This window comes from Bordetella genomosp. 1 (assembly GCF_002261335.1).
Classification (GTDB): Bacteria; Pseudomonadota; Gammaproteobacteria; order Burkholderiales; family Burkholderiaceae_B; genus Bordetella.
The window spans coordinates 613306-669429 of sequence record NZ_NEVL01000001.1; the positions used below are offsets into that span (position 1 = coordinate 613306).

The 56124-nt window shown below is 69.7% G+C and carries 52 protein-coding genes (1 of these 52 only partly in view); 33 read left to right on the top strand and 19 right to left on the bottom strand.

What is annotated here, in order from left to right; all coding sequences use genetic code 11:
* Positions 1–184 precede the first annotated feature (184 nt).
* The 4 genes from CEG14_RS02820 to CEG14_RS02835 are packed head-to-tail and all read left to right on the top strand — an operon-like array spanning position 185 to position 9209.
* The gene (locus CEG14_RS02820) at positions 185–1474 is read left to right on the top strand and encodes an MdtA/MuxA family multidrug efflux RND transporter periplasmic adaptor subunit (protein WP_094824825.1); all 1290 of its coding nucleotides are present in this window, start codon (positions 185–187) and stop codon (positions 1472–1474) included.
* 6 nt (positions 1475–1480) lie between these two features.
* Entirely contained in the window at positions 1481–4600 is a 3120-nt protein-coding gene (locus CEG14_RS02825; RefSeq protein ID WP_094824826.1) for an MdtB/MuxB family multidrug efflux RND transporter permease subunit, read from the top strand.
* Positions 4597–7704 carry a multidrug efflux RND transporter permease subunit gene (locus tag CEG14_RS02830; protein WP_094824827.1) on the top strand — a complete coding sequence of 1036 codons (3108 nt, stop codon included), beginning with the start codon at positions 4597–4599 and terminating at the stop codon, positions 7702–7704. Before CEG14_RS02825 ends, CEG14_RS02830 begins: the two co-directional genes overlap by 4 nt.
* The gene (locus tag CEG14_RS02835) at positions 7701–9209 is read left to right on the top strand and encodes an efflux transporter outer membrane subunit (RefSeq protein ID WP_094824828.1); all 1509 of its coding nucleotides are present in this window, start codon (positions 7701–7703) and stop codon (positions 9207–9209) included. The genes CEG14_RS02830 and CEG14_RS02835 overlap by 4 nt, the downstream gene beginning before the upstream one ends.
* Before the next feature lie 55 nt (positions 9210–9264).
* Here the strand turns inward: CEG14_RS02835 and CEG14_RS02840 are convergent, their stop codons facing one another.
* The 6 genes from CEG14_RS02840 to CEG14_RS02865 all read right to left on the bottom strand — a co-directional run bounded on the left by CEG14_RS02840 (position 9265) and on the right by CEG14_RS02865 (position 15104).
* Positions 9265–10227, bottom strand: coding sequence for a Nudix family hydrolase (locus CEG14_RS02840; RefSeq protein ID WP_094824829.1), 963 nt, complete (start codon positions 10225–10227; stop codon positions 9265–9267).
* Positions 10220–11086, bottom strand: a complete 867-nt coding sequence (locus tag CEG14_RS02845) for an ATP-binding protein (RefSeq protein ID WP_094824830.1) — start codon at positions 11084–11086, stop codon at positions 10220–10222. The genes CEG14_RS02840 and CEG14_RS02845 overlap by 8 nt, the downstream gene beginning before the upstream one ends.
* Positions 11087–11290: 204 nt before the next feature.
* A complete protein-coding gene (argJ, locus tag CEG14_RS02850) occupies positions 11291–12517 on the bottom strand; it encodes a bifunctional glutamate N-acetyltransferase/amino-acid acetyltransferase ArgJ (RefSeq protein ID WP_094824831.1) in 1227 nt (408 codons plus the stop codon).
* A 116-nt stretch (positions 12518–12633) separates the two neighbouring features.
* Positions 12634–13638 (bottom strand): hypothetical protein, encoded by a 1005-nt coding sequence (locus CEG14_RS02855; RefSeq protein WP_094824832.1) that lies wholly within the window; start codon positions 13636–13638, stop codon positions 12634–12636.
* A 54-nt stretch (positions 13639–13692) separates the two neighbouring features.
* Positions 13693–14181, bottom strand: coding sequence for a MarR family winged helix-turn-helix transcriptional regulator (locus CEG14_RS02860; RefSeq protein ID WP_094824833.1), 489 nt, complete (start codon positions 14179–14181; stop codon positions 13693–13695).
* Positions 14178–15104, bottom strand: a complete 927-nt coding sequence (locus CEG14_RS02865; protein WP_094824834.1) for an alpha/beta hydrolase — start codon at positions 15102–15104, stop codon at positions 14178–14180. The genes CEG14_RS02860 and CEG14_RS02865 overlap by 4 nt, the downstream gene beginning before the upstream one ends.
* Positions 15105–15339: 235 nt before the next feature.
* On the opposite strand from CEG14_RS02865, the gene CEG14_RS02870 reads away from it, so the two are divergent.
* The 12 genes from CEG14_RS02870 (at position 15340) to CEG14_RS02925 (ending at position 28159) form a co-directional block, all read left to right on the top strand.
* Entirely contained in the window at positions 15340–16503 is a 1164-nt protein-coding gene (locus tag CEG14_RS02870) for an ABC transporter substrate-binding protein (protein WP_094824835.1), read from the top strand.
* A gap of 115 nt (positions 16504–16618) precedes the next feature.
* A complete protein-coding gene (locus tag CEG14_RS02875) occupies positions 16619–17539 on the top strand; it encodes a branched-chain amino acid ABC transporter permease (RefSeq protein WP_094824836.1) in 921 nt (306 codons plus the stop codon).
* Positions 17540–17542: 3 nt separating this feature from the next.
* On the top strand, positions 17543–18508 hold the full coding sequence (locus tag CEG14_RS02880) for a branched-chain amino acid ABC transporter permease (protein ID WP_094824837.1): 966 nt from the start codon (positions 17543–17545) through the stop codon (positions 18506–18508).
* Positions 18508–19284: an ABC transporter ATP-binding protein gene (locus tag CEG14_RS02885; RefSeq protein ID WP_094824838.1), complete on the top strand. Its 777-nt coding sequence runs from the start codon at positions 18508–18510 to the stop codon at positions 19282–19284. Before CEG14_RS02880 ends, CEG14_RS02885 begins: the two co-directional genes overlap by 1 nt.
* On the top strand, positions 19278–19982 hold the full coding sequence (locus CEG14_RS02890) for an ABC transporter ATP-binding protein (RefSeq protein WP_094824839.1): 705 nt from the start codon (positions 19278–19280) through the stop codon (positions 19980–19982). The genes CEG14_RS02885 and CEG14_RS02890 overlap by 7 nt, the downstream gene beginning before the upstream one ends.
* Positions 19983–20331: 349 nt before the next feature.
* Positions 20332–22686, top strand: a complete 2355-nt coding sequence (locus tag CEG14_RS02895; protein WP_094824840.1) for a bifunctional salicylyl-CoA 5-hydroxylase/oxidoreductase — start codon at positions 20332–20334, stop codon at positions 22684–22686.
* Positions 22683–23465 carry an SDR family NAD(P)-dependent oxidoreductase gene (locus CEG14_RS02900; RefSeq protein ID WP_094824841.1) on the top strand — a complete coding sequence of 261 codons (783 nt, stop codon included), beginning with the start codon at positions 22683–22685 and terminating at the stop codon, positions 23463–23465. The genes CEG14_RS02895 and CEG14_RS02900 overlap by 4 nt, the downstream gene beginning before the upstream one ends.
* A 44-nt stretch (positions 23466–23509) precedes the next feature.
* Positions 23510–24364 carry an enoyl-CoA hydratase family protein gene (locus tag CEG14_RS02905; RefSeq protein WP_094824842.1) on the top strand — a complete coding sequence of 285 codons (855 nt, stop codon included), beginning with the start codon at positions 23510–23512 and terminating at the stop codon, positions 24362–24364.
* A gap of 7 nt (positions 24365–24371) precedes the next feature.
* Positions 24372–25541: an acyl-CoA dehydrogenase family protein gene (locus CEG14_RS02910; protein WP_094825263.1), complete on the top strand. Its 1170-nt coding sequence runs from the start codon at positions 24372–24374 to the stop codon at positions 25539–25541.
* 57 nt (positions 25542–25598) lie between these two features.
* Positions 25599–27251 (top strand): AMP-binding protein, encoded by a 1653-nt coding sequence (locus CEG14_RS02915; protein WP_094824843.1) that lies wholly within the window; start codon positions 25599–25601, stop codon positions 27249–27251.
* Positions 27251–27715 carry an acyl-CoA thioesterase gene (locus CEG14_RS02920; protein WP_094824844.1) on the top strand — a complete coding sequence of 155 codons (465 nt, stop codon included), beginning with the start codon at positions 27251–27253 and terminating at the stop codon, positions 27713–27715. Before CEG14_RS02915 ends, CEG14_RS02920 begins: the two co-directional genes overlap by 1 nt.
* Positions 27716–27751: 36 nt before the next feature.
* Positions 27752–28159, top strand: a complete 408-nt coding sequence (locus CEG14_RS02925) for a RidA family protein (RefSeq protein ID WP_094824845.1) — start codon at positions 27752–27754, stop codon at positions 28157–28159.
* A 43-nt stretch (positions 28160–28202) separates the two neighbouring features.
* On the opposite strand, the gene CEG14_RS02930 is transcribed toward CEG14_RS02925, so the two are convergent.
* Positions 28203–29189 (bottom strand): AraC family transcriptional regulator, encoded by a 987-nt coding sequence (locus CEG14_RS02930; RefSeq protein WP_094824846.1) that lies wholly within the window; start codon positions 29187–29189, stop codon positions 28203–28205.
* A 193-nt stretch (positions 29190–29382) separates the two neighbouring features.
* Here CEG14_RS02930 and CEG14_RS02935 point away from each other — a divergent pair, with 193 nt between their 5' ends.
* Genes CEG14_RS02935 through CEG14_RS02960 form a run of 6 tightly spaced genes read left to right on the top strand, consistent with a single transcriptional unit; the run spans position 29383 to position 35266 of the window.
* Positions 29383–30594, top strand: coding sequence for an ABC transporter substrate-binding protein (locus CEG14_RS02935; protein ID WP_094824847.1), 1212 nt, complete (start codon positions 29383–29385; stop codon positions 30592–30594).
* A 51-nt stretch (positions 30595–30645) separates the two neighbouring features.
* Positions 30646–31884: a dienelactone hydrolase family protein gene (locus CEG14_RS02940; RefSeq protein ID WP_094824848.1), complete on the top strand. Its 1239-nt coding sequence runs from the start codon at positions 30646–30648 to the stop codon at positions 31882–31884.
* Between the two features lie 52 nt (positions 31885–31936).
* A complete protein-coding gene (locus CEG14_RS02945) occupies positions 31937–33283 on the top strand; it encodes an aromatic ring-hydroxylating dioxygenase subunit alpha (protein ID WP_094824849.1) in 1347 nt (448 codons plus the stop codon).
* The gene (locus tag CEG14_RS02950) at positions 33274–33807 is read left to right on the top strand and encodes an aromatic-ring-hydroxylating dioxygenase subunit beta (protein WP_094824850.1); all 534 of its coding nucleotides are present in this window, start codon (positions 33274–33276) and stop codon (positions 33805–33807) included. The genes CEG14_RS02945 and CEG14_RS02950 overlap by 10 nt, the downstream gene beginning before the upstream one ends.
* Complete coding sequence (locus tag CEG14_RS02955) at positions 33804–34463, top strand: cysteine hydrolase family protein (protein ID WP_256985564.1); 660 nt, start codon at positions 33804–33806, stop codon at positions 34461–34463. Before CEG14_RS02950 ends, CEG14_RS02955 begins: the two co-directional genes overlap by 4 nt.
* On the top strand, positions 34460–35266 hold the full coding sequence (locus CEG14_RS02960; RefSeq protein ID WP_094824851.1) for an SDR family oxidoreductase: 807 nt from the start codon (positions 34460–34462) through the stop codon (positions 35264–35266). Before CEG14_RS02955 ends, CEG14_RS02960 begins: the two co-directional genes overlap by 4 nt.
* 18 nt (positions 35267–35284) lie before the next feature.
* Here the strand turns inward: CEG14_RS02960 and CEG14_RS02965 are convergent, their stop codons facing one another.
* The 4 genes from CEG14_RS02965 to CEG14_RS02980 form a co-directional block, all read right to left on the bottom strand.
* On the bottom strand, positions 35285–36949 hold the full coding sequence (locus CEG14_RS02965; RefSeq protein WP_094824852.1) for a DUF342 domain-containing protein: 1665 nt from the start codon (positions 36947–36949) through the stop codon (positions 35285–35287).
* A 340-nt stretch (positions 36950–37289) separates the two neighbouring features.
* Positions 37290–38573 carry a glutamate-1-semialdehyde 2,1-aminomutase gene (gene hemL / locus CEG14_RS02970; RefSeq protein ID WP_094825265.1) on the bottom strand — a complete coding sequence of 428 codons (1284 nt, stop codon included), beginning with the start codon at positions 38571–38573 and terminating at the stop codon, positions 37290–37292.
* Positions 38574–38589: 16 nt separating this feature from the next.
* Positions 38590–39270, bottom strand: a complete 681-nt coding sequence (thiE, locus tag CEG14_RS02975) for a thiamine phosphate synthase (RefSeq protein ID WP_094824853.1) — start codon at positions 39268–39270, stop codon at positions 38590–38592.
* Positions 39267–40088 (bottom strand): bifunctional hydroxymethylpyrimidine kinase/phosphomethylpyrimidine kinase, encoded by an 822-nt coding sequence (locus CEG14_RS02980; protein ID WP_255032082.1) that lies wholly within the window; start codon positions 40086–40088, stop codon positions 39267–39269. The genes thiE and CEG14_RS02980 overlap by 4 nt, the downstream gene beginning before the upstream one ends.
* A 157-nt stretch (positions 40089–40245) precedes the next feature.
* Here CEG14_RS02980 and CEG14_RS02985 point away from each other — a divergent pair, with 157 nt between their 5' ends.
* The 6 genes from CEG14_RS02985 to CEG14_RS03010 all read left to right on the top strand — a co-directional run bounded on the left by CEG14_RS02985 (position 40246) and on the right by CEG14_RS03010 (position 44157).
* Positions 40246–40410: a rubredoxin gene (locus CEG14_RS02985; RefSeq protein ID WP_003814980.1), complete on the top strand. Its 165-nt coding sequence runs from the start codon at positions 40246–40248 to the stop codon at positions 40408–40410.
* A gap of 89 nt (positions 40411–40499) precedes the next feature.
* Positions 40500–41102, top strand: coding sequence for a YqgE/AlgH family protein (locus CEG14_RS02990; RefSeq protein ID WP_094824855.1), 603 nt, complete (start codon positions 40500–40502; stop codon positions 41100–41102).
* Positions 41095–41496, top strand: a complete 402-nt coding sequence (gene ruvX / locus CEG14_RS02995; RefSeq protein WP_094825266.1) for a Holliday junction resolvase RuvX — start codon at positions 41095–41097, stop codon at positions 41494–41496. The genes CEG14_RS02990 and ruvX overlap by 8 nt, the downstream gene beginning before the upstream one ends.
* The gene (locus tag CEG14_RS03000; RefSeq protein WP_094824856.1) at positions 41496–42329 is read left to right on the top strand and encodes a hypothetical protein; all 834 of its coding nucleotides are present in this window, start codon (positions 41496–41498) and stop codon (positions 42327–42329) included. The genes ruvX and CEG14_RS03000 overlap by 1 nt, the downstream gene beginning before the upstream one ends.
* Positions 42329–43420 carry an amidohydrolase family protein gene (locus tag CEG14_RS03005; protein WP_094824857.1) on the top strand — a complete coding sequence of 364 codons (1092 nt, stop codon included), beginning with the start codon at positions 42329–42331 and terminating at the stop codon, positions 43418–43420. Before CEG14_RS03000 ends, CEG14_RS03005 begins: the two co-directional genes overlap by 1 nt.
* Positions 43417–44157 carry a lysophospholipid acyltransferase family protein gene (locus CEG14_RS03010; protein WP_094824858.1) on the top strand — a complete coding sequence of 247 codons (741 nt, stop codon included), beginning with the start codon at positions 43417–43419 and terminating at the stop codon, positions 44155–44157. Before CEG14_RS03005 ends, CEG14_RS03010 begins: the two co-directional genes overlap by 4 nt.
* A gap of 67 nt (positions 44158–44224) precedes the next feature.
* Here the strand turns inward: CEG14_RS03010 and CEG14_RS03015 are convergent, their stop codons facing one another.
* The 8 genes from CEG14_RS03015 to mpl form a co-directional block, all read right to left on the bottom strand.
* A complete protein-coding gene (locus CEG14_RS03015; protein ID WP_094824859.1) occupies positions 44225–45058 on the bottom strand; it encodes a symmetrical bis(5'-nucleosyl)-tetraphosphatase in 834 nt (277 codons plus the stop codon).
* Positions 45055–46233, bottom strand: a complete 1179-nt coding sequence (gene lptG / locus CEG14_RS03020; protein ID WP_094824860.1) for an LPS export ABC transporter permease LptG — start codon at positions 46231–46233, stop codon at positions 45055–45057. The genes CEG14_RS03015 and lptG overlap by 4 nt, the downstream gene beginning before the upstream one ends.
* Positions 46234–46315: 82 nt before the next feature.
* Complete coding sequence (gene mtgA / locus CEG14_RS03025) at positions 46316–47053, bottom strand: monofunctional biosynthetic peptidoglycan transglycosylase (protein ID WP_094824861.1); 738 nt, start codon at positions 47051–47053, stop codon at positions 46316–46318.
* A 5-nt stretch (positions 47054–47058) separates the two neighbouring features.
* Positions 47059–47925, bottom strand: coding sequence for a shikimate dehydrogenase (gene aroE / locus CEG14_RS03030; protein WP_094824862.1), 867 nt, complete (start codon positions 47923–47925; stop codon positions 47059–47061).
* Complete coding sequence (locus CEG14_RS03035; RefSeq protein WP_179280536.1) at positions 47922–48821, bottom strand: energy transducer TonB family protein; 900 nt, start codon at positions 48819–48821, stop codon at positions 47922–47924. Before CEG14_RS03035 ends, aroE begins: the two co-directional genes overlap by 4 nt.
* A gap of 45 nt (positions 48822–48866) precedes the next feature.
* Positions 48867–50753 (bottom strand): ribonuclease catalytic domain-containing protein, encoded by a 1887-nt coding sequence (locus CEG14_RS03040; RefSeq protein ID WP_094824864.1) that lies wholly within the window; start codon positions 50751–50753, stop codon positions 48867–48869.
* Between the two features lie 53 nt (positions 50754–50806).
* Positions 50807–51412, bottom strand: coding sequence for a YqiA/YcfP family alpha/beta fold hydrolase (locus CEG14_RS03045; protein ID WP_094824865.1), 606 nt, complete (start codon positions 51410–51412; stop codon positions 50807–50809).
* Between the two features lie 18 nt (positions 51413–51430).
* Positions 51431–52807, bottom strand: a complete 1377-nt coding sequence (gene mpl / locus CEG14_RS03050; protein ID WP_094824866.1) for a UDP-N-acetylmuramate:L-alanyl-gamma-D-glutamyl-meso-diaminopimelate ligase — start codon at positions 52805–52807, stop codon at positions 51431–51433.
* A 93-nt stretch (positions 52808–52900) separates the two neighbouring features.
* Here mpl and CEG14_RS03055 point away from each other — a divergent pair, with 93 nt between their 5' ends.
* From CEG14_RS03055 to prmA, 5 genes are all read left to right on the top strand, one after another.
* Positions 52901–53455, top strand: coding sequence for a TlpA family protein disulfide reductase (locus CEG14_RS03055; protein WP_094824867.1), 555 nt, complete (start codon positions 52901–52903; stop codon positions 53453–53455).
* Positions 53456–53531: 76 nt separating this feature from the next.
* The gene (aroQ, locus tag CEG14_RS03060) at positions 53532–53966 is read left to right on the top strand and encodes a type II 3-dehydroquinate dehydratase (RefSeq protein WP_094824868.1); all 435 of its coding nucleotides are present in this window, start codon (positions 53532–53534) and stop codon (positions 53964–53966) included.
* A 91-nt stretch (positions 53967–54057) separates the two neighbouring features.
* Positions 54058–54510: an acetyl-CoA carboxylase biotin carboxyl carrier protein gene (accB, locus tag CEG14_RS03065; RefSeq protein WP_094824869.1), complete on the top strand. Its 453-nt coding sequence runs from the start codon at positions 54058–54060 to the stop codon at positions 54508–54510.
* Between the two features lie 9 nt (positions 54511–54519).
* Positions 54520–55866 (top strand): acetyl-CoA carboxylase biotin carboxylase subunit, encoded by a 1347-nt coding sequence (accC, locus tag CEG14_RS03070; protein WP_094824870.1) that lies wholly within the window; start codon positions 54520–54522, stop codon positions 55864–55866.
* Between the two features lie 94 nt (positions 55867–55960).
* On the top strand, positions 55961–56124 hold the 5' portion of the coding sequence (gene prmA, locus CEG14_RS03075; protein WP_094824871.1) for a 50S ribosomal protein L11 methyltransferase. 760 nt of this gene lie beyond the right edge of the window; only the first 164 of its 924 coding nucleotides appear in the window; it begins with the start codon at positions 55961–55963; its stop codon lies off the right edge, out of view.

Below are 56124 nucleotides of genomic sequence, written 5' to 3' on the forward strand. Positions count from 1 at the left end.
GCCCTGTAGGCGCTCGGACGGCCGCTGATTTCCTAGCCCCGTCCCCGATTTTCTGGCGCCTGCCGCGGCCGGCCGCCGGACAACCTGTTGCGGACGATTTCATTCGGCCACGCGCGCGTCCTCTTTTTCATCTCTCTGGGGGACAATAGACCTTCCCCATTGTGTCCCCGCGTCCGGAAACCCCATGTCTGACATTTCGCCCGCCCCGTCGCCGTCCCGCCGCAAAAAGCGCCTGATCGCGATCGTGGTCGTGTTGCTGCTGGTGGCGCTGGCCGCCTGGCTGATCTGGCGTCCGGCCGCCAACACCGGTGGACAGGGGCGGCGCGGCGGCGGCATGGCCGGCGGGCCGGCCGCGATGATGAACATGCCGGTGCCGGTCAAGGTGGCGGCGGCGCGCTCGCAGGATTTCGACATCGTGCTGCGCGCGCTCGGCACGGTCACCGCCTACAACACCGTCACCGTGCGCAGCCGCGTCGAGGGCGAGCTGGTCAAGGTGAATTTCCAGGAAGGCCAGTTCGTGAAGGCCGGCGACGTGCTCGCGCAGGTCGATCCGCGCCCCTATGAGGTGGCGCTGGCCCAGGCGCAGGGCACCCAGCAGCAGAACCAGGCGCAGCTCGAGAATGCGCGCCGCGACCTGCAGCGGTATCAGACCCTGTTCAAGCAGGATTCCATCGCGCGCCAGCAGCTCGACACGCAGGCCGCGCTGGTGCGCCAGTACGAAGGCACGGTCAAGAGCGACCAGGCCGCGGTCGACAACGCCAAGCTGCAGCTCACCTACTCGCGCATCACGGCGCCGATCGCGGGCCGGCTCGGCCTGCGCCAGGTCGACCAGGGCAACCTGGTGTCCAGCGGTGACACCAACGGCCTGGTGGTGATCACCCAGACCGACCCGATCTCGGTGCTGTTCACCTTGCCCGAGACCCAGCTGCCGGACGTGCTCGCGCAACTGCGCGAGGGCCGCACGCTGCAGGTCCAGGCCTACGACCGCGCCGACATCCGCCAGATCGCGACGGGCGAGCTCGAGACGGTGGACAACCAGATCGACGTGACCACCGGCACCGTCAAGCTCAAGGCCCGTTTCGCCAACGCCGACCAGCAGCTGTTCCCGAACCAGTTCGTGAACGTGCGCCTGCTGGTCGAGCGCCGCGCCAACGTCACCGCGATTCCCACGGTGGCCGTGCAGCAGGGCTCGGTCGGCTCCTTCGTGTTCGTGGTGCAGGAAGACAAGACCGTGGCCGTGCGCCCGCTCAAGCTCGGCACCATCGACCAGGGCTGGGTCGCCGTGAACGAGGGCATCAAGCCCGGCGAGCAGGTCGTCGTGGAAGGCACCGACCGCCTGCGCACCGGCAGCAAGGTCGACGTGGTCGCCACGCCCGAGAACGTGCCGTCGACCCCGGGCTCCTCGCTCGGCGCCGGCGCGCCGGCGGGCACCAGCCCCGCCACCATCAAACGCTCGTCCGGTTCGGGCAGGTAGCGCGCCGTGAATCCGTCGCGCCTGTTCATCCTGCGGCCGGTGGCGACCACGCTGTCGATGATCGCCATCCTCATCGCCGGCCTGATCGCCTACCGCCTGCTGCCGGTTTCGGCGCTGCCCGAGGTCGATTACCCCACCATCCAGGTGGTCACGCTCTATCCGGGCGCCAGCCCCGACGTGATGACCTCGCTCGTCACCTCGCCGCTGGAACGCCAGTTCGGCCAGATGCCGGGGCTGAATCAGATGTCCTCGTCGAGCTCGGGCGGGGCCTCGGTCATCACGATGCAGTTCAGCCTGGACCTCTCGCTCGACGTGGCCGAGCAGCAGGTGCAGGCGGCGATCAACGCGGCCTCCAACCTGCTGCCCAGCGATCTGCCGGTGCCGCCGACCTACAACAAGGTCAACCCCGCCGACGCCGCGGTGCTGACGCTGGCGATCACCTCGCCCACCATGCCGCTGCCGCAGGTGCGCGACCTGGTCGACACCCGCATGGCGCAGAAGCTCTCGCAGATTCCCGGCGTGGGCCTGGTGAGCGTGGCCGGCGGCCAGCGCCCGGCGGTGCGGGTGCAGGTCAATCCGCAGGCGCTGGCCTCGGCCGGGCTGGCGCTGTCGGATCTGCGCACCGCGGTGGTCGGCGCCAACGTCAACCAGCCCAAGGGCAACCTCGACGGGCCGCAGCGCGCCACCACCATCGACGCCAACAGCCAGCTCAAGACGCCCACCGACTACAACGACCTCATCATCGCCTATCGCAACAACGCGCCGCTGCGGCTGTCGGACGTGGCGCGGGCGGTGGAGGGCGCCGAAGACACGCGCCAGGCCGCCTGGGTGGGCGACAAGCCCGCCATTCTGCTCAACATCCAGCGCCAGCCGGGCGCCAACGTGATCGACGTGGTCGACCGGATCTACGAGCTGATCCCGCAGCTGCGCAGCGCCATGCCGGCCACGCTCGACCTCACCGTCGTGTCCGACCGCACCCAGACCATCCGCGATTCGATCAAGAGCGTGCAGCACGAGATGCTGCTGGCGGTGGGGCTGGTGGTGCTGGTGACCTTCATCTTCCTGCGCAGCGCCACGGCCACCTTCATCCCCAGCGTGGTCGTGCCGCTGTCCCTGATCGGCACCTTCGGCATCATGTACCTGGCCGGGTTCTCGCTCAACAACCTCACGCTGATGGCGCTGACCATCGCCACCGGTTTCGTGGTCGACGACGCCATCGTGATGATCGAGAACATCGCGCGCCACATCGAGGAGGGCGAGAGCCCGCTGCACGCCGCGCTCAAGGGGGCGGCGCAGATCGGCTTCACGCTGATCTCGCTCACGCTGTCGCTGATCGCGGTGCTGATCCCGCTGCTCTTCATGACCGAGGTGGTGGGCCGGCTGTTCCGCGAGTTCGCGGTCACGCTGGCGGTGGCGATCATGATCTCGCTGCTGATCTCGCTCACGCTCACGCCCATGATGTGCGCGCGCCTGCTCAAGCCCGAGTCGCAGATGCGCTACGGCCGCTTCCATCAGTTCACGCACAACTTCATCGATCGCGTCATCCAGCGCTACGACGCGATGCTCAAGACCGTGCTCAACCACCAGGTCGCAACCCTGCTGGTTGCGGTCGCAACCTTTGCGGTCACGGTGCTGCTCTACATCGTGATCCCGAAGGGCTTCTTCCCGCAGCAGGACACCGGCCTGCTGCAGGGCATCACCCAGGGCCCGCAGGCGATCTCGTTCACCGCGATGTCGCAGCGCCAGCAGGAGGCCGCCGCTCGCATCCTGCAGGACCCGGCGGTCTCGGCCGTGTCGTCGTTCATCGGCGTGGACGGCAGCAACGCCACGCTGAACGCCGGGCGCATGCAGATCGCGCTCAAGCCGCAGGGCGAGCGCGAGGGCATGGCCGTGGTGACCAAGCGCCTGCAGGACGCCGTCAATGGCCTGCACAACGGCCTCACGCTCTACGTGCAGCCGGTGCAGGACCTCACCATCGAAGACCGGGTGGCGCGCACGCAATACCAGATGACGCTGTCCAACCCCGATCTGTCGGTGTTGAGCGAATGGGCGCCCAAGCTGGTCGAGAAGCTGCGCACCGTGCCCATGCTGGCCGACGTCAGCCACGACCTGCAGGACGAGGGCCTGCAGACCTGGGTGCAGATCGACCGCGATGCCGCCTCGCGGCTCGGCATCACCGCGGCCACCATCGACGAGGCGCTCTACGATGCCTTCGGCCAGCGCCTCATCAGCACCATCTTCACCCAGTCGAACCAGTACCGCGTGGTGATGGAGGTGGAGCCGCAGTTCCGCGCCTCGGCCGCCGCGCTCGACCAGATCCGCGTGCCGACCTCGTCGGGCGGGCAGGTGCCGCTGTCGTCGGTCGCGCACGTGACCGAGGGCCGCACCGTGCTGGCGGTCAACCGGCTCAACCAGTTTCCGATGACGACCGTGTCGTTCAACCTGGCGCCGGGCGCCTCGCTGTCGGGCGCGGTCGAGGCCATCGTGGCGGCCGAACACGAGATCGGCATGCCCGCGGGCGTGGAGACGCGCTTCCAGGGCGCCGCGCTGGCGTTCCAGAGCTCGCTGTCGAGCACGCTGTGGCTGATCCTGGCCGCGATCGTGACCATGTACATCGTCCTGGGCGTGCTCTACGAGAGCTACATCCATCCGATCACCATCCTGTCGACGCTGCCCTCGGCCGGGGTCGGCGCGCTGCTGGCGCTGCTGCTGAGCGGCCGCGACCTCGACATGATCGGCATCATCGGCATCATCCTGCTGATCGGCATCGTCAAGAAAAACGCGATCATGATGATCGACTTCGCGCTCGACGCCGAGCGCAAGCGCGGCATGAGCCCGCGCGAGGCGATCCACGAGGCCGCGCTGCTGCGCTTCCGCCCGATCCTCATGACCACGCTGGCCGCGCTGTTCGGGGCGTTGCCGCTCATGCTGTCGACCGGCACCGGCGCCGAGCTGCGCCAGCCGCTGGGCCTGGTGATGGTGGGCGGCCTGCTGGTGAGCCAGGTGCTCACGCTGTTCACCACGCCGGTGATCTACTTGATGTTCGACCGCCTGGCCACGCGCTGGCGCGGCGGTGAGCGTGCCGGCGCCGGTGCGCGCGCGGCGCCCGGGTCGACGCAGCCATGAACCTGTCGGCGCCCTTCATCGTCCGGCCCGTCGCCACCACGCTGCTGTGCCTGGGCGTGGTGCTGGCGGGCATCCTGTCGTTCCGCCTGCTGGCCGTGGCGCCGCTGCCGCAGGTGGACATCCCCACGATCTCGGTGAGCGCGAGCCTGCCCGGCGCGAGCCCCGAGACCATGGCCTCGAGCGTGGCCACGCCGCTGGAGCGTTCGCTCGGCAGCATCGCCGGCGTGACCGAGATGACCTCGCGCAGCTCGCAGGGCTCGACCCGCATCACGCTGCAGTTCGATCTCTCGCGCGACATCGACGGCGCTGCGCGCGACGTGCAGGCCGCGATCAACGCGGCGCGCTCGCTGCTGCCCACCAGCCTGCGCAGCAACCCCACCTATCACAAGGCCAATCCCTCGTCGGCGCCGATCATGACGCTGGCGATGAGCTCGGAGACGATGACCCAGGGCCAGCTCTACGACCTGGCCTCCACCATCGTGGCGCAGAAGCTGGCGCAGATCAAAGGCGTGGGCGAGGTCACGGTGGGCGGCAGCTCGCTGCCGGCCGTGCGCGTGAGCCTGATCCCCGGCGCGCTGGCCAACCGCGGCGTGTCGCTCGACGAGGTGCGCCAGGCGCTGTCGAGCGCCAATGCCAACCGGCCCAAGGGCTTTCTCGAGAACGACGAATACCACTGGCAGATCATGGCCAGCGACCAGCTCAACAAGGCGGAAGACTACCGCCCGCTGATCGTGGCCTGGCGCGACGGCGCCGCGGTGCGGCTCTCCGACGTGGCCACGGTGGAGGATTCGGTCGAGGATCTGTTCCAGACCGGCTTCTACAACGACCGCAACGCCATCATCCTGATCGTGCGGCGCCAGGCCGACGCCAACATCATCGAGACGGTCGACGAAATCTACGCCCAGCTGCCGCAGCTCGGCGCCATCCTGCCGGGCGACGTGAACATGGTGGTGGCGCAGGACCGCACCCCCAGCATCCGCGCCTCGCTGCACGAGGCCGAGCTGACCCTGGCGATCGCGGTCGGCCTGGTGGTGCTGGTGGTGCTGCTGTTCCTCAAGCGCTGGCGCGCCGCCATCATCCCCTCCGTGGCCGTGCCGGTGTCGCTGGTGGGCACCTTCTGCGTGATGTACGCCTTCGGCTACACGCTCAATACTATCTCTCTGATGGCGCTGATCGTGGCGACCGGCTTCGTGGTGGACGACGCGATCGTGGTGCTCGAGAACATCATGCGCCACGTCGAGCGCGGCATGAGCCCGATGCGCGCCGCGCTGCGCGGCTCGCGCGAGGTGGGCTTCACCGTGTTGTCGATGAGCCTGTCGCTGGTGGCCGTGTTCATCCCGATCCTGCTGATGGGCGGGGTGGTGGGGCGGCTGTTCCGCGAGTTCGCCGTCACGCTGTCGGCCGCGATCCTGGTGTCGCTGGTGGTCTCGCTCACGCTCACGCCCATGATGTGTGCGCGCCTGCTGCGCGCCGAGCCCCCGCCGGATCCGGCCCGGCCGTCGCGCTGGCGCCTGCTCGACCGCGGCTTCGAGCGCATGATGGCGGGCTACCGCAGCAGCCTCGCCTGGGCGCTGGACCATGGCAAGCTCATGCTGCTGATCCTGGCCGCCACCATCGCGCTCAACGTCTATCTCTACACGGCCGTGCCCAAGGGCTTTCTGCCGCAGCAGGACACGGGCCAGCTGCTGGGCTTCTTCCGCGTCGACCAGGGCACCTCGTTCCAGGCCACGGTGCCCAAGCTGGAGTTCTTCCGCAAGGTGATCCAGGCCGACCCGGCGGTGCAGAGCATCACCGCCTACGCCGGCGGGCGCGGCGGCAGCAACACCAGCTTCCTGCAGATCCAGCTCAAACCCCTGGCCGAGCGCGGCGTGAGCGCCGACACGGTGATCAACCGCCTGCGCGGACGGCTCATGCGCGAACCGGGCGCGCAGCTGTTCCTGGTGTCGCAGCAGGACATCCGCATCGGCGGGCGCCAGAGCACCGGCTCCTACGACTACACGCTCATGTCGGGCGACCTGCAGTTGCTGCGCACCTGGATGCCGCGCGTGCAGCGCGCCATGAGCGAGCTGCCCGAGATCACCGACGTGGACGCCGACGTCGAGGACAAGGGCCGCCAGATCAACCTGGTGATCGACCGCGACGCCGCCACCCGGCTCGGCATCGACATGTCCACCATCGCCGCGGTGCTGAACAACTCCTACAGCCAGCGTCAGGTCTCGGTGATGTACGGGCCGCTGAACCAGTATCACGTGGTGATGGGCGTGGACGCGCGCTTCGCCGAAGATGCCGAGTCGCTCAAGCAGCTGCAGGTGATCGCGGCCGATGGCAGCCGCGTGCCGCTGTCGGCCTTCGCCAGGCTCGAGGTCGGCAACGCGCCGCTGTCGGTGAGCCACCAGGGCCTGTTCGTGGCCGACACCATCTCGTTCTCGACCGCGCCCGGCGTGTCGCTCGACCAGGCGCTGGCCGCCATCGATACGGCGGTGGCGCGCATCGGCCTGCCCTCGGATCAGATCCAGGCCGGCTTCCAGGGCACGGCCGCCGAGCTGCAGAAGACGCTGGCGCGCCAGCCCTGGCTGATCCTGGCCGCGCTGGTGGCGATGTACATCGTGCTGGGCATGCTGTACGAGAGCTTCGTGCATCCGCTCACGATCCTGTCGACGCTGCCCTCGGCCGGCATCGGCGCGCTGCTGGCGCTGATGCTGCTCAACACCGAGTTCACGCTGATCGCGCTGATCGGCGTGTTCCTGCTGATCGGCATCGTGAAGAAGAACGCCATCATGATGGTGGACTTCGCGCTCGACGCCGAGCGGCGCGAGGCCATGGCGCCGCGCGACGCCATCTTCCAGGCCTGCCTCACGCGCTTTCGCCCCATCATGATGACCACGCTGGCCGCGATCTTCGGCGCGCTGCCGCTGGTGCTGGCCACCGGCGCGGGCGTCGAGATGCGGCGCCCGCTCGGCATCACCATCGTGGGCGGCCTGGTGCTGTCGCAGATCCTCACCCTCTACACCACGCCCGTCGTCTACCTGTACCTCGACCGACTCCGCCTCTGGGCCGCGCGCCGCCGCGCCGGCACGGCCTCCGTTCCGACTCCGCATCCATGATCCGATTTCCGACCCTGACCTCCGTCTTCTCCGCGCGCCTGGCGCCGCTGGCGCTCGCGCTGCTGCTGGCCGGCTGCGCGGTGGGCCCCGACTACCAGCGCCCCGCCATCGACGTGGGCGCCGGTTTCAAGGAAGGCGAGGGCACGGTGCCGGGCTGGAAGCGGGCGCAGCCCGCCGACCAGGTCGAGCGCGGCGAATGGTGGCGCGTCTACGGCGATGCCACGCTCGATGCCCTGATGGCCGACCTGAACACTGCCAACCAGACCGTGGCGCAGTCCGAGGCCAACTATCGCCAGGCCCAGGCGCTGGTGAATTCGGCGCGCTCGGCCTTCTTCCCGACGGTCGGCGCCGACGCCGGCCTGACCCGTGCCGGCAACGGCGCCAGCTCGCAGAGCACCGGCACCAGCACCTCGAATCAGTATTCCCTGAGCGGCAGCGTGAGCTGGGAGCTGGACGTGTGGGGCCGCATCCGGCGCCAGGTCGAATCGAGCCAGGCCTCCGCGGCGGCCAGCGGCGCCGATCTCGCGGCGACGCGCCTGAGCGCGCAGTCGGCGCTGGCGCAGAACTATCTGCAGCTGCGCATCCTCGACGAGCAGAAGCGCCTGCTGGACGCCACGGTGGCGGCCTACGAGCGCTCGCTGCAGCTCACGCGCAATCGCTACGAGGCCGGCGTGGCGGGCAAGGCCGACGTGGCCGTGGCCGAGACGCAGCTCGAGAACACGCGTGCGCAATCGATCGACCTCGATTGGCAGCGCGGCCAGTACGAGCACGCGATCGCCGTGCTGGTCGGCCTGGCGCCGTCGCGTTTCGCCTTGCCGCCCGCGCCGTTCACGCAGCAATTGCCCGAGATCCCGGTGGCCCTGCCCGCGACGCTGCTGGAGCGCCGGCCCGACGTGGCTGCGGCCGAACGCCGTGCCGCAGCCGCCAACGCCGACATCGGCGTGGCCGTGGCCGCCTGGTTTCCCGACCTGACGCTGTCGGCCAGCGGCGGCTTTCGCAGCGGCCAGTTCGGCGACCTGCTGACCGCGCCCGCGCGCTTCTGGTCGCTCGGCCCCGCGCTCGCGCTCACGATCTTCGACGGCGGCGCGCGCGAGGCGCAGATCGCGTCGGCCCGCGCGGCCTATGATTCGCAGGCCGCGGCCTATCGCCAGAGCGTGCTGGTGGCGCTGCGCGAGGTCGAAGACTATCTGATCCAGCTGCGCGTGATGGCGCAGGAGCAGGAGGTGCAGCGCCGCGCGCTGACCTCGGCACGCGAATCGTTGCGCCTGACGCGCAACCAGTACGAGGCCGGCCTGGTCGACTATCTGAGCGTGGCGGTGGTCGAGGCCACCGCGCTCAACGCCGAGCGCAGCGCGCTCACGCTGTTGGGCAATCGACTGAATGCCAGCGTGCAGCTGATCGCCGCGCTGGGCGGCGGCTGGGAAGGGTTGCCGCAGGCGGATCGCCCGCCCGCGGCACAGGAGACCGCGACGGCCGGCACGCCGGCACCGGCCGCGCAACCCTGACGCATTGCTGCGGCGGGCGCGACCGGCGCGTGTGCGCTGGCCGCGCCGGCGCGGCTCAGATCAGGCCGCGGATCGCGGCGATGCCGTGCGCGCCGTGCTGCTGCGCGTCGCGCAGCGTGTCGGGCGACTGACCGCCCAGCGCAAACACCGGCAGGCCGGCGTCGCGGTTGTGCTGCACGAAGCCGTCCCAGCCGATGGCCGGCTGGCCCGGATGGCTGGCGGTCGGCAGCACCGGCCCGAGCACCGCGAAATCGGCGCCCAGTTCGCGCGCATGCACCACCTCGGCGTGCGTGTGCGCCGACACGCCCACCAGCTTGCCCTCGGCCGCGGCCGGGCGCGTCTGCAGCGCCTTCGCATCGGCCGCGCGCAGGTGCACGCCATCGGCCTCGTTCCACCAGGCTTGCGGATGCACACTGTTGACGAGCAGGCGCGCGCCCGCGCGCTGGCAGCGGGCCAGGGCCTCCTGCATGGCCGCATGCAGCGACGCCGCATCCGCGCCCTCCGGCCAGGCCGGTTCGCGCCACTGCACCAGCTTCAGGCCCTGCGCCAGCGCCCGGTCGAGCTTGGCGAACCAGGCCGGCAGCGCGGCGGGCGAGCCGGCCGAGCTGATGCCGTAGCGCGTTGGCAGCTGCAGCCAGCGCAGCGGCGGCAGCGTGGCCGGCAGCAGGTCGCCCACCACGTCCGCGTGGGCCGGGTCGACCCATTGCAGCCGCTGGTTTTCCAGGCCGCGCGGCTCGCCGTCCCAGCCCGTGACGTGGCAGAACGCCAGCCGCACGGTGGTGTGCGGATAGACGTGCACGTAGGTGACCCACGGCCGCGCCTCGGTCACGCGGATGCCGATCTCTTCTTCGAGCTCGCGCGCCAGCGCCTGCAGCACGGTCTCGCCGGGCTCGAGCTTGCCGCCCGGCAGTTCCCACCATCCCGACCAGGGCTTGCCTTCCGGACGCTGGCCCAGCAACAGCTGGCCGTCGGGCCGCAGGATCAGCCCGGCCGCGACGTCGATGATCTTGTCAGACATGGCGGGCCGCCCAGTCGCGTGCGAACTGATAGGCCACCCGGCCCGAGCGCGAGCCGCGTTCCAGGGCCCATTGCAGCGCCTCGGTGCGGCTCGGCAGCACCTGGTCTTCGGGGCAGCCCAGCTCGCGCAGCCAGTGATAGACGATGTCGAGATAGTCGTCCTGGCGGAACGGATGGAACGACAGCCACAGGCCGAAGCGCTCCGACAGCGAGATCTTCTCCTCGACCGTCTCGCCCGGGTGGATCTCGCCATCCGACTGGTGCTTGGCCTGGAGGTTTTCGCTCATGTATTCCGGCATCAGGTGGCGCCGGTTGGACGTGGCGTAGATGAGCACGTTGTCGCCTGCGGCCGAGACCGAGCCGTCGAGCACCGACTTCAACGCCTTGTAGCCGGCCTCGCCCTCCTCGAACGACAGGTCGTCGCAGAACACGATGTAGCGCTCGCTGCGCGGCGCCACCAGCTCGACGATGTCGGGCAGGTCGCCCAGGTCGGCCTTGTCGACCTCGATCAGGCGCAGGCCCGCGTCGCCGTGCGCGGCCAGCATGGCCTTGACCAGCGAGCTCTTGCCGGTGCCGCGCGCGCCGGTCATGAGCACGTTGTTGGCCGGCTTGCCGGCCAGGAACTGGCGCGTGTTGCGTTCGATGATGCCTTTCTGGCGCTCGATGTGCTGCAGGTCGTCGGCCTCGATGCGGGCGACGTGGCGCACGGCGTCGAGCCAGCCGCGCGAGCCGCGCTTGCGCCAGCGGTAGGCGTGCGCGCTCCAGTCGATCTCGGGCGGCGCGGCGGGCAGAAAGGCTTCGAGCTGCGCGAGCACGCGCTCGGCGCGGGCCAGCAATTGGGTGTAGTCGGTAGCGGTCACTGCGAAATTCCTGGTGAGGCGGCCCGGGAAAGGGGCGCGCCGGCGGTTACGACAGGATCGTCGCTGCCGCCACAGGGGTCGCGGCGGCACGCGGACGAAACGCGCCGGCGGGGGTACTGCGACGCGCTGCAAGCAGATGCGGCGGCCGGGGCGGGCGGGTGACGGCCCGCCCCGGCCGTGGGTGCGCCCCGTGAGGCGCGGCGATCAGGAACGGTAGTCGGCGTTGATGCTGACGTACTCGTGCGAGAAGTCGCAGGTATAGACGGTCTCGGTGTGCTTGCCGCGGCCCAGCGCGATGCGCACGCCGATCTCGGCCTGCTTCATCACGCGCTGGCCATCGGCTTCCTGGTAGTCGGGATTGCGGCCGCCGTCGAGGGCCACCAGCACGTCGTCGAGCCACAGGCGGATCTTGCTCACGTCGAGGTCGTCGATGCCGGCGTAGCCGATGGCGGCCAGGATGCGGCCCAGGTTGGGATCGGAGGCGAAGAAGGCGGTCTTGACCAGCGGCGAGTGCGCCACGGCGTAGGCCACCTTCAGCGCCTCGTCGGCGTTGCCGGCGTCTTCGACGCGGATCGTCATGAACTTGGTGGCGCCCTCGGCGTCGCGCACGATCTTCTGCGCCAGGTCGGTGGCGGCCTCGGCCAGCGCCGCGCGCAGGGCCGGGTAGTTGGCGTCGGTCTCGCTGTCGACCTGCAGGCCGCTCGCGCCGGTGGCGATCACGATGAACGAGTCATTGGTGGAGGTGTCGCCATCGACCGTGATGCGGTTGAACGACACGTCGGCGATCTCGCGCGCCAGCTTGTCGAGCAGGGGCTGGGCGATGCCGGCGTCGGTGGCGAGGTAGCTCAGCATGGTCGCCATGTTGGGGCGGATCATGCCGGCGCCCTTGCTGATGCCGGTCAGGGTGATGGTCTTGCCGCCGATCTCGACGCGGCGCGAATAGATCTTCGGCAGCGTGTCGGTGGTCATGATGCCGTGCGCGGCGTTGAACCATTCGTTGGCGCCCAGCTTGGCGATCGCGCCCGGCAGGCCGGCGACCAGGCGGTCGAGCGGCAGCGGCTCCAGGATCACGCCGGTGGAGAAGGGCAGCACTTCCTCGGCCTTCACGCCCAGCAGGCGGCCGAGCTCGGCGCAGGTGGCGCGGGCCTTCTCCAGGCCCGGCTCGCCGGTGCCGGCGTTGGCGTTGCCGGTGTTGATGACCAGCGCGCGGATCGGGCCGCCGGCCTGCAGATGGGCCTGGCAGACCTGCACCGGCGCGGCGCAGAAACGGTTGCGGGTGAAGACACCGGCCACGCTCGAGCCGGGCGCCAGGCGGAACACCGTCAGGTCGCGTCGGTTGGCTTTGCGGATGCCGGCCTCGGTGACGCCGATTTCAACACCGGCTACGGGGTGGATGTCGGATTCGGAAGGAATCTGAAGATTAACGGCCATGGAGTCGTCTCGATGAGCAGGACGGGAAAAACACCGCGCGCAGGCGGTGGCGGAAAATCTCTCTATTATCCCACCGCCACGAGACAGGCGCTCGCGCGGCGGGTTTCAGGCCGGGGTCAGGGCCCCAGCCGCACCGACGCCACGTCGAGCACGCCCGCGTCGCGGTTCGACAGCACGCTGCGCACCTCGCCGCCGGGCGCCTGCAACACCGACTTGCCGGCGGGCACCTCGGCGCCGCCCGCCCGCCGGGCGCTGCGGCCGCGCGAGGGCGAAAACAGCAGGTCGCCCGCCTGCGCGCCGGGCACCTTGGCGCCGGCGCTGGCCACGCGCGTGCCGGCCGGGTAGGTGACCTCGCCCAGCGTGGCCTCGCTGCTCAGCAGCCCCTCGAACGACAGCCGCTTGCGCTCGGGCGAGAGCCGCAGCTCCACCTTGAGCAGCGGCAGCTGGTCGACGCCGAGCGCCTCGCTGCCGTCGGTGCGGACCAGCCAGCCGGGCTCGCCGGCGCGGCTGGTGAGCCAGGCGCCGGCCGGCAGCGGCCGCTCGTCGAGCGTGTTGCCGGCGGCCAGGTGACAGCCGGCGAACTGCGGCTTGCCGTTGACCAGCCTGAATTCCAGCGGATGGGTCGCCATGCAGGTCCAGCCGTCGATGCGCTGGTTGGTGGCGGTGGTGAGCGACCAGGCCTGGGCCGCGCCGGGCGTGCTGGCCTGGTAGCGGGTCAGGCCGATCGCGTCGATGCCGGCCACGGGCATGGGCGCCGGGAAGCGCGCCGAGATGAAGGTGTCGGGCTGGCCGGCCGTGGCCAGCCGCAGCTGGGTGCCGGCCGGCATCTGCACGCCGGCCAGCGAGGCGGGCGCGTCGAGCGTGACGCGGCGCGCCGCGTCGGCGCGGGCCTCGCGCTGGGCCTGCACCCAGGCGCTGATGTGCTGATAGGGGAACACGCCGCCGGCCAGGGCCAGCAGCGCCATCAGGGTGGGGCCGAGACGGCGGTGTTCGGACAGCCATTCGCGGCTGTCGGGATTGCGGGCCAGCGACACGCACCACGTCAGCAGGGTGCTCAGGCAGATCAGCGAGATCGCCATGGAGACGTAGTAATTGCCGCCGGGAATCGAGACGGAGATCATGGCGGCTATTATGCGCCAAACCCGGCCGCGCCAGCGCCGGCGCGGCCGCCGTTTTCATTCCGATTCGGCGCGCTTGGATACCACCTGCAACTTCAGTTCGCCCAGCGCCTTGTAGAGCGTGTTGCGGCTCGCCTCGGGCATGTCGCCGAACATCCCCTTCACCCACGATTCATGGGCCTTGGCCATCTTGGCGAAGGCCTTCCTGCCCTGCGGGGTGAGCTTGAGCAGCGAGCTGCGCCGGTCGGATTCGACCTTGGTGCGCACCACCAGGCCCTCCTTCTCGAGTTGGTCGGTGATGCCGGTGATGTTGCCGTTGGTCACCATCATGTGGCGCGACAGCTCGCCCATCTTCATGCCCTTGGGCGCGCGCTGGAGCTGCGCCATCAGGTCGAAGCGCGGCAGCGTGGTGTCGTACTCGGTGCGCAGCCGGCTGCGGATCTCCGATTCGATCAGGTTGCAGCAGGTCAGCATGCGCAGCCAGAGCCGCAGCGCGTGATGATCGTCGGGCGCGGCCCGCGTTTCCAGGTCGGGTGAGTCGATCATGAAAGAGTGCCTTGTTGCTGCGTGGAAGAAAGGTCGGGAGGCGTGAGGCCCATCTGCGACAGCAGCGCGCGCGTGTAGGGCGCGGCCGGGTCGTTCAGGCTCAGCACGAGGTCGAAATGGTTGGAGCCCGGCATCGCGACATACTCGCCGGCAAAGCCCGCGGCGCGCCAGGCCGCCAGGAAATCCTGGCTCTGGCGCTTGAATTCATCGGTTTCGCTTTCGCCGTAGGTGACCAGCAGCGGGCAGCCGCCGTGCTCGGGCAGGTGCAGCTGCGGGCTGTTGCGCTCGGCATCGGCCGGGCTCATGCGCATCCATTCATTGATGTGGGTGTGCACCAGCGGGCGCAGGTCGAACAGGCCCGACATCGGCGCGGCGCCGCGCAGCACCTGCTTGGGCACGCCATAGGCCGCGTGCCAGCCCTCGGCCAGCAGCGCGCCCACCAGATGGCCGCCGGCCGAACTGCCGCAGGCATGCAGCCGGGCGGGATCGCCGCCGAGGCGGCCGATGTGCCGGTGCACCCAGGCCAGCGCGCGGCGGTTCTGGTCGACGATGCGGTCGAGCGTGACGGCCGGCGCAAGCGAGTAGTTCACCGCCACCACGATGGCGCCGGCGCGGGTGAAGAGCGGCGCCATGCCGCTCGAATCGCTCTTGGACAGCAGGCGCCAGTAGCCGCCGTGGATGAACAGCAGCACCGGCGCGCGGCCGTCGATGCGGTCGGGCAGGAAGATGTCGAGCGTCTCGTCGGGATGCTCGCCGTAGGCCACGTCGAGCTCGCAGCGCAGCGTCTCGCGCGCCATGCGGCTGTCGTCGGCATAGCGCTTGAGTATCGGGTGGATGTCGGGTACTGTCGCGCGAGCGTTGTACTGCACATCCAGTGCCGCGCGATCGTATTCGCGATACAGGGGTCGGTCTTGATCGGCCATGGCGTCCAGCGTGTGGGGGTTATCGGTACAAACCCTAGACTTGTTTTGCCGAATACTTTAAACCTAAACTATGGCGCACGCCAGTTTCTTTTGCCCCGCGCGCATGCCGGCACGGGGGCAAGGTCAGGTCGGGCCGCGGGGTCCGGCGGTCCGATGCCGATGCTGGCGCTGGAAGCATCCGTATCAAAAAAGGCCGTATAAAAAACCTGCCGCGCCCTGCGCAAGGAGCTCCACCATGCGTTTGATCCCCTCCCTCCTGGTCGCGGCGGCAATGCTGCCGGGCCTGGCCAGCGCCGACACCATCAAGGTCGGCATCGCCAACGACATCTCCGGCCCGTTCTCCGCGCTGGGCGCCGAAGCCCGCGACGGCTTCAACCTCGCCATCAAGCAGCTGGGCAACAAGCTGGGCGGCCAGCCCGCCGAGTTCATCCAGACCGACATGGGCGGCAATCCGGATCAGGCACGCCAGCTCGTCACGCGCTACATCCAGCGCGAAAAGATCGATTTCTTCACCGGCCCGATCGGCTCGAACGTCGCGCTGGCCGTGGGCCCGGCGCTGTTCGCCGCCAAGGTGCCGTTCCTGTCGAACAACCCCGGCCCCAGCCAGTATGCGGGCGCCCAGTGCAACAAGTTCTGGTTCGGCCTGTCGTACCAGAACGACGCCTTCCACGAGGCCGCCGGCAAGGTCGCCGCCGACCGCGGCTACAAGAAGGTGTTCGTGATGGCGCCCGACTATCCCGCCGGCAAGGATGCGCTCACCGGCTTCAAGCGCGGCTACAAGACGCCCGTGGCCGAAGAGCTCTACACCAAGCTCGGCCAGCTCGACTACGCCGCCGAGCTCGCGCAGATCCGCGCGGCCAAGCCCGACGCGGTCTACATCTTCCTGCCGGGCGGCATGGGCATCAACTTCGTCAAGCAGTTCGTGGCCGCCGGCCTGTCGCAGGGCACCGCGCTCGTGGGCCCCGGCTTCTCGGCCGACGAAGACGTGATCCAGGCCGTGGGCGAGCCCATGCTCGGCATGTACAACACGGCGCAATGGGCACACGACCTCGACGTGCCGCAGAACAAGCAGTTCGTCGACGCCTTCCGCAAGGAATACAACAACCGCTATCCGTCCGTGTATGCCGCCCAGGCCTACGACGTGATCATGGCCATCGACGCGGCCGTGAAGCAGAGCGGCGGCAAGGCCAGCGATCGCGACGCCATCGTGGCGGCGCTGGAGAAGGCCGACTTCTCCTCCGTGCGTGGCCCCTTCACCTACGGCAAGAACCACTACCCGATCCAGCCCTACTACGTGCGCGTCGTCGACAAGGACGCCAGCGGCAAGATCACCAACAAGCTGGTCGGCAAGGTGTTCGACAAGTACCAGGACGTCTACGTAGGCGAGTGCAAGCTCTGATGGCAAAAGGCGCGCCCCTGAAGGGCGCGCTTTTTGCCGCGTCCACCGCGCGCGGGGCGGTGGCGCATCACGACACGCGGGCGCAGCGATCGCCCGCGGCTTCGGGGGAAGTTTCATGACGTTCACGCTGGTCATCGAGCAACTGCTCAATGGACTGCAATTCGGGCTGATGCTGTTTCTGATCGCCGCCGGGCTCACGCTCGTGTTCGGCATCATGGACATCATGAACCTGGCCCACGGTTCACTCTACATGGCGGGCGCCTACGTGGCCGCCGAAACCATGCAGCGCACCGGCTCCTTCGTCGCCGCCGTGGCGGTGGCGGCCATCGCCACCGGCGTGGTGGGCGCGGTGCTCGAGCTGGTGCTGATCCGCCGCCTGGCGCTGCGCGATCACCTGGCGCAGGTGCTGGGCACCTACGCCATCATTCTCATCGCGGGCGACCTGGTCAAGATGGTCTGGGGCCCGGCGCCGATGATGCTCAACATGCCCGCCGCGCTGGCCGGCCCGGTGCGCCTGCTGCCCGACCTGATGTATCCGGCCTACCGCCTGATGATCATCGTGTTCGGCCTGCTCGCGGCCGCGGGGCTGTACTGGTTCGTGACGCGCACCCGCGCGGGCGTGCTGGTGCGCGCCGGCGCGTCGAACCGGCAGATGGCCACGCTGATGGGCGTGCGCGTGCCGATCCTGTTCCTCGGCGTGTTCGTGCTGGGCGCCATGCTGGCGGCGGTGGCGGGCGCGCTGCTCGGGCCGATCACGGCGGTGCAGATCGGCATGGGCGAGGAGATCCTGATCCTGGTGCTGGTGTGCATCGTGATCGGCGGCATCGGGTCGATCCGCGGCGCCTTCGTCGGCGCGCTGCTGGTCGGCATGGTCGACACGGCGGGGCGGGCCTTCCTGCCCATGCTGCTGCGCCAGGTGTTCTCGCCGGCGGTGGCGTCCAGCGTCGGCCCGACGCTGGCGGCCATCCTGATTTATGTGTTGATGGCCGGGATCCTGGTGTTCCGTCCGTCGGGTCTGTTTCCGGCGCGCGGGTGAAGCATGCGTAGATCTCTATACTGGACTGTCGCCCTGTTGCTGGCCCTGGCGGTGTTTCCGCTGGTCGCGCCGGCCCTGGGCCTCGACTTCTACATCTCCTTCGTGCGGCGCGTGCTGATCTATGCGCTGGCGGCGACCAGCCTGAACCTGATCCTGGGCTACGGCGGCATGGTGGCGCTCGGGCATGCGGCCTTCTTCGGCGCCGGCGCCTATGCGGTCGGCATCCTGCAGTCGCTCGGCGTCAACAGCGCGCTGCTGGCCTGGCCGGCCGCGATGCTGCTGGCGGCCGTGCTGGCCTGGATCATCGGCGCGATCTCGCTGCGCACCCGCGGCGTGTACTTCATCATGATCACGCTGGCCTTCGCCCAGATGGTCTATTACATCTTCATCTCGCTGCGCCAGTACGGCGGCGAAGACGGCCTGAACCTCGCCGGCCATTCGCAGCTGCCGGCGCTCGACCTGGCCAACGACGTCACCTTCTACTACGTGGTGCTGGTGCTGTTCGCCGTGCTGCTGTTCCTGTTCAACCGGCTGGTCGACGCGCGCTACGGCGCGGCGCTGCAGGGCATCCGCGAAAACGAATCGCGCATGGAGTCGCTGGGCTATCCGGTCTACCGCATGAAGCTCACGGCCTTCGTGATCAGCGGCGCGGTCGCGGGCCTGGCCGGCGCGCTGCTGGCCAACCACAACCTCTTCATCTCGCCCAGCCTGATGCACTGGACCCAGTCGGCCAACCTGCTGATCATGGTGCTGGTGGGCGGCATCGGCCTGCGCTACGGCGGCGTGGCCGGCGCGGCGGTGATGCTGGTGCTCGAGGAAGTGCTGCGCCTCTGGACCGAATACTGGCACCTGCCGTTGGGCCTGCTGCTGCTGGGCGTGGTGCTGGGCGCCCCGCGCGGCCTGGCCGGGCTGGTCGGCCCCTGGTTCGCCAGCCGCACGCCCGCCACCGAACCCGCGAGGAAAGCGTGATGACGACATCCAACACGCCCGCCCTGCGTGCCACCGGCCTGGTGCGCCGCTTCGGCGCGCTGCTCGCCACCGACCAGGTGTCGATCGAGCTCGCGCCGGGCGAGATCCATGCCCTGATCGGCCCCAACGGCGCCGGCAAGTCCACCCTGATCCATCTGCTGTCCGGCACGCTGGCCGCCGACGCGGGCACGCTGCACGTGGGCGGCACCGACGTGTCGGCCATGACGGCCCACGAACGCGTGGCCGCGGGCCTGTCGCGCTCGTATCAGATCACCAACATCTTCCGCAGCTTCAGCGTGCTCGACAATCTGCTGCTCGCGGTGCAGGCCCATGCGGGCAGCAGCTTCCGCTTCTGGCAGTCGCGCGCCCACGAGGCCGCGCTGTACGACGCGGCCCGCGCGCTGGCGCAGGAGTGCTGCATCGACGCCTCGCTGTTCGCGCGCCAGGCCGGCACGCTGCCGCACGGCGAGCAGCGCAAGCTGGAGTTCGCGCTGGCGCTCGCCGCGCGGCCGAGCGTGCTGCTGCTCGACGAGCCCATGGCCGGCATGGGCCCCGACGAAACGCTGCGCCTGACCGAGCTGATCGAGAGCCTGCGCGGCCGCGCGGCGATGCTGCTGGTCGAGCACGACATGCAGGCGGTGTTCCGCCTGGCCGACCGCATCTCGGTGCTGGTCTATGGCCGCGTGATCGCCACCGGCACGCCGGACGAGATCCGCGCCAACCCCGACGTGCGCCAGGCCTATCTGGGCGACGATGAAACGGAGGCCGTATGCTGAAGATCCAGGCCGCCGCGAGCGGCTACGGCGCCAGCCAGGTGTTGTTCGGCGTCGATCTGGAGATCGGCGCGGGCCAGGTCGTGACCCTGCTGGGGCGCAACGGCATGGGCAAGACCACGCTGCTGCGCACCCTGTTCGGCCAGTTGCCACTGCGCGCCGGCGAGATCCATTTCGCCGGCCAGAAGATCAGCGGCTGGCGGCCCGACCGCATCGCGCGCGCCGGCATCGCGCTGGTGCCGGAGGGCCGGCAGTGTTTCCCCAACCTGAGCGTGCGCGAGCACCTCACCGCGTTCGTGGCGGCGCGCAATCCCGACATCGGCGCGCCCTGGACTCCGGAGCGCGTGTTCGAGCTGTTTCCGCGCCTGGGCGAGCGCGCCCGCAACATGGGCAACCAGCTTTCGGGCGGCGAGCAGCAGATGCTGGCCATCGGCCGGGCCCTGGTCACCAATCCGCGCCTGCTGATCCTGGACGAAGCCACCGAGGGGCTGGCGCCGCGCATCCGCGAGGAGATCTGGACCTGCCTGGCGCGCCTGCGCGAAGCGGGCCAGACCATTCTGGTGATCGACAAATACGTCGAACGCCTGCTCAAGCTGGCCGACCGCCACGTGATCCTGGAGCGCGGCAAGGTGGTGTGGACCGGCGACTCGCCGGCGCTCGACGCCGACCGCGGGCTGTGGGAGCGCTACCTGGGCGTGTGACGTAGCCCGTCCCTGATTTCCCGCCGGCCCGGCGTGGACTCCCCCGGCGCATCGCGCTCGCGGCGTCCACCCCGGGCCGGCGGTGTTTTGGGGCGCCCGCAGGGACGCCCGCAGGGACGCCCGTAGGGGCGCCCGCAGGGGACGCCCGCAGGAGGCGCCCGCAGGAGGCGCCCGCAGGAGGCGCCCGCACGGGCGCGTGCACGGGCGGCGCGCCCGCGGAGGCGGGTCGGTGTAGACCCCGTCTTGCGCAGTGTCCACGCGGGGTATATATTTCAAGCCTAAAATATCAAAGGTTCAAAATCAACGGCGGTCGATCGAGGCGTGCCGCCGCTGCCACGGAGCTGTACACATGAAGATAGTCTGCCAGGGTGGTGGTCCCGCCGGTCTGTATTTCGGCCTGCTGATGAAACTGCAGGATCCGTCCAACGACGTGACCGTGGTCGAGCGCAACCGGCCCTACGACACGTTCGGCTGGGGCGTCGTGTTCTCCGACGCCACGATGGACAATCTGCGCGAGGCGGATCCCGTCTCCGCCAAGACCATCGGCGATGCGTTCAATCATTGGGACGACATCGACATCCATTTCAAGGGCCGCACGATCCGCACCGGCGGCCACGGCTTCATCGGCATCGGCCGCAAGCACCTGCTCAACATCCTGCAGGCGCGTTGCGAAGAGGTGGGCGTGAAGCTGGTGTTCGAAACCTTCGTGCAGGACGACCAGGCGCTGGCGCGCGAGTACGACGCCGACCTGGTCATCGCCGCCGACGGCCTGAACAGCGTGGTCCGCACGCGCTACGCCGACACCTTCAAGCCCGACATCGACCAGCGCCGCTGCCGCTTCGTCTGGCTCGGCACCACCAAGGTCTTCGACGCGTTCACCTTCGCGTTCGTGCAGACCGAGCACGGCTGGTTCCAGGCCCATGCCTACCGCTTCGAGGACGGCCTCTCGACCTTCATCGTCGAGACCCCCGAAGAAACCTGGCAGGCGGCCGGCATCGAGCAGATGAGCCAGGAAGACGGCATCGCCTACTGCGAGAAGCTGTTCGCGCCGTGGCTCGACGGCCATCGCCTGATGAGCAACGCCGGCCACCTGCGCGGCTCCGCCATCTGGATCCGCTTCCCGCGCGTGATCTGCAACGGCTGGGTGCAATGGAACCACCTCGACACGCCGCGCGGCGAGCGCGACGTGCCGGTGGTGCTGATGGGCGACGCCGCCCACACCGCGCACTTCTCGATCGGCTCGGGCACCAAGCTCGCGCTCGAAGACGCCATCGAGCTGGCGCGCTGCCTCGACGGCCAGCCCGACCTGCGCGCCGCGCTCAAGCATTACGAGGAGGTGCGCAGCGTCGAGGTGCTCAAGATCCAGAACGCCGCGCGCAACTCCACCGAGTGGTTCGAGAACGTGGAGCGCTATGCCGGCCTGGAGCCGGAGCAGTTTGCCTATTCGCTGCTCACGCGGTCGCAGCGCATCTCGCACGAAAACCTGCGGCTGCGCGATCCGGCCTGGCTCGAGGGCTACGAGCGCTGGATCGCCGAGCATGCCGGCGAGGCGGCCCCCGCGGGCAAGACCGTGCCCGCGCCGCTGCCCATGTTCACGCCCTACCAGGCCCGCGGCGTGCGCCTGCCCAACCGCATCGTGGTCTCGCCCATGGCGATGTATTCCTGCGTCGATGGCGTGCCGGGCGAGTTCCACCTGGTGCACCTGGGCGCGCGCGCGCTCGGCGGCGCCGGCCTGGTGATGGTCGAAATGACCTGCACCTCGCCCGACGCGCGCATCACGCCGGGATGCCCCGGCCTGTGGAACGACGAACAGGCGGCCGCCTTCAAGCGCATCGTCGATTTCGTGCACGCCAATTCGCCCGCGAAGATCGGCATGCAGCTCGGCCACGCCGGCCGCAAGGGCTCGACCCAGCTCGGCTGGCAGCGCATCGACCACCCGCTGGCCGAGGGCAACTGGCCGCTGGTGTCGGCCTCGCCGCTGCCCTACATGCCGGGCGTGTCGCAGGTGCCCGCCGAGCTCGATCGCGCCGGCATGGACCGGATCCGCGACGAGTTCGTGGCCGCCGCCCGGCGCGCCGCCGCGGCCGGCTTCGACTGGCTCGAGCTCCACTGCGCGCACGGCTACCTGCTGTCGAGCTTCATCTCGCCCATCACCAACCAGCGCCAGGACGAATACGGCGGCAGCCTCGACAACCGGCTGCGCTTCCCGCTCGAGGTGTTCCGCGCCGTGCGCGAGGTGTGGCCGGCCGACAAGCCCATGTCGGTGCGGATCTCCGCGCACGACTGGGTCGAGGGCGGCATCGACGCCGACGACGCGGTGGCGATCGCCCGTGTCTTCAAGCAGGCGGGCGCCGACATGATCGACTGCTCGTCGGGTCAGGTGAGCCCCGAGCAGCGCCCGGTGTATGGCCGCATGTTCCAGACCCCGTTCGCCGACCGCGTGCGCAACGAAGCCGGCATCCCGACCATCGCGGTGGGCGCCATCTTCGAGGCCGACCATGCCAACGGCATCATCGCGTCGGGCCGTGCCGACCTGTGCGCGCTGGCCCGGCCGCACCTGGCCGACGCCTCCTGGACGCTGCGCGAGGCCGCGCGCGTGGGCTACACCCACACGCACTGGCCGCAGCAGTACGAGGCCGGCAAGCGCCAGCTCGAAACCAACTTCGAACGCGCCGCAGCCATGGCGCAACAGGAAGCGAAATGAGCGCCGCACTTCCCCTGCAGGGCCACCACGCGCTGGTGACCGGCGGCGCCCGCGGCATCGGCCTGGCCTGCGCGCAGGCGCTGCTGGCCCAGGGCGCGCAGGTCACGCTGCTGGGCCGTGACGGCCAGGCGCTGGCGCGCGCTGCCGAAGCGCTGGGCCCCGCCGCGGGCTATGCGCAGGCCGACATCAGCGACGCCGCCTCGGTGCGCGCCGCCTTCGACGCGGCCGCGCTGGCGCGCGGTCCGATCGCGATCCTCGTCAACAACGCCGGGCAGGCCGAGAGCCAGCGCTTCGACCGCACCGACGAGGCGCTGTGGCAGCGCATGCTCGACGTCAACCTCACCGGCACCTTCCATTGCATCCAGGCCGCGCTGCCGGGCATGCTGGTCCGGGGCCACGGCCGCGTCATCAACGTGGCCAGCACCGCCGGCCTGATCGGCTATGCCTACGTGGCGGCCTACTGCGCCGCCAAGCACGGCGTGATCGGCCTGACCCGCGCGCTGGCGCTGGAGGTGGCCAGAAAGGGCGTCACCGTCAACGCGGTGTGTCCCGGCTACACCGAGACCGACATCGTGCGCGACGCGGTCGCCAACATCGTGCAGAAGACCGGGCTCGACGAGGCGGGCGCGCGCGCCAAGCTGGCCGAGCGCAATCCGCAGGGCCGGCTGGTGCAGCCCGAGGAAGTCGCCGCCACGGTGGCCTGGCTGGCGCTGCCGGCCAGCGCCTCGGTCAACGGCCAGGCCATCTCGATCGATGGCGGCGAGGTCATGCCGGGTTGAGCCGCGCCGCTTTGCCCCGCACACACAGACAAAGGAGAAGACAGATGAGCGCAAGCGAACAGCACACGATGAAGCATCACAAACGGCCCTATGCCGGCTACGAGGCACGCACCTTCCTCTGGGACGTGAGCGCCGACGGCAAGGTCGCCACCATCACGCTGAACCGCCCCGAACGCAAGAACCCGCTCACGTTCGATTCCTATGCCGAGCTGCGCGACCTGTTCCGCGGCCTGGTCTACGCCACCGACATCAAGGTGGTCGTCATCACGGGCGCCGGCGGCAACTTCTGCTCCGGCGGCGACGTGCACGAAATCATCGGCCCGCTCACGCAGATGAGCATGCCCGAGCTGCTCGACTTCACCCGCATGACCGGTGACCTGGTCAAGGCGATGCGCGCCTGCCCGCAGCCCATCGTGGCCGCGGTCGACGGGGTGTGCGCCGGCGCCGGCGCCATGGTGGCGCTGGCCTCCGACCTGCGCCTGGGTACCGCCGCCGCGCGCACCGCCTTCCTGTTCACCCGCGTCGGGCTGGCCGGCGCCGACATGGGCGCGTGCACGCTGCTGCCGCGCATGATCGGCCAGGGCCGCGCGAGCGAGCTGCTCTACACCGGCCGCGCCATGCGCGCCGACGAAGGCCTGGCCTGGGGCTTCTTCAACAGCCTGCACGAGCCCGAGGCGCTGGGCGGCGCGGCCGCCGAGCTGGCCGCGCAGATCGCCGCCGGCCCGACCTTCGCGCACGGCGTCACCAAGAAGCTGCTGCACCAGGAATGGAACATGGGCGTGGACGAGGCCATCGAGGCCGAGGCCGAGGCGCAGGCCATCTGCATGCAGACGCGCGACTTCCGTCGCGCCTACGACGCCTTCGTGGCCAAACAGAAACCCGTGTTCGAAGGAGACTGAGCTCATGATGCGCGACAGCAGCTGGCTCGACTGGCCGTTCTTCGAAGACCATCACCGCACCCTGGCACACGAGCTCGACGCCTGGTGCGAGTCCAACCTCGGACACGTGGACCACCACGACGCCGACGCGTCCTGCCGCAAGCTGGTGGCGGCGCTGGGCAAGGCAGGCTGGCTGCGCTATTGCGTGCCGGCCGGCGCCGATGGCGCCTGGGGCGGCAGGCTGCCCCAGGTCGATTCGCGCGCGGTGTGCATCCTGCGCGAGACGCTGGCGCGCCACGAGGGCCTGGCCGACTTCGCGCTGGCGATGCAGGGCCTGGGCAGCGGCGCGATCTCGCTGATGGGCACCGAGGCCGTCAAGGCGCGCTATCTGCCGCGCGTGGCGAGCGGCGAGGCCATCGCGGCCTTCGCGCTGTCCGAGCCGGACGCCGGCTCCGACGTGGCCGCCATGAGCTGCGCGGCCCGTCTCGACGGCGATCACTACGTGCTCGACGGCGCCAAGACCTGGATCTCGAACGCCGGCATCGCCGACTTCTATTGCGTGTTCGCGCGCACCGGCGAGGCGCCCGGCGCGCGCGGCATCTCGGCCTTCGTGGTCGATGCCGACACCCCGGGCTTCAGCGTGAGCGAGCGCATCGACCTGATCGCGCCGCATCCGCTGGGCACCCTCACGTTCGACCAATGCCGCATCCCCGTGTCGCAGCGCCTGGGCGAGCCCGGGCAGGGCTTCAAGCTGGCCATGATGACGCTGGACATCTTCCGCGCCTCGGTGGCGGCTGCCGCGCTCGGCTTCGCGCGCCGCGCGCTCGACGAGGGCCTGGCACGCGCCCGGAGCCGCAAGATGTTCGGCCAGACCCTGGCCGACCTGCAGCTGACGCAGGCCGCGCTGGGCGACATGGCGACCGCGATCGATTCGTCGGCGCTGCTCACCTATCGCGCGGCCTGGCTGCGCGACGTGCGCGGCGAACGCACCACCCGCGAGGCCGCGATGGCCAAGATGACCGCCACCGAGTCGGCGCAGCAAGTGATCGACCGCGCGCTGCAGATGTTCGGCGGCGCCGGCGTGGTTAGCGGCATGGCGGTGGAAAAACTTTATCGGGAAATCAGAGCGCTGCGTATTTACGAAGGCGCCACGGAAGTGCAGAAGTTGATCATTGCCCGGGAGCTGTTGAAGTCCTGATTCCAGGGCGTGCGTACCACGGGCAAGTCACCACACCTACAGCAACAGGGGAAATCCATGGAAGTATCCGCGCACACCGACACCTTTGCCCGCGACAACCTGCCGCCGCAAGACCTCTGGCCCGAGTTGTTGCTGGACGGTCCGGACGTGGCCTATCCGGCCCGTTTCAATTGCGCCGTGGAGCTGGTCGACCGGCACGTCGCCGAAGGCCGCGGCGAGCGCATCGCGCTGCGCTGGCGCGAGGGCGATGCCCAGCGCACCATGACCTACGCCGCGCTGCAGGCGCTGACCAACCAGGTCGCCCGCGTGCTGGTCGAAGACATGGGCCTGGCCCCCGGCAACCGCGTGCTGCTGCGCGGCCCCAACAATCCCATGATGGCGGCCAGCTGGCTGGGCGCGATCAAGGTCGGCCTGGTCACGGTGCCGACCATGCCGCTGTTGCGCGCCAAGGAGCTCAAGCAGGTGATCGACAAGGCGCGCGTGCAGGCCATGCTGTGCGACGTGCGCCTGGCCGACGAGGCGCTCGCCTGCATGCGTCAGGGCGGCGACTACTACTGCCCCGATCTGAAGCAGATCAAGATGTTCAACGACACCGGCAGCGATGCGCTCGACACGCTGGCCGCGTCCAAGCCCGAGGCGTTCGAGGTGTGCGATACCGCCGCCGACGACGTCTGCCTGATCGCGTTCACCAGCGGCACCACCGGCGCGCCCAAGGGCTGCATGCACTTCCACCGTGACGTGCTCGCCATGTGCGACCTGTTCCCGCGGCACGTCATCAAGCCCGGCGCCGACGACGTGTTCTGCGGCACGCCGCCGCTGGCCTTCACCTTCGGCCTGGGCGGCCTGCTGTGCTTCCCGCTGCGCGTGGGCGCCAGCACCGTGCTGGCCGAGAAGCTCTCGCCCGAATCGCTGCTGCAGCTGATCCAGGATTTCCGCGCCACCATCGTCTTCACCGCGCCCACCTTCTATCGCCAGATGGCGGCGCTGGTGCCGAAGTTCGACATCGGCTCGCTCGCAAAGAGCGTGTCGGCGGGCGAGGCGCTGCCCGATGCGACCCGCCAGCTCTGGAAAGACGCCACCGGCATCGAGATGATCGACGGCATCGGCGGCACCGAGATGATCCACGTGTTCGTGTCCAGCCCGCCCGAGGCCGTGCGCCGCGGCGCCATCGGCAAGGTCGTGCCCGGCTACGTGGCCGTGGTGGTCGACGAGAACATGCAGCCGGTCCCGCACGGCACCATCGGCCGCCTGGCGATCAAGGGCCCGACCGGCTGCCGCTACCTGGCCGACGAGCGCCAGCGCAAGTTCGTGCAGGCCGGCTGGAACCTCCCCGGCGACACCTTCATGCAGGACGCCGACGGCTACCTGTACTACCAGGCCCGCAACGACGACATGATCATCTCGGCCGGCTACAACATCGCCGGACCCGAGGTCGAGGATGCCCTGCTGCGGCACGAGGCCGTGGCCGAGTGCGGCGTGGTCGGCATGCCCGACGACGAGCGCGGCCAGCTGGTGGCGGCCTATGTGGTGCTCAAGCCCGGTTTCGAGGCCACGCCCGCGCTGGCGACGGCGTTGCAGACCTACGTGAAGGACACCATCGCGCCCTACAAGTATCCGCGCGTGGTCGAATTCGTGACCGCGCTGCCGCGTACCGAGACCGGCAAGCTGCAACGCTTCGCGCTGCGCAAGCAGGCGTCGGGAGGCCAGTGATGAGCACCGCCGTCGCCCAGGGCGCGCCGTTCGAGGCCGAGGTCGAGGTCCGGTTCCGGCATTGCGATCCGGCCGGCATCGTGTTCTATCCGCGCTATTTCGAGATGATCAATGACTTCGTCGAAAACTGGTTCGACAAGGGCATGGATCTGCCATTCCACACGCTGCACGTGGAGCGCCACATCGGCACGCCGCTGGCGTCGGTGCACTGCGATTTTTCGGCGCCCAGCCGTTGGCACGAACGGCTGCGCCAGGTGCTGGAGGTGCGCCGCATCGGCGGGGCGTCGTTCCAGGCCGACGTGCGTTTCGAGGGGCCGGACGGACAGCTGCGGCTGTCGGCTCGGCTCACCATCGTGACGGTCGACCTGCGCACCATGCGTGCGATGCCCCTGCCCGACGACCTGCGTGCGCGCATGCAGGCCTTCCTGATTTCCGCGCCGCCGGCCGCTGCCGGCACGCCCTGATACGCATTCCCCAATAGACCATAAGAGGATGAGGCTATGAAGATTCTGCAACCGCCCGACTGGCTCGCGCCGCGTGGTTATGCCAATGGCACGATGACCGAGATGCAGGTGGGTTCCCGCCTGGTGTTCGTGGGTGGCCAGATCGGCTGGAACGGCCAGCAGCAGTTCGAGACCGACGACTTCGCGCTGCAGGTGCGCCAGACGCTGGCCAACATCGTGGCGATCCTGGCCGAAGGCGGCGCACGCCCCGAACACATCGTGCGCATGACCTGGTACGTGAAGAACAAGCAGGAATACGTGGCCGCCTATCCCGAGATCGGCAAGCACTATCGCGAGCTGATCGGCCGCCACTTCCCCGCCATGACGGCGGTCGAGGTGGCCGACCTGGTCGAAGATCGCGCCAAGGTCGAGATCGAGGTGACGGCGGTGGTGCCGGCCGCCTGACCGGCGCCGGCCACGGCGGCCCGGCCGTGATGGCCGGGCCGTGTCAGCGCACGGCGCAGGCCTGGCGCCGCAGCGTGGCGCTGGGCAGCTCGCCGTGGCGCTCGCGGTAATACTCCGAGAAGCGGCCCAGGTGGCCGAAGCCGACCGCCAGCGCGACGTCGGTGACCGGCATGCCGCCCTGCAGCAGGTGGTCGCGCGCGCGGTCTAGCCGCAGCGCGCGCAGCGCCAGCATCGGCGTGGTGCCGCGGTGGTCGTGGAACAGCCGGCCCAGCTGGCTGGCGCTCACGCCCGCGTGGCGCGCGATGTCGAGCGCGCTGATCGGCGCGGCCAGTTGCGCGCGCATATATGACTCGGCCTGGGCCAGCCCGCGCGGGGTGGGGCTCGCGGCGTCGCGCCAGCTGTTGGGCTGGTGCCAGAGCAGATGCAGCACCAGCATTTCCTGCATGCGCAGCGTCCAGGCATCGGGCGCGGCGCCGTCGTCGCGCGCGAGCAGCGGCAGCGTGTGCAGCAGGCCCGCCATCAGGGCGCGCCAGGCCGCGCCCGCCGGGCTGACCAGATCGAGCCCCGGCACGAAATCGAGCGGTTGCCGGGCCGCCTCGCCGAACGCCTGCAGGCCCACGGTCTCGAGCAGGCCGCGCGGAATCTTCACCAGCAGCTGCTCGCAGCCGCTTTCCCAGTGCAGTGACAGCGGCCGGTCGGGGGCGATGACGGCCGCCCGCCGCGTACAGGTCTCGACGACGTCGGTGCCGCATTGCACGCGGGCGCGCCCGGTGAGCGGCACCTGCACCAGCATGAAATCGCGCAGCCGGCCCGGGTCGATGCGGACCTCCGGGCCGTAGCGCAGCGTACAGATCGTGAGGGCGCCGATGCGGGCGCGCGAGAGCCGCGCGTCGACCGGGCCGGCCTGCCAGCTGAGGTGATGATCCTTGAGCGCCTCGGAGACGCGGCTGCGGGTTTCGTCGCGCTCGCGCGAGCGGAACACCCGCCGGGCCACCAGCGGGGCGAGTTCACTGCGCGACCATCCATGCATGCTGTTCTCCCCGGGAGCCGGGACGCGGCGAAGTGCAACGAGCATAGGCCAGGGGCGCGGGCTGCGGAATTAGGTGAATCTCGGATAAGAGTGGCGTAAAACGGATAGAGCGCCGCTCCGGCCGGGCGTATCGTGGGCGTCGAGCCTGCGCCGCGAGAGCCGGGCCGCCATTGCGAACTCAAGGGGAACACGCATGAACCTCGGCAATACCTCCGTTGGTGTCATAGGCGCGCGCCTGCGCGCCGGGGCAGCCGTGCTGGCCGCCTGCTGTACCGTGGCCGGCCTGCCGGCCCAGGCCGCGCCGGCCCAGGAAATCAAGGTCGGCCTGGTCACCACCCTGTCCGGCCCGGGCGCCGCGCTCGGCAATGAAATCCGCGACGGCTTCAACCTGGCCCTGCAGCACACCGGCGGCAAGCTCGGCGGCGTCACGGCCCAGGTCATCGTGGCCGACGACCAGCAGAAGGCCGACGCCGGCCGCCAGGCCGTCGACCGCCTGCTCAAGCGCGACAAGGTCGACGTGATGACCGGCATGGTGTTCTCCAACGTGCTGCTGCCCGTGATGCCGGGCATCCTGCAATCCGACACGATCTACCTGAGCGCCAACACCGGCCCCGAGAACTACGCCGGCGCCGGCTGCCATCCCAACTTCTTCGCCGTGGCCTGGCAGAACGAAGACATCCCCGCGGCCATGGGCAAGTACGCGGCCGACAAGGGCTACAAGCGCGTCGCGCTGATCGCGCCCGACTACCCCGGCGGCCGCGAATCGCTCAAGGGCTTCAAGCGGCTGTACCAGGGCGGCGTGGCCGAAGAGGTCTACACCCAGATGGGCCAGCTCGACTACGGCGTCGAGATCTCGCAGCTGCGCGCCAGCCAGCCCGACGCGGTGTTCTTCTTCCTGCCCGGCGGCATGGGCGTGAACTTCATCAAGCAGTTCAACGGCGCGGGCCTGAGCGGCCGCATCGCGCTGCTGGCCCCGGGCTTCTCGGGCGACCAGGACACCATCGCCGCCGTGGGCGCGCCCATCGAGGGCCTGTTCAACACCGCGCAATGGTCGGCCGACCTCGACAACGCCGCCAACCAGCGCTTCGTGGCCGACTTCAAGGCGAAGTACGGCCGCGCGCCGTCGCTCTACGCGGCGCAGGGCTACGACACCGCCATGCTGCTCGACAGCGCCGTGCGCCAGACCGGGGGCGACCTGGCCAAGCCGGCGCTGCGGGCCGCGCTCAAGCGCGCCGACTTCGCCTCGGTGCGCGGCAGTTTCGCCTTCAACACCAACCAGTATCCGATCCAGGATTACTACCTGCGCGAAGTCGTCAAGCAGCCCGACGGCAGCCTGGCCAACAAGCGGGTGTCGACCGTGCTCAGCAAGTACCACGACCCGTTCGCCAGCGCCTGCAAGATGTGAATCACGAGGCCGGGCCGCATCCGCCGCCCGGCACGAACCGAAGGAGAATTCATGACTTCCACCGTTCAGACCCGCACCGTCCGCATCGAGGCGCAGGATGGCGGCGCATTCGACGCCTATCTGGCCGTGCCGGCCGCGGGCAAGGGCCCCGGCCTGGTGCTGTGCCAGGAGATCTTCGGCGTCAACGATTTCATGCGCCGCACCGCGCAGCTGCTGGCCGAGGAAGGCTATGTGGTGATCGTGCCCGACCTGTTCTGGCGCCAGCAGCCGGGCATCCAGCTCACGGACGGGCCGTCCGACATGCCCCGTGCCTTCGCGCTGTACCAGGGCTTCGACGAAAACCTCGGCGTGGCCGACATCGGCGCCACGGTGGCGAAGCTGCGGACCTTGCCCGAATGCGAAGGCGGCGTCGGCGCGCTGGGCTATTGCCTGGGCGGCAAGCTGGCCTACCTGGCGGCCTGTCGCACCGACGTGGACGTGGCCGTGGGCTACTACGGCGTGGGCATCGAAAACAGCCTGGCCGAGGCCGACGCGCTGCGCGGCAAGCTGGTGCTGCACATCGCCGAACAAGACGGCTTCTGCCCGCCACCGGCGCGCGCGCAGATCCTCGAGGCGCTGGGCGGCCGGCCCGGCGTCGAGCTGTACGTGTATCCCGGCATGGACCACGCCTTTGCCCGCACCGGCGGCGATCACTACGACAAGCCCTCGGCCCTGATGGCGCACCAGCGCAGCATCGCCGCGCTCAAGGCGGCGATCGGCCCGCACTACGACTACTCGTATCTGTGGGACAAGCACTGCGAATACGAATTCGGCACGCGCGACGTGGCCGCGACCATGGCCACCATGGTGGCCGAGCCCTATGTGAACCACATCCCCACCATGACGGGCGGCGTGGGCTTCAAGGAGCTGTCGCGCTTCTACCAGCACCACTTCGTCAACAGCAACCCGCCCGACACGCGCCTGATCCCGCTGTCGCGCACCGTGGGCGCCACGCAGATCGTCGACGAGATGCTGTTCTGCTTCACCCACACCACCGAGATCGACTGGATGCTGCCCGGCGTCGCGCCCACCGGCAAGCCGGTCGAGGTGCCGCTGATCGCCATCGTGAAGTTCCGTGGCGACAAGCTCTATCACGAGCACATCTACTGGGACCAGGCCAGCGTGCTGGTGCAAATCGGCCTGCTCGATCCGCAGGGCCTGCCGGTGGCCGGCGTCGAGACGGCGCGCAAGCTGCTCGACGAGACCCTGCCGTCGAACACGCTGATGGCGCGCTGGAAAGACAGCGCCTGACACGCAAGAACCGGCCCGGCCCCCGCGCCGGGCCCTCTCGGAGACCGAATCCATGGCTTACACCCAAGCGCAGCTGGCCGCGCTGGTACGCGGCGACAGCGTGCACAAGGCCGTCTATACCGACCCGCAGATCTTCGCCCTCGAGATGCGCCGCATCTACGGCCGGGCCTGGATCTACGTAGGCCACGAGAGCCAGGTGCCCGGCACCGGTGACTATCACACCACCCGCCTGGGCGACCAGGACGTGATGATGGTGCGTGCCGCCGACAAGCAGGTGCACGTGCTCTACAACCGCTGCCCGCACAAGGGCGCCAAGGTGGTGGCCGACGGCGATGGTTGCGCCGGCAAGTTTTTCCGCTGCCCCTATCACGCCTGGACCTTCAAGCTCGACGGCTCGCACCTGGGCGTGCCGCTCAAGCAGGGCCTGGAAGGCACCAACTACGATCCGAAGAGCCCGGAGTTCTCGATGCGCCGCGTGGCGCGCGTGCAGAGCTATCGCGGCTTCGTGTTCGCCAGCCAGAGCGCCGAGGGGCCCGACCTCGAAACCTTCCTGGGCGGCGTGAAGTCGTCCATCGACAATCTGTGCGAGCGCTCGCCCACCGGCGAGGTCGAGGTGGCGGGCGGCGTGTTCCGCGTGATGCAACGCTCCAACTGGAAGGTGTTCTACGAGAACCTGCACGACACCATGCACGCGCGCGTCACGCACGAATCGTCGTTCCAGGCCGCGCGCGACGAGGCCCAGGAGCTGGGCGAGATGCCGTTCGAGCTGCACATCATGGACGGCAATGGCGAGCCCTACGAATTCTGGGAGAAGCTCGAGCTGCGCGCCTACCCCAACGGCCATGGCTACATGGAAGGCATCTTCAATCCGGGCGCGGCCGAACGAGATCCGGTGTCGCGCGCGCATTTCGAGGTGCTCACCGGCGCCTATGGCGAGGCGCGTGCGCGCGAGATCCTCGGCATGAACCGCCACAACACCGTGATCTACGGCAGCGGCTCGCCCCACACCGTGTTCCAGCAGTTCCGCGTGATCCGGCCGGTGGCGGTGGACCGCACGCTGATCGAGATCCAGACCTTCCGCTGCAAGGGCGCGCCCGACAGTGTGTTCCGCCGGGCGATGCTGTATGCCAACGTGATCAATTCGCCGTCGTCCAACGTCATGCCCGACGACATCGAGCTCTACAACCGCTGCCAGGAGGGCAATGCCACCGAAGGCGGCGAATGGGTCAGCATGCACCGCTACCACGGCACCGACCGCGAAGACGAGCAGGGCCTGGTGTCGGTGAACGGCACCAGCGAGCTGCCCATGCGCAACCAGTTCCAGGCCTGGCGCGACTACATGACGCAAGACGTGGCGGTGCCCGTGGCACTGCCGCAGAAGGAGCAAGCATGCTGCTAGAAATCGATTTCGACGTCTCCACCGCCCACCTCGCGCCGGCCAGCGTGCCGCCCGAGACCTACCACGCCGTGTGCCAGTTCCTGTATCGCGAGGCGCGTCTGCTCGACACGCGCGAGTACGACGCGTGGCAGTCGCTCTGGACCGAGGACGGCATGTACTGGATGCCGCACCACGCCGGCCAGCAGAGCCCGTATGACCACGTGTCGCTGTTCTGGGAAGACCGGATGCTGCGCGACGTGCGCATCCGCCGCCTGCTGCATCCGCGCAACTGGTCGCAGCAGCCGCCCACGCGCAGCGCCCGCATCGTGGGCAACGTGATGATCGAGGGCGTCGATACCGGTGGCAACCTGGTGGTGCACTCCGCGTTCCAGATGACCGAATGGCGCAAGCGCCAGCCGCGCCAGCTCGCGGGCCACTACACCCACAAGCTGGCGGCCGAAGGCGAGGGCTGGCGCATTCGCATGAAGCGCGTCGACCTGGTCAATTGCGACGACGCCCACGACGCCTTCGAGGTCTACGTGTGAGCGCGCCCATCACAGAAAAGCGGCCGCCCGACACCGCGGTGCTGGCGCTGCACTACCAGAACGACGTGCTGCATCCCGACGGCCGCATCCGCCTCGGCGTGGCCGGCGACGACCTGCTGCGCGGCCGCCTGGTGCGCGCCGCCTGGGACCTGCTTTCGGGCGCGCGGGCGCTCGATCTGGTGGTGGTGCACGTGCGGGTGGCGTTCCAGCCCGACTACACCGACCTGGTGCAGAACTGCACCATCTTCCGCAACGTGGCGGCCAGCGGCGCGGTGATCGACGGCGAATGGGGCAGCGATTTCTACGACGGCTTGGCGCCCGATCCGCAACGCGCGCGCGAGCACGCCGTGCGCCACACCCGCATCAGCGCCTTCTACGACACGCCGCTCGAGGACATCCTGCGCGGCCACGGCGTGCGCCGGCTGGTGGTGGGCGGCGTGGCCACGCATTCGGTGGTCGAGGGCACCGTGCGGCATGCCTCCGACATGGGTTATGAAGTGATGGTGGCCGAGGATGCCTGTGCCACCGCGGATCCCGCCGCGCACGCGGCCGCGCTGTCCAGCATGAAACTCATCGCCGGCATCGGCACCGTGGCGCGCGCCCTGCAATGGGCCGCCGAACCCGCGCACGCGCCCCACACCAAGGAACCCGCATGAGCGACACAGACCTCACCGGCAAGACCGCCATCGTCACCGGCAGCACGCAGGGGCTGGGCGCGGACATCGCGCGCGGCCTCGCGCAGCGCGGCGCCAACGTGGTGGTGGTGGGCCGCAGCCGCGACGCCGGCCAGGCCCTGGCGGCCAGCATCGGCGCCCGCGCGCTGTTCAGCGCCACCGACATCGGCGACGACGCGCAGATCCAGGCCTGCATCGCGCAGACCCGCGCGCATTTCGGCGGCCTCGACATCCTCGTCAACAACGCCTGCCAGTATGCCGACCAGGGGCTGGCCTCGAGCCGCGCCCAGTGGCATGCCACGCTCGACACGAACCTGATCTCGGCGGCGATGTTCACGCAGTTCGCGGCGCCGTGGCTGCCGCGCGGCGGCGTGGTGATCAACATGGGCAGCACCGGTGGCAAGTTCGGCGCGGCCGGCCGCGCCATCTATCCGGCCTCCAAGGCCGCGCTGCTGCAGATCACGCGCAACTTCGCGGTGGAGCTGGCGCCGGCCGGCATCCGCGTGCTGGCCGTGTCGCCGGCCTGGACCTGGTCGCCCTCGGTCGAGAGCCTGTCCGGAGGCGACCGCGCGCAGGCCGACGCGGTCGGCGCGCATTTCCATCCGCTGGGCCGGGTGGGCGGCGGCGAGGAGGTGGCCGCGGTGGTGTGCTTCGCGTGTTCGCCGGCGGCGTCGTGGATGACGGGCGTGGACCTGCCCGTCGACGGCGGCTTTTCGATCCTGGGCCCCGACCAGGGCCAGTCGCCGCGCAGCTGGTTCGCGCGGCTGGGCGGGCAGGGCGGCTAGCCCCGCGCCAGGGCCGGCTCAGCGCGTGCCGGCCGCCTTGATCACGAGCTGGCCTTCCTCCAGCATGGCCTTGCCGCCGATCGTGTCCTCGAAGATCTCCTGCACCTTGTTGCCGATCTGCAGGTGCACGCCGCTGTGATAGCGGCGCGAGGCGATGATGGTGGCGGTCAGCAGCGGCTGCAGGTCTTTCTGCAGCGCCACTTCCTCCACTTCGACCTGGGCCAGGTCGGCGGTCACGCGGTGATGCGTGGCGCGGGCCCGGTCGCTCATGCCGTTGACGTTCTTGGCCGGGTTGTTGTGCAGGAAGACGATCAGCTTTTCCAGCTTGTTCTTTTCCTCGGTCAGGCCGGCGCGGCGCGCCTCCAGGGCCGCGCGCCGGGCCTCTGCATGCGGATGCAGGCCGACACAGATCTGGGTCGGCACGCCGGCCAGCGAGCCCATGGTACCTGCGCTCACCGACTTGGTGGCGTGGGCTTCGCCGCCCACGATCACGCCCATCTGCGAGGCGGGCGGGCCCACCGTCACGCTTTCGCCGGCATACACGCGGCTGGCGCGCACCTCCCGCTCGGCGGCGATGTTCTTGTCGGCATTGACCAGCGCGTTCTCGATGAAGCGCGCCTTCACCGAACCGCCCGCCGTGATCTGCGCGGTGCGGATGCTGGGCGCCGCGCCCGGCGTGGGGCGGACGTCCTTGGCGATCTCGGCCAGGCCGATGATGCCGCCGTTCACGCTGACGTTGCCGCCCGCGTGCACCAGCGCCGCTTCGATGGTGCCGTTGACCACCACGTCGCCGGAGACGCGCACTTCCATGCCCGACACGATGTCGCCGCGCACGCGCAGCGTGCCGTCGAAATTGATGTTGCCGGTGTTCAGGTCGACCGCGTCGACCTCGACCAGCGAGTTCACCAGCACGCCCTGCGGCACCACCATCGGCGAGCCCGCGTTGGCGGCGCGCAGCAGGTTGGCGTCCTCTTCGTCGAGCGACACGCCGGTGAGGTTGGAGGCGAACGGGGTGTCCGGCATCTGCACCGGTTCCACCGCCTCGCCCAGCACGTTCAGGCCGGGCTTGCCCTGCACCGGCGGGATGCGGCGCATCAGCGGCGTGCCGGGGGCCACCAGCGTGAGGTTGCCGAGCTCGCGGTAGTCGATGGGCGCGTTCTCGTCGTCTTCCTGCTGGCGCGTCTTGAGCGCGTCCAGCAGGCTTTCGAAGCGCACCGGGGTGCCGGCGGTCGGCGGCGTGCCCTGGGCCACCACGGCGGTGGCGCGGGTGCCGAGCGCGAGCGCCTGGCGGATCGAGGCCTCGTGCACGCCGTAGACCACGCCGTGCTCGATCAGCGCGGCCAGCACGGCCGATTCCTCGATCGCCGTGCCGCCCTTGGCGGGCACCACGACCAGCAGCACCGACATGCGGTCGGGAGAGATTTCCAGCTCGAAGCTGCCGTTGGTGACCTCGCCGATCTTGCCCTGCACCAGTTCCGTGGCGCTGCGGCAGCGCTCGATGAAGCCGATGGCGGCGACCTGGTCCAGCACGTCGGCGTTCCAGCCGCGGTCTTCGATGGCCTGGACCAGCATGTCCAGCGTGGGCGCACTCAGCGCGGAATCGCCCTCGAGCGGTTCGAACACCGCCGACAAGGCATGGGTCGTCTCGTCCAGTTCGAGGCGGAATGCGGTTTCCACTGACATCGTTCCCTCCACGGCGCGGGATCCTCGTCGGGACGGGCGCCTACATATCGTTTTTTATCGGTCGCGCTATTGCATCCGGACCGGAGAGTGTGACAGTCCGTCGCAAAAGTAATAACTCGAAATATGGAGATATATTAAGCGATATTCAACCGTGTGGGGGAGCGGAATCTTTGCGCCCGGCGGGGGCTATGTCACTGATATTTTGGAAAAAACACGTCATGCGGCGGTCTTGTTACGGACCCTCCGGCAACGTGATTGCTATGCCGTGCAACTGCCGCCAATGCGCGGCGATCGCGCCGCCGCCGTTCGCACGGCACCGACGTTCACGATCGTGCGGGCATCAACCCTTCATGCGGGTAAACACCTGCTCGGCACGGTCCAGCGTGGCGTCGATGACGGTGTCGTCGTGGGTGGCCGAGACGAAGCCGGCCTCGAACGCCGAGGGGGCGAAGTGCACGCCGGCGTCGAGCATGGCGTGGAAGAAGGTCTTGAAGGCCTGGGTGTTGCAGGCCGAGACCTGGGCGAACGTGGCGGGGACCTCGTCGCTGAAGTACAGGCCGAACATGCCGCCGATCGCGTCGGCCGAGAACGGAATGCCGGCGGCGCGGGCGCGCTCCTGCAGCCCGAAGGCCAGGCGCTGGGTCTGGGCGGCCAGGTGCTCGTAGAAGCCCGGCTGGCCGATCAGGCGCATGGTGGCCAGGCCGGCGGCCACCGCCACCGGATTGCCCGACAGCGTGCCGGCCTGGTAGACGCCGCCCAGCGGCGCGATGTGCGCCATCAGGTCGGCGCGGCCGCCGAAGGCGCCCACCGGCATGCCGCCGCCGATCACCTTGGCCAGCGTGGTCAGGTCGGGCATGATGCCGGTCAGACCCTGCACGCCCTGCGGACCCACGCGGAAGCCGGTCATGACTTCGTCGAAGATCAGCACGGCGCCGTGGCGCGTGCAGAGCTCGCGCAGGCCCTCGAGAAAGCCGGCCGCCGGCTTGATCAGGTTCATGTTGCCGGCCACCGGCTCGACGATCACGCAGGCGATGTCGGCGCCGTGCTGGGCGAAGGCGGTCTGCACCGCGGGCAGGTTGTTGTAGTCGAGCGTGAGCGTGTGCGCGACGAACTCGGGCGGCACGCCGGCCGAGCTCGGGTTGCCGAAGGTCAGCAGGCCGGAGCCGGCCTTCACCAGCAGGCTGTCGGAGTGGCCGTGGTAGCAGCCCTCGAACTTCACGATCTTGTTGCGGCCGGTGGCGCCGCGCGCCAGCCGGATCGCGGTCATGGTGGCCTCGGTGCCCGAGCTCACCAGGCGCACCTGCTCGAGCGAGGGCAGGCGGGCGATCAGCAGCTCGGCCAGCTCGATCTCGGCCTCGGTGGGCGCGCCGAACGACAGGCCGTGCACGGCCGCGTCCTGCACCGCGCGCACCACCTCGGGATGGGCGTGGCCCAGGATCGCCGGGCCCCAGGAGCCCACGTAGTCGATGTATTGCGTGCCTTCGGCATCCCAGATGTAGGGGCCCTGGGCGCGCGCGATGAAGCGCGGCGTGCCGCCCACCGAGCGGAAGGCGCGCACGGGCGAGTTGACGCCGCCGGGGATGCTGCGGCTGGCGCGTTCGAACAATTCGGCGTTACGGGACATGGTGATGCTCATCGGTTCAGGGTTGGGGGGCGGCCGGCGGCTGGGCGCGGGCGCTCGCGCAGGCGGCGGCGCAGGCACGCGCGGCCGCCCGGATGTCGGGCATTTCGAACAGGCCGGTGATCACGGCGATGCTGTCGGCGCCGGCCTGGGCCACCAGCGGCGCGTTCTGCGCCGTGATGCCGCCGATCGCCACCACGCCGGGACGCGGCGCCGGGCAAGCCTCGGCCAGCTGGGCGGCCTGCGTCAGCAGCGCCAGCGGCGCCTGGGCCGCCTGCGGCTTGGTGGGCGAGGCGAACACCGCGCCGAACGCGATGTAGTCGGCCCCCTGGGCCAGCAATTCGCGCGCCCGTGCCAGGTCGTTGTAGCAGGACACGCCCAGCAGCAGGTCGGGGCCGGCCTCGCGCCGGACCTCGGCCAGCGCGTCGTCGTCGCGGCCCAGGTGGGCGCCGTCGGCGCCGACGTCCAGCGCCAGGCGCCAGTCGTCGTTGATCATCAGCACCACGCCGAGGTCGCGGCACAGCGGCACGAGCGCGCGCGCCTGCGCGGCACGCTCGTCGGCGCTGGCGTTCTTGCGGCGCAGCTGCAGCGCGCGCATGCCGCCCTCGGCGGCCTGGCGCACGGCGGTGAGCAGGCGCGCGGTGTCGGCCCAGTCGGGCGTCACGCCGTAGAGGCCGGCGGGAAAGCGCAAGGGTTTCATCCGGCCTGGCCCCCGTCGACGTGGCGGTGCGGCACGCGCCGGCCCATGCCGGGCAGGAAGCTGGCGGCCAGCACCTGGTCGGCATGCAGCAGCGCCTGTTCGACCGCCTGCGGCATCTCCAGGCCTTGCGCCAGCAGGGCGGCGGCGGCGGTGGCGGTCACGCCGCCGGTGTCGGCATTGCGGTCGGGCGGGGCGGTCCAGGGCAGGTTGACGGTCTGGCCGCCGGGGCCGACCAGCAGCTGCGTGTAGTGGCCGGGGCGGGTCGGGTGACCCAGCACCAGCGCCCACTGGGCGCCGCCGGCCAGCAGCGCGTGCGCCGGGGTGGGCGAGCCGGACGTGTCGATCGCGCCATCGGCCTGCCATTGGGCGAGCCGCATGTGTTCGACCACGACCAGGTCGGTCTGGGGCAGCACCAGCTCGAAGGTGGCGGCCAGCAGGTCGTCGGCGTCATCCTGCTGCTCCTGGTCTTCGGGCAGCAGGGCGCGCGGGCCGAGGTGCAGCACCAGCGGCACCTGGCTGTAGTCGGCCGCGATCTGCGCGGCCACGCTGGCGCCTTCGGCGGTGTAGAGGCCGCCGACCTTGAAGGCCTGCACCGGCATGTCTTCGAGCAGGCAGCGCGCCTGGTCGTCGAGCAGCTCGGGCGAGACGGGGTGGATTTCTTCGATGCCGGCGGTGTCCTGGACCGTCAGCGCGGTGGCTGCGGCCAGGGCATGACAGCCGAGCCGGGCACACGTGACGGCGTCGGCGGGCAGCCCGTCGGTGCCCGTGGGATCGAACGGGCCGAGAACGAGGACGAGAGGGGGGGCGGGAGGGGCCAATTGAACCTGAACAGCGCGCAACGTGGGGCAGTTCCTCCTGATTTGCGTTGAATCAGGAAGTAACCCCATTGGGTTTCGGTAAGATATGCCCATTCTAATGGATGCTTTCCGCGATTGGCCCGCTCCTGGGTCCGTCGGTGCAAGGCTAGAGAGAACTATGCGTACTTGGATGTGTCTTATCTGTGGCTGGGTTTACGACGAGGAGGCTGGCTTGCCCGACGAGGGAATCGCTCCCGGCACCCGTTGGGAAGATGTGCCGCCGAACTGGGTCTGTCCCGAATGCGGCGCACGCAAGGAAGATTTCGAACTGATGGAGATCTGAGCCCCGCGGCTCGTGGCCGGCCGCCCGCGCAGGCGGCCCGGCGCAAAAATTGCGGGTGCCCGCTCAGATTGCCCTTCCAGGGGTTTGCCATGACCGAACACACTCGCTCCGAATCCGATGCCGACGACGCAGCCGCGTTGGCGGCCGATTTCTCCAATCAGTTCCTGTTGGCCATGCCCGGCATGGTCGAGGGCGCGCTGGCCGGCACCGTGATCTTCGTCTGCGAGCACACGCCGCGCGGCACGCTCGGGCTGGTCATCAATCGCCCCACCGACCTCACGCTGGGCTCGCTGTTCGAACGCATCGACCTCACGCTGGAGATCGGTCCCGTGTCCGACGATCTCGTCTTCTTCGGCGGTCCGGTCCAGACCGACCGGGGCTTCGTGCTGCACGCGCCGGCGGGCGACTACACCTCGAGCATCCGCCTGGGCGAGATCGCGCTCACCACCTCGCGCGACGTGCTGCAGGCGGTGGCCGACGGCAACGGCCCGCAGCGCATGCTGGTCACGCTCGGCTACGCCGGCTGGGGCGCGGGCCAGCTCGAAAGCGAGATGGCACAGAACGCCTGGCTGAGCGTCGATGCCGACGCCAGCATCATCTTCGACACGCCCGTCGACGAACGCTATCCCGCGGCGCTCAAGCTGCTGGGCATCGATCCGGTGATGCTTGCCGGTGACGCCGGGCATGCTTGAAGAAACCCTGCTCGCGTTCGATTTCGGCGAAAAGAAGATCGGCATCGCGATCGGCAACACGCTGACGCGGCACGCGCGCCCGTTGGAGATCATCTTCGACGAGCGCCGCGACGTGCGCTTCGGCCGCATCGAGGCCCTGCTCAAGGAATGGCAGCCGCAGCGCGTGGTCGTGGGCCTGTCGCTCAACACCGACGGCTCCGACCAGCCCGCCACGCTGCGCTGTCGGCGCTTCGCCAACCAGCTGCATGGCCGCTTCGGCGTCTGCGTCGAGCTGGTCGACGAGCGCGGCTCCAGCATGGAGGCGCAGCGCCTGCTGGGCACCCACGCGCCCGACGACGCGATGGCCGCGGCCGTGATCCTGCAACGCTACTTCGACGCCTTGCCGCAGGTCTGATGTTCAACCCCCAGCTCGACCGCGGGGGCGCGCTGGCGCACCTGCTCACCACCGAAGGATTGCCGCGCCGCCTGCTCGAGCCGCTGCTCGCGCGCGCCGCACGGCTTCTCGCCCAGCCGGCCGCTGCCGGCCCCGCCGCGCCGGCGCCTGGCGCGCTGGCGCTCCTGGCCGACCCGCCCGCGCCGCTGCTGCACGACGCCTGCGCGCGCGCGGCGGCGCAGCGGGGCATGGCGCTGGCCGATCCGGGCGCGCCCGCCTTGCCGCGCGGCCGCACCCTGCCGGACTGGCTCGGCGGCCTGCCGGCGCGCGGCATCGGCACGCTGGTGCTGCGCGACCGTGCCAGCGGCGCGGCGCATCTGGCCGCGCGGCTCGCGCCACCGGGCCTGCGCATCGTCAATGGCGGTGACGGCCCGCATGCCGATCCGGTCGCCGCGCTGGCCGCGCTGCTGTCGATCCAGGCCGCGCACGGCGGCTTCACCGAACTCACCGTCGCCTTCGTGGGCGACCTGAACCACGCGCCTGCGGCCCGCTCGCTGGTGCACGCGCTCACGACGCTGGGCGCGCCGCAGCTGCGCGCGGTGGCGCCCGCATCCCTGCTGCCCGAGGGCGTGGCCGCGCTGGGCCTGCATGCCTGGCCCGACGCCGACAGCGGCGTGGCCGACGCCGACGTGATCGTGCCGCTGCCCTGCGTGGGCGCGGCCTCCGGCTGGGCGCTCACGCCTGAGCGACTGGCGCGGGCCCGGCCCGGCGCGCGGGTGCTGCCGGCGCCCGATGCCGCCGCCTGCGCCGCCGTGCTGTCGGCGCTGCTCGCGTCCTGGCAGGAGGGCGCCTGATGAGCGCCGCGTCCTTCCTGGTCGTCAATGCGCGCCTGATCGATCCCGGCAGCGGTCTCGACCGCCCCGGCGCGCTGTGGGTCCGCGATGGCGTGATCGCGGCGCTGGGCGAGGTGCCTGCCGTGGCCGCTGCGGCGCCGGCGCGCGTCATCGATGCGCGCGGCCGCGCCCTGTTGCCCGGCCTGGTCGACCTCGGGTTCGGCCTGCCCGCCGATGCCGCCGATGCGCGGGCCCACCTGGCCGCCGCGGCGCGCGGCGGCGTGACGGCCGTGGTGTCGCCCGACCCGATGCGGGTGGCGGCGCGCGGCCTGCCGCGCATCCATGCGCCGCCCGCCGGCGTGGCCTGGCTGCGGCCGCACGACCCGGCCTTCGGCGCGGGCGTGGTGGCGGCCGGCGCCTATGCCACCCGGCTGGGCCTGGCCGGCCTGCCCGAGGCCGCCGAGGTCGCCGCCGTGCAGCGCGTGATCGCCGCCGTGCGCACCGGCCGCGAGCCACACCATCTGGCCAGGCTGTCCACGGCGGCTGCGCTGGCGCAGGTGCGGCAGGCGCGCGCCGAGGGGCTGCCGCTGAGCTGCGACATCGGCATCAACCATCTCCATCTCACCGAGCTCGACATCGGCTTCTACGACGCCCACTGCCACCTGCGGCCCCCGTTGCGCACGCAACGGGATCGCATGGCCCTGGCGCAGGGCCTGGCCGACGGCACGATCGCCGCGCTGGTCTCCGACCATACCGTGCTCGGCCCCGACGACAAGCTCGCGCCCTTCGCCGAGACCGTGCCCGGCGCCGCGGGCGCGGGCCTGCTGTTCTCGCTGGCCTATAAATGGGCGCGCGACAGCGGCCTGCCGCTGTCCCGGGCCCTGGCCTGCGTCACCAGCGGCCCGGCCGCGCTGGCCGGGCTGGCGGGCGGCCGGCTCGCCGTGGGCGCGCCGGCCGACCTGTGCCTGGCCGACCTCGACGACGACTGGCTGGCGCCGCCGGCCGCGCCGGGCGCAGGCATTGCCGCGACACCGTTCGCGGGTATGATGCAGCCCGGTCGCGTGTGTGCCACCTGGGTGGGTGGGCATCCGGCCTGGGAGACCTCGTTTTGAAACTGCTGCGTTTCATTGCCAGGGTGGCGCTGGTGTTGCCCTGGATCCTCTTCGGCCTGCTGTGCGTGAGCCTGGTGTACCGGGTGCTCGACGGCAACCGACGTGCCGCGCTCAATCGCTTCTGGTCGCGCGTGCTGATGCGCATGTGCGGCGTGCGGATGCACATCAGCGGCGAGCCGCGCCTGCAGGGCGCCGTGCTCTGGGTGGCCAACCACGTCTCCTGGATCGACATCTTCGTGGTCAACGCGGTGCGCGCCACCTCGTTCGTGGCCAAGGCGGAGATCCGCGCCTGGCCGGTGATCGGCTGGCTGGCGGCCGGGGCCGGCACGCTCTTCATCGAGCGCACCCAGCGCCACGCCGTGCATGCCATGGGCGAATCGATCCAGGCCTGTTTCGCGCGCGGTGAGGCGGTCGGCCTGTTTCCCGAAGGCACCACCACCGAGGGCCTGGACCTGCGGCCGTTCCACGCCAGCCTGTTCGAGCCGGCGCGCGTGGCCGACGTGGCCGTGCAGCCCGTGGTGCTGCGCTTCAAGCACCACGGCGAGCGCAGCGGTTTCGCGGCCTTCGTGGGCGAAGAAACCCTGGTCGCCAATCTCTGGCGCGTGCTCGGCGCCACCGGCATCTCGGTCGAGGTGGTGTTCCTGCCGGCGCTCGACACCCATCACGCCGACGGCAAGCCGTTCACCCGCCTCGAGGTGTCGCGCGCCGCGCGCGCCGCCATTCTCGAACGCCTCTGACGCGGCGCCGCGCCAAGAAAAAACCACGGCACGCCGTGGTTTTTTTTTCAGCGTCGCGCCGCGGTGTTCATTCGCCGCGCGGATCCTGCGACTGGGCGCAGCGGATCTGCACCAGCTTGCGGTCGTGCAGCCGCAGCGCGGTGAGCGAGCCGCCCCACACGCAGCCCGTGTCGAGGCAGACGAGGTGGGGGCGCACCAGCAGCCCGAGCGTGGACCAGTGTCCGAACACGATGGTCACGTCGCGCGTGGCGCGGTTGGGCACGTCGAACCACGGCACCAGGCCGGCCGGCCAGGCGCCCGGCGCCACCTTGGTGGCGAACTCCATGTGGCCGTTGGGCGTGCACAGGCGGATGCGGGTGAGGGCGTTGATGATCACGCGCAGGCGCTTGCCGCCCTTGTGATCCTCTTTCCAGTTGGCCGGCTCGTTGCCATACATCTTCTGCAGGGCCTTCTGCCAGTTGGGGCCGCGCAGCGCGCGCTGGACCTCGTCGGCCAGCGCCAGCACCTTTTCCACGTCCCATTTGGCCAGCACGCCGGCATGCACCATCAGGTGCTCGTGCTCGAAGTGCGCGAGCGGCCGATGACGCAGCCAGTCGATCAGGTCGGCGGCATCGGGCGCGCGCAGGATCTCGTCGAGCGTGTCCGACTTGGACGGCTTGCGCACCCCGGCCGCCGCGGCCAGCAGATGCAGGTCGTGGTTGCCCAGCACCGAGACGGCGCGATCGCCCAGCGCGATGATGCGGCGCAGGGTCTCGAGCGACTGCGGGCCGCGGTTGACCAGGTCGCCCGCAAACCAGAAGCGCGCGTCGGGGTCGGCCGCCACGTCGGGGTGGGCGAGCAATTGATCCAGCGATGCGCAGCAACCCTGCACATCGCCAATCATCCAGATGCTGCCTGTCATACCGGGACTTTTCTCCAGGGCCAGCGGCGCTCCATGAAGCGCGAGATCGCGTGGCGGTATTCCATGAGGATGAGCGCGCCGAGCGCGAGCGTCAGCGCGGCGACGTTGGGGCCCAGCGCCGTGAGCCAGGGCGGCCAGCGGTTGAGCATGCCGACGTTGAGCGCGAGCTGGTTCACCATGAAGAACGCCACCCCGAGCAGGATGCCGATGAAGACCTTGGCACCGACGCCGCCGCGGCGCGTCTGCATGAAGCCGATCGGCGCGGCGATGGTGATCATCACCAGCAGCGTGAACGGGTAGACGAACTTGCGCCACAGCGCGACCACCTGGCGGTCGGCCTGGAGCTGGTTGTTGTGCAGGTAATCGATGTAGTCGATCAGCGTGGCGAGCGACATGCGTTCCGGTGTCAGCACGCGCGCCAGCAGGCGTTCGCCGTTGAGCGTGGTGTCGAGCCGCAGGTCGGGCACCTTCACCACCGACGCGGGCGGGCGCTCGGGCGGCTTGCCGTTGGCGAGCGCCTCGGCGGCCTGTGCGTCGATGCGGGTCTCGGTGACGTTGGTGAGCACCAGGTCGCCATCCTGGAAGCGGCCGTCGCTGGCCTGGGCCAGGCTCTGCAGTTCGAGATTGGGCTTGAGCTCGAACAAGGTCACGTCCTTCACCTCGCCATTGCCCAGCAGCGTCTTGATGTTGATCACCCGCGTGCCGCCCGAGCCGGTGGGTTCCTTGAACCAGTAGCCGCTGTTCAGGCGGCCGCCGCCGGCCTTGCCGCGCAGCGTCAGGGAGGCTTCGCCGCTCTTGATCTCGGCGATCGGGGTGACGAATTCGGAAAGCAGGGTCGCGCCGATCATCAGCGGGATCGTGATGAGCCAGAGCATGCGCATCAGGCGCATGCCGCTCACGCCCGAGACGCGCAGGATGACGAGTTCGTTACGCTGGGCCAGGCCGGCGAGCGCCAGGATGGCGCCGATCAGCAGGCCGATGGGCAGCAGGTCGTAGAGGCGCGTGGGCAGGGCCAGGCCCTGCATGTAGAACAGTGCCCACATGCTGAACTTTTCCCCGACGCTGTCGAGGTCGTCGACCAGCGCGAAGAACGTGAACAGCCCCAGCAGGGCCAGAAGGACCACTGCGCAGGAGCGATAGATCTCGCGGGCCAGGTAACGGCGGGCAGTACGCATGAATCGAGGAACCGGTGGGACGCGCTTTCTTGGTGACGCGTAAAACACGACAGCTTAACAAATAAGAGCCACGCCCGGCCCCTCAGGGGATCTCCACCATGCGCATGCGCCGCTGCAGCGTGGCGGTGCGCGAGTTCAGGTAGCCGGTGTAGCGATGCTTGTCATAGTAGCGGGGATTGGGCAGCATCGCGGCCAGCCGGGCCGCCTGGGCCGCGCCCAGGTTCGCCGCGCTGGTGTTGTAGTAATGCCGCGCCGCGGCCTCGGCACCGAACACCCCCACGCCCCATTCGGCGACGTTGAGGTAGAGCTCGAGGATGCGCTCCTTGCTCATCACCCGTTCGATCATGAAGGTCAGGATCAGCTCCTGGCCCTTGCGCGCGTAGCTGCGCGAGCTCGACAGGAACAGGTTCTTGGCGAGCTGCTGGGTGATGGTGGAGCCGCCGCGCACGCGCGCGCTGCCGCTCGACTCCTGCTTCTGGTTGTATTCCCAGGCCTTGCGGATGGCATCCCACTCCACGCCGTCGTGCTCGGTGAAGTTGGCGTCTTCCGACGCGATCACCGCCTGCTTGAGATTGCGGTTGATCTTGTCGTAGGGCACCCAGGTGTACTCGAGCTTGACCTCGGGGTCCTGCTCTCGCAGGCGCGAGAGCTCCTGGCGCATGATGGCCGAGCTGCCCGGCTCGCGGTACGCATACCAGACCACCATGCAGAACATCCACAGCTGATAGAGGATGAACAGGCAGGCGAGCCCCATCACGATCGCGGTGGACACGCGCCACCAGTTCAGGCCTCGGCCGCGGGACGAGCGGGCGGCAGCCATGCCGCTCAGGCCTCCTGCGCCAGCAGCGCCGCCCGCAGCTGGGTCAGCACCGGCGCGGGGTCGGGCCGCACGCCGTGCCAGAGATAGAAGCTCTCGGCCGCCTGGCCGACCAGCATCCCCAGGCCATCGGCCGTCAGCGCGGCGCCGTCGGCGTGCGCCTGGCGCAGGAAGGCGGTGGGGTGGGCGCCATACATCATGTCGTAGGCCAGCGCGTCCGGCGCATAGAGGCCGGGCGGCAGGTCCGGCGCGGCGCCGGTCAGGCCGCTGGCGGTGGCGTTGATCACCACGTCCCAGCCGCCCTCCCGGCCGGCCTCGGCCAGGGTGCCCGCGCTGATGCCGGTGGCCGCGAGCGCGCCGTTCACGTTCCAGTCGTTGACCAGCTCGCGGGCGCGTTCCGCGGTCCGGTTCACGACCCGGATGCGCGCGCAACCAGCCTGGGCGAGCGGCTGCAGCACGCCGCGCGCGGCGCCACCGGCGCCCACCAGCAGCACGCTGGCGCCGTCGAGGCGGGCGCCGAGGCGGCGCAGGTCGCTCACCAGGCCCACGCCGTCGGTGTTGCAGCCGTACACCTCGCCGTCGCGCCACCACAGCGTGTTGACCGCGCCGGCCAGGCGCGCGCGATCGCTGAGGTGGTGGCGCGCCAGCGCATAGGCCTCCTGCTTGAACGGCACGGTCACGTTGAGCCCGGCGCCGCCCTGGTCCATGAAGGCCTGCACCGTGGCCGCGAAGCCGTCCACCGGCGCCAGCAGCCGGTCGTAGCGCAGCGCCACGCCGGTCTGTTCGGCGAACACGGCATGAATCTGCGGCGAGCGGCTGTGGGCGATGGGATTGCCCACCACGGCGTAGAGCGGAATCGCGGAGTCCTGGGTCATGGCGCGGAGGTTTCCAGAGTGTCGTTGACGAAATGCCAGGTGCGCGTGATCACGAGCTCGTCGGTGGTGCGCGCGATGTCGGGCGGGAAGGGCGCGAAGGGCGCCGCGAGCTGCACGATGCGGCGCGCCGCCTGGTTCAGCACGGCGTGTTCCGAGGGCTGGTCGATGTCGAACCCGGCGAGCGTGCCGTCGGCGCGCACGATCACGGTGATACGCAGCTTGCCATAGATCCTGCCTCGGGCCTGGTCCGGGAAATGCTGCGTGCCGATGGTTTCCACCCGGGTGCGCCAGGCGTCGAGATAGGCGGCGTAGGGCGAGGCCTGCGCGGAGGGCGCCACGAAGCTGCGGCGCGGCTGGGCGTTGTAGGCCTGCACGCGCGCCGCCAGCGCGGCGACCTGGGCGTTCTGCACCACGCCGGGCTGGTCCTGCGGCGCGTCGCCCGGCTGGGACGACTCGTCCCAGGGATGCACCGGGGTGCGCTCGGTCGCGCCCGCGTCGCGCGATTGCAGCTGCGTGAGCAGGCGCAGTTGTTCGGCTTCGAGCTGGGCCTGGCGCTGGCGCATGGCCTCGAGCACGATGGTGTCGGGGGAGTCGCCGGTGCGCGGCAGCGGGGTGGTGGCCAGGCCGCGCTCGGCATTGCCGCCGCCATCGACGTCGGTCTGGGCCAGCACCTGCGCCTGCACCGGCGCGGTGGGCGTGTGGGCATTGACCAGCGCCACCTCGAGGCTGGCCGGCACGGGCCGGGCGGGCGCGCTCGCGCCCCAGCGCCACGCCAGCAGGCCGGCGTGCACCAACAGGGAGATGGCCGTGGCGACCAGCAGATAGTGCTGGGCGGGAGCGCCCAGCCAGCGCCAGAAGCGACCCGGCGGCGAGGACGGGGATCGGGAGCGTTGCACGCTGCCGATTTTAGCCCCAGCCATGCGACCGCCGGCGCCCCGCCATCAGGCCTCGACCGTGCCGAGGTAGCGGCAGTCGATCTCGAGCGTGAGCTCGTCGCTGCCCAGGATGTCGATCTCGACGGCGGTGCCGCGTTCGAGCTCGGGCAGGCCGCCGACCCGGGTGACCAGGGGGGCGTTGCCCAATCGGACCAAGTCTTCGCGCAGCACGTGGGCCACGCAGCGCGTGACGTTGTTCTGCTTGAGCCAGCGCAGCACCCAGTAGCGCTCCATCGCGCTCTGGAACTCGGCCCAGGCGGTGTATTGCGCGTCGAAGGCGCCGATGATGGCGAACAGGTCGGCATCCTTGGGCTTGAACGGCGCCACCAGGCGCGCCGACACGCCGTGCTCCACGGCGGCGATGAGCTGCCACTGGTTCACCAGGTCGACGTAGCGGCGCAGCGGCGAGGTGCTCCAGGCGTACTGCGGCACGCCGATGGCCTCGTGGGGCAGCGCCTGGGTGCTCATGCGCACCCGGCCGGCCTGTTGCGAGCGGTAGATGCCCGGCACGCCGTGCTGGTGCAGCAGGCCGCCCCAGGTGTTGTTGGCCAGGATCATGTACTCGGCCACCATGCGGTCCAGCGGGGCATTGCGCTGGCGCGGCACCAGCCGCACGATGGTGTCCGGATCGTCGGGGTTGCCGTCGAGATAGAAGCTGTACTCGACGCGCGAGTTGTTTTCGGGCTTGCCGCGCACCGCCTCGCGCTGGGCGCTCAGGTGCTGGGCCAGGCGCCACAGCGGACGCAGCCAGTGGCCGTAGGGCAGGGGTGCGTCCGGATCGGCCAGCGCCGCCTCCGTGATCTCGGTGTCGAGCGTGTTGTGGCGCAGGTTCTCGCGCACCACGATGCGCTCGAGGCGGGTCTCGGTGGCGCTGATCTCGCCGGTGGCGAGGTCGGCGGTCACATAGAGCGAGAGCGCGGGCACCTCGCGCCCGGCGTCGAGCGAGAAAGCCTGGATCACGTTGTCCGGCTGCATCGGGATCTTGTCGCCCGGCATGTAGACGGTCGACAGGCGGGCACGCGCCAGCTTGTCGAGCTCGCCGCCGCGCGTCACCGACAGGCCGGGCGCCGCCACGTGGATGCCGATGCGCACCAGGTCACCTTCGAGCGGAGTGACCGACAGCGCGTCGTCGATCTCGGTGGTCGTCACGTCGTCCACCGAATAGATCTCGGCGTCGGCCAGGGGCAGCTCGCGCTCGATCGGGGGGATCTCGACGTCGGGGAAGCCCACGCCGCGCGGGAAGTTCACGGCCAGGAAGCGGCGCTTGTGCAGGGCCAGCGGATGCGGCCAGGCGCCCAGGTCCAGCAGCAGCCGCTCGGGGCTCTTCTGCAGGCGGGCGCAGGCGGCGTCGAGCGCCTTCCACTGCATGGTGTTCTTGTCGGGCCGCACCACCAGCGCCTCGGCCATCTGCGCGATTTCCTCGGGCAGCTGGCCGGCGGCCATCTGGTCGACCCAGGCGTCCTGCTGTTCGGCCTGGCGCTGCTTCTTCTCGATGGCGGCCAGGGCGGCGGCCAGGATGTCGGGCGGGGCGGGGCGATACTGGCCGCGACCGCGGCGATGGAAGTAGGCCGGTGCGCCGTGCAGGCGCATCAGGATGGCGGCCTGCTCCACCGCGTTCGGGGCGTGGCCGAAGTAGTCGGCGGCGAGCGCCGGCGAGTCGAACTCTTCCTGCGGCGCGCATTCCCACAGGAATTGCAGATCGATGTCCTCGGCCATGACCTGGGCCTGGCTCATCAGCGCGGCGGGGTCGGGCGAGGCGAAATTGAAGAGGGTGCTGTTGCGCTTGATCTTGCTGCGCTTGCCCGACTCCGACTCCACCTGCAGGCTGGCGTCGGTCTCCGACATGATCTTGCCGGCCTTGAAACTGCCGTCATCTTCGTAAAACACGTACATATTGAGGGGTCCATCGGGCCGGGCGGGCCGCGCGCTGTGTCTTGAGGCGGGTGTTATCGGTGGGGGCTGGCCAGCGCGAAATCAAGCACCTCGTCGAGGTGATCTGCGAAATCCGAGAGGCCGTGATCGCTGCCTTCGATGATGCGCTGGCGGCAAGCGCGGAAGCGGTCACGCATCTCTCGCCAGTCCAGCACCTCGTCGCCGGTGGCGGCAATCAGGAAATAACGGTCGGGGCGGGTGATCTCCGCCACGTCCAGCGCCTTCAGCTCGTCCACGTACTCGGGGCGGAAGATGAAAGGCGCGTCGGAATGATACATGCGGTGCTCGCCGACCTGGGTCGCGAGGTCGCGCGCCGCATGGACGGCCGGGTTCAACAGCACCGCCTTGCACCCGAGCCGCTCGGCCGCCCAGGTGGCGTAATAGCCCCCGAGCGACGAGCCGATCACGGTGAGGTCGGCGGGGTCGCCATCCGGCACCAGCAACCGGGCCGCCTCGGCCGCGATCAGCGCCGCGGCCTCGGCCGGGCTGGCCGGCAGTTGCGGGCCGGACCACTGCCGCGTCAGGCCGCGCGCCTGCATCGCCTGCGCCATCAGCCGGCCCTTGAACGAGTCGGGCGAGGAGCGGAAACCGTGCAGGTAGAGGATGCGGGCGGAGGTCATAAGTGCGTTTCCGGGTGTTCAGGCGCCGGCGCGGGCGGCCAGCGCGTCGAGCAGCTTGCCGTGCACGCCGCCGAAGCCGCCATTGCTCATCACCAGCACGTTGTCGCCCGGCCGGGCGGCGGCCACGACCGCGTTCACCAGCTCGCCGAGATCGTCATGGCTGGAGGCGCGCGCGCCGAGCGGGGCCAGCACCTGGGCCGGGTCCCAGCCCAGCGCGTGCTTGCCCTCGTGCGCGCCGAAGCAGAACACCAGGTCCGCGCCCTTGAGCGCCTCGGGCAGCCGGGCCGCCATCGTGCCCAGCTTCATCGTGTTGGAGCGGGGCTCGAGCACGGCCAGGATGCGGGCATCGCCGACCTGGCGGCGCAGCCCGGCGATGGTGGTGTCGATCGCGGTGGGGTGGTGCGCGAAATCGTCGTAGACCCGCACGCCGCCCACGGTGCCGCGCAGCTCCATGCGGCGCTTCACGCCGCCGAAGCGCGACAGCGCCTCGATCCCGGCGGGCGCGTCCACGCCGGCATGCTCGGCCGCGGCCAGCGCGGCCAGGGCGTTCATGCGGTTGTGCGCGCCGCTGAGCGTCCAGCGCAGAGTGCCTGCCGGCTTGCCCGCGCGCAACACCTCGAAGGCGCCGTCATCATCGGGTTCGCCGGCGCTCCAGGCGCCATCCGCGCCGAACCGTACCGTTTCCGACCAGCATCCGCGCGCAATCACGCGATCCAGCGCCGGCGAGTCGGTGGGCAGCACGATGCGACCCTCCGATGGGATGGTACGCACGAGATGGTGGAATTGGGTCTCGATCGCGGCGAGATCGGGGAAGATGTCCGCGTGGTCGTATTCCAGGTTGTTCAGCACCGCCGTGCGGGGACGGTAGTGCACGAACTTGGAGCGCTTGTCGAAGAAGGCGGTGTCGTATTCGTCGGCCTCGATCACGAAGGGCCGCACGGCCGGATCGAAGCGGGCGGAGACCTTCAGGTCGTTGGCGACGCCGCCGATCAGGAAGTTGGGCGCGAGGCCCGCATGCTCCAGCACCCAGGCCAGCATCGAGCTGGTGGTGGTCTTGCCGTGCGTGCCGGCGACCGCGAGCACGTGCGCGCCCGGCAGCACGTTTTCGCCCAGCCATTGCGGACCCGAGACGTAGCGCGCGCCCGAATTCAGGATGGCTTCCATCAGCGGGTTGCCGCGGCTCACCACATTGCCGATCACGAACAGGTCGGGCTTGAGCGCGAGCTGCTCGGCGCCGAAGCCCTCGATCAGGTCGATGCCCTGTTCGGACAGCTGCGTGCTCATCGGCGGATAGACGCCGGCGTCGCAGCCCGTGACCTTGTGCCCGGCCGCCCGCGCGATCAGCGCCAGGCCGCCCATGAACGTGCCGCAAATACCAAGAATGTGCAGGTGCATACGAATCTCCTGCCCGCATTGTAGAGGCTTGCGCGCCGGCTGCCCGGCACGGCGGGACTCGGCAGATGCGGCGCCAGCGGCTATGATCGCGGCATGAATCGCCGACTCTTCCTGTCCACCGCCGCCATCGCCATCGTGGGCGCCGGTGCCGCCACGCTGTATGCCGGACGCAAATCCGCGCCGGCCGATGCCGCACCGGGCGCCGCTGCGTCGGGCGCCGCCACCGCGTCGGGCACGCCCGACCTGTACGCCTTGTCGTTGCCCGACGTGGGCGGGCAGACCCAGGCGCTGGCGCAGTGGCGCGGCAAGCCGATGGTGGTGAATTTCTGGGCAACCTGGTGCGCGCCCTGCGTGCGCGAGATGCCCGAGCTCGATGCCTTGGGCAAAAAATACGCAGGCGTTCAATTTGTCGGGATCGGCGTCGATAGCGCCGACAACATCCGCAAATTCCAGGAAAAAGTCAGCGTTTCCTATCCGCTGCTGGTGATGGGCATGGGTGCCATCGACACGCTGCGTCAGCTGGGTAATCCGGCGGGCGGGCTGCCTTTTACGCTCGTTTTCAAAGCAGATGGCAGCATTAGCGAGAAAATCCTGGGGGAAATCGACCCGGCCAAGCTCGACGCCTCGCTGGCGCAGCTAGTGGCTTGATTCGATTGGACAAATAACAGGAATTGGCGTAAAAAGTCGGTTTATCGATTGTTTTGCCAGCATATCGGCAAGCTCCATGGCGCAACGCATACTGGTATTGCATGGCCCCAATCTGAACCTGCTCGGGACTCGCGAGCCTCATATCTACGGCAGCCTCACGCTGGCGCAGATCAATGAAGGCCTCGAAGCCCTGGCGGCGCAATTGGGCGTGACGCTGGCGGCCTGGCAGAGCAATCACGAGGGCGCGCTGGTGGACCGCATCCAGGCGGCCGCCCAGGACGGCACCGACTTCATCATCATCAACGCAGCGGCCTACACGCATACCAGCGTGGCGGTCCGTGATGCGTTGGCCGGGGTGGCGATCCCATTTATTGAAGTACATTTGTCCAACCTGTACAAGCGCGAACCGTTCCGTCATCACTCGTACCTCTCCGATCTTGCCGTGGGCCTGATTTCCGGCCTGGGCGCGGATGGCTACGAGGCGGCCCTGCGCTACGCGGTGCGGCACTGACTCTCACCCGGATCAAGATTTACATCCTAAATACCCGGCGCGACCCGGATCAGACACGGGCGCCCTCAAACTCAATCGGGAAGCAGCTTCTATGGACCTCCGAAAACTCAAGACCCTGATCGACCTGGTGGCGGAATCGGGCATTGCCGAGCTCGAAATCACCGAAGGCGAAGGCAAGGTTCGCATCGTCAAGTTCTCCCAGGCGCTGCAGCCCGTGGCCTACCACGCGCCCGAGGCTCCCGCTTCGGTCGTGGCCGCCGCCGCGCCGGCCGCAGCCCCCGCTGCCGAGCCCGCCGCTCCCGTGATCCAGGGTCACGTGGTCAAGGCGCCGATGGTCGGCACCTTCTACCGCGCTCCCAATCCGGGCGCCGCTCCCTTCATCGACGTCGGCCAGTCCGTCAAGGAAGGCGATCCGCTGTGCATCATCGAAGCGATGAAGCTGCTCAACGAGATCGAAGCCGACAAGTCGGGCGTCATCAAAGAAATCCTGGTCGAAAACGGCGAGCCCGTTGAATACGGTCAACCGCTGTTCGTCATTGGCTGATAGCGAAAAATGTTTGAAAAAATCCTGATCGCCAATCGCGGCGAGATCGCACTGCGCATCCAGCGCGCCTGCCGCGAGCTTGGTATCAAGACCGTGGTGGTGCACTCCGAGGCCGACCGCGATGCCAAGTACGTCCGCCTGGCCGATGAGTCGGTCTGCATCGGACCCGCTCCCTCGCGCGAGAGCTACCTGAACATGCCGGCCATCATTTCGGCTGCCGAAGTGACGGACTCCGAGGCGATCCACCCCGGTTACGGCTTCCTGTCGGAAAACGCCGATTTCGCCGATCGCGTCGAAAAGAGCGGCTTCGTCTTCATCGGCCCGCGTCCCGACACGATCCGCCTGATGGGCGACAAGGTCAGCGCCAAGCGCGCCATGATCGAGGCCGGCGTGCCGGTGGTGCCGGGTTCGGAGGGCGCGTTGCCCGACGATCCGCAGGAGATCCTGCGCGTTGCACGCGAAGTGGGCTACCCGGTCATCATCAAGGCCGCCGGTGGCGGTGGTGGCCGCGGCATGCGCGTGGTCTACACCGAAGCCGCGCTGCTGAACGCCGTCACCATGACGCGTTCGGAAGCGGGCGCCGCGTTCAACAATCCTGAAGTCTATATGGAGAAGTTCCTCGAGAACCCGCGCCATGTGGAAATCCAGGTGCTGGCCGATGGCGGCCGCAACGCCGTCTGGCTGGGTGAGCGCGACTGCTCGATGCAGCGCCGTCACCAGAAGGTCATCGAAGAAGCGCCGGCACCGGGCATCGCCCGCCGCCTGATCGAGCGCATCGGCGACCGCTGCGCCGACGCCTGCCGCAAGATGGGCTATCGCGGCGCGGGCACGTTCGAGTTCCTGTACGAAAACGGCGAGTTCTATTTCATCGAAATGAACACCCGGATCCAGGTCGAACACCCCGTGACCGAGCTGATCACCGGCATCGACCTGGTGCAGCAGCAGATCCTGATCGCCGCCGGCGAGAAGTTCACGCTGCGCCAGCGCGACATCGCCTTCAAGGGCCATGCGATCGAGTGCCGCATCAACGCCGAAGATCCGTTCCGCTTCGTGCCCAGCCCCGGCCGCATCACCAACTGGCACGTTGCCGGTGGTCCGGGTGTGCGCATCGATTCGCACGTGTTCAACGGCTATTTCGTGCCGCCGAACTATGATTCGATGATCGCCAAGGTCATCACCTACGGCGACACGCGCGACCAGGCCCTGGCCCGCATGCGCACGGCGCTGTCGGAAATGGTGGTCGAGGGTATCCAGACCAACATCCCGCTGCATCGAGAGCTGTTGCAGGACGCCCGCTTCATCGAAGGCGGCACCAGCATCCACTACCTCGAAAACAAGTTGGCTCAGCGTCCCTGACCAACCTGACCGGGGGGCCGCTGGCCCCCTGTTTTTTGCTTGGCTATATTAGGCAGACGCGCCCGCGTGGCGCCCTGCCCATGGAATTCGACACATGCGTGAACTCGTTCTTCATTGCCGCGAGGCGCAGGCCGAAGCGCTGTCCGATGCCCTGCTCGAAGCAGGCGTGCTGTCGGTTTCGGTCGAAGACGCCGATTTCGGCACGGAGGAAGAGCGGCCGCTGTTCGGCGAGCCCGGCACCGAGCCCGAAGTGCAGGC

Excerpts from the sequence above, each read along its gene's own strand:
- CEG14_RS02985 (WP_003814980.1), top strand. The coding sequence starts at position 40,246 with ATGCGTACTTGGATGTGTCTTATCTGTGGCTGGGTTTACGACGAGGAG.
- CEG14_RS02830 (WP_094824827.1), top strand. The coding sequence starts at position 4,597 with ATGAACCTGTCGGCGCCCTTCATCGTCCGGCCCGTCGCCACCACGCTG.
- CEG14_RS02865 (WP_094824834.1), bottom strand. The coding sequence starts at position 15,104 with ATGGCCGATCAAGACCGACCCCTGTATCGCGAATACGATCGCGCGGCA.
- CEG14_RS03055 (WP_094824867.1), top strand. The coding sequence starts at position 52,901 with ATGAATCGCCGACTCTTCCTGTCCACCGCCGCCATCGCCATCGTGGGC.
- ruvX (WP_094825266.1), top strand. The coding sequence starts at position 41,095 with ATGCTTGAAGAAACCCTGCTCGCGTTCGATTTCGGCGAAAAGAAGATC.
- CEG14_RS02835 (WP_094824828.1), top strand. The coding sequence starts at position 7,701 with ATGATCCGATTTCCGACCCTGACCTCCGTCTTCTCCGCGCGCCTGGCG.
- CEG14_RS02925 (WP_094824845.1), top strand. The coding sequence starts at position 27,752 with ATGAAGATTCTGCAACCGCCCGACTGGCTCGCGCCGCGTGGTTATGCC.
- CEG14_RS02950 (WP_094824850.1), top strand. The coding sequence starts at position 33,274 with ATGCTGCTAGAAATCGATTTCGACGTCTCCACCGCCCACCTCGCGCCG.
- CEG14_RS02920 (WP_094824844.1), top strand. The coding sequence starts at position 27,251 with ATGAGCACCGCCGTCGCCCAGGGCGCGCCGTTCGAGGCCGAGGTCGAG.
- accC (WP_094824870.1), top strand. The coding sequence starts at position 54,520 with ATGTTTGAAAAAATCCTGATCGCCAATCGCGGCGAGATCGCACTGCGC.
- lptG (WP_094824860.1), bottom strand. The coding sequence starts at position 46,233 with ATGCGTACTGCCCGCCGTTACCTGGCCCGCGAGATCTATCGCTCCTGC.
- CEG14_RS02945 (WP_094824849.1), top strand. The coding sequence starts at position 31,937 with ATGGCTTACACCCAAGCGCAGCTGGCCGCGCTGGTACGCGGCGACAGC.
- CEG14_RS03040 (WP_094824864.1), bottom strand. The coding sequence starts at position 50,753 with ATGTACGTGTTTTACGAAGATGACGGCAGTTTCAAGGCCGGCAAGATC.
- CEG14_RS02885 (WP_094824838.1), top strand. The coding sequence starts at position 18,508 with ATGACGACATCCAACACGCCCGCCCTGCGTGCCACCGGCCTGGTGCGC.
- CEG14_RS02855 (WP_094824832.1), bottom strand. The coding sequence starts at position 13,638 with ATGATCTCCGTCTCGATTCCCGGCGGCAATTACTACGTCTCCATGGCG.
- CEG14_RS02860 (WP_094824833.1), bottom strand. The coding sequence starts at position 14,181 with ATGATCGACTCACCCGACCTGGAAACGCGGGCCGCGCCCGACGATCAT.
- CEG14_RS02990 (WP_094824855.1), top strand. The coding sequence starts at position 40,500 with ATGACCGAACACACTCGCTCCGAATCCGATGCCGACGACGCAGCCGCG.
- aroE (WP_094824862.1), bottom strand. The coding sequence starts at position 47,925 with ATGACCCAGGACTCCGCGATTCCGCTCTACGCCGTGGTGGGCAATCCC.
- aroQ (WP_094824868.1), top strand. The coding sequence starts at position 53,532 with ATGGCGCAACGCATACTGGTATTGCATGGCCCCAATCTGAACCTGCTC.
- CEG14_RS02890 (WP_094824839.1), top strand. The coding sequence starts at position 19,278 with ATGCTGAAGATCCAGGCCGCCGCGAGCGGCTACGGCGCCAGCCAGGTG.
- CEG14_RS02930 (WP_094824846.1), bottom strand. The coding sequence starts at position 29,189 with ATGCATGGATGGTCGCGCAGTGAACTCGCCCCGCTGGTGGCCCGGCGG.
- CEG14_RS02960 (WP_094824851.1), top strand. The coding sequence starts at position 34,460 with ATGAGCGACACAGACCTCACCGGCAAGACCGCCATCGTCACCGGCAGC.
- CEG14_RS03015 (WP_094824859.1), bottom strand. The coding sequence starts at position 45,058 with ATGACAGGCAGCATCTGGATGATTGGCGATGTGCAGGGTTGCTGCGCA.
- CEG14_RS02910 (WP_094825263.1), top strand. The coding sequence starts at position 24,372 with ATGCGCGACAGCAGCTGGCTCGACTGGCCGTTCTTCGAAGACCATCAC.
- mpl (WP_094824866.1), bottom strand. The coding sequence starts at position 52,807 with ATGCACCTGCACATTCTTGGTATTTGCGGCACGTTCATGGGCGGCCTG.
- CEG14_RS02905 (WP_094824842.1), top strand. The coding sequence starts at position 23,510 with ATGAGCGCAAGCGAACAGCACACGATGAAGCATCACAAACGGCCCTAT.
- CEG14_RS02895 (WP_094824840.1), top strand. The coding sequence starts at position 20,332 with ATGAAGATAGTCTGCCAGGGTGGTGGTCCCGCCGGTCTGTATTTCGGC.
- CEG14_RS02940 (WP_094824848.1), top strand. The coding sequence starts at position 30,646 with ATGACTTCCACCGTTCAGACCCGCACCGTCCGCATCGAGGCGCAGGAT.
- CEG14_RS03045 (WP_094824865.1), bottom strand. The coding sequence starts at position 51,412 with ATGACCTCCGCCCGCATCCTCTACCTGCACGGTTTCCGCTCCTCGCCC.
- CEG14_RS02870 (WP_094824835.1), top strand. The coding sequence starts at position 15,340 with ATGCGTTTGATCCCCTCCCTCCTGGTCGCGGCGGCAATGCTGCCGGGC.
- CEG14_RS02900 (WP_094824841.1), top strand. The coding sequence starts at position 22,683 with ATGAGCGCCGCACTTCCCCTGCAGGGCCACCACGCGCTGGTGACCGGC.
- CEG14_RS03000 (WP_094824856.1), top strand. The coding sequence starts at position 41,496 with ATGTTCAACCCCCAGCTCGACCGCGGGGGCGCGCTGGCGCACCTGCTC.
- CEG14_RS02820 (WP_094824825.1), top strand. The coding sequence starts at position 185 with ATGTCTGACATTTCGCCCGCCCCGTCGCCGTCCCGCCGCAAAAAGCGC.
- argJ (WP_094824831.1), bottom strand. The coding sequence starts at position 12,517 with ATGGCCGTTAATCTTCAGATTCCTTCCGAATCCGACATCCACCCCGTA.
- thiE (WP_094824853.1), bottom strand. The coding sequence starts at position 39,270 with ATGAAACCCTTGCGCTTTCCCGCCGGCCTCTACGGCGTGACGCCCGAC.
- mtgA (WP_094824861.1), bottom strand. The coding sequence starts at position 47,053 with ATGGCTGCCGCCCGCTCGTCCCGCGGCCGAGGCCTGAACTGGTGGCGC.
- accB (WP_094824869.1), top strand. The coding sequence starts at position 54,058 with ATGGACCTCCGAAAACTCAAGACCCTGATCGACCTGGTGGCGGAATCG.
- CEG14_RS02915 (WP_094824843.1), top strand. The coding sequence starts at position 25,599 with ATGGAAGTATCCGCGCACACCGACACCTTTGCCCGCGACAACCTGCCG.
- CEG14_RS02935 (WP_094824847.1), top strand. The coding sequence starts at position 29,383 with ATGAACCTCGGCAATACCTCCGTTGGTGTCATAGGCGCGCGCCTGCGC.
- hemL (WP_094825265.1), bottom strand. The coding sequence starts at position 38,573 with ATGTCCCGTAACGCCGAATTGTTCGAACGCGCCAGCCGCAGCATCCCC.
- CEG14_RS02840 (WP_094824829.1), bottom strand. The coding sequence starts at position 10,227 with ATGTCTGACAAGATCATCGACGTCGCGGCCGGGCTGATCCTGCGGCCC.
- CEG14_RS03005 (WP_094824857.1), top strand. The coding sequence starts at position 42,329 with ATGAGCGCCGCGTCCTTCCTGGTCGTCAATGCGCGCCTGATCGATCCC.
- CEG14_RS02965 (WP_094824852.1), bottom strand. The coding sequence starts at position 36,949 with ATGTCAGTGGAAACCGCATTCCGCCTCGAACTGGACGAGACGACCCAT.
- CEG14_RS02875 (WP_094824836.1), top strand. The coding sequence starts at position 16,619 with ATGACGTTCACGCTGGTCATCGAGCAACTGCTCAATGGACTGCAATTC.
- CEG14_RS02880 (WP_094824837.1), top strand. The coding sequence starts at position 17,543 with ATGCGTAGATCTCTATACTGGACTGTCGCCCTGTTGCTGGCCCTGGCG.